Origin of the sequence: Pseudarthrobacter sp. S9, from assembly GCF_050156545.1 — a bacterium.
Lineage (GTDB): Bacteria > Actinomycetota > Actinomycetes > Actinomycetales > Micrococcaceae > Arthrobacter.
The window spans coordinates 1-57,671 of the sequence record NZ_CP189578.1 but is presented as its reverse complement, the minus strand read 5'-3'; the positions used below and the strand labels follow the sequence as shown (position 1 = coordinate 57,671).

General features: G+C 61.0%; 47 protein-coding genes and 5 pseudogenes (1 of these 52 running past the window's edge). 26 read left to right on the top strand and 26 right to left on the bottom strand.

All coding sequences use genetic code 11. The annotated features are described in order from the left end of the window. From ACQCSY_RS24415 to ACQCSY_RS24400, 4 genes are all read right to left on the bottom strand, one after another. Positions 1–1,180: the 5' portion of a YDG/SRA domain-containing protein gene (locus ACQCSY_RS24415; RefSeq protein WP_427136632.1), read on the bottom strand. Its footprint begins 35 nt before the window's first position; only the first 1,180 of its 1,215 coding nucleotides appear in the window; its start codon is at positions 1,178–1,180; its stop codon lies beyond the left edge, outside the window. Between the two features lie 315 nt (positions 1,181–1,495). Further along, a complete protein-coding gene (locus tag ACQCSY_RS24410) occupies positions 1,496–4,138 on the bottom strand; it encodes a DUF4268 domain-containing protein (protein ID WP_427136631.1) in 2,643 nt (880 codons plus the stop codon). Then, positions 4,050–4,574 carry a DUF262 domain-containing protein gene (locus tag ACQCSY_RS24405; RefSeq protein WP_427136630.1) on the bottom strand — a complete coding sequence of 175 codons (525 nt, stop codon included), beginning with the start codon at positions 4,572–4,574 and terminating at the stop codon, positions 4,050–4,052. Before ACQCSY_RS24405 ends, ACQCSY_RS24410 begins: the two co-directional genes overlap by 89 nt. Before the next feature lie 330 nt (positions 4,575–4,904). Beyond that, positions 4,905–6,614, bottom strand: a complete 1,710-nt coding sequence (locus ACQCSY_RS24400; protein WP_427136629.1) for an AAA family ATPase — start codon at positions 6,612–6,614, stop codon at positions 4,905–4,907. A gap of 1,008 nt (positions 6,615–7,622) precedes the next feature. Here ACQCSY_RS24400 and ACQCSY_RS24395 point away from each other — a divergent pair. From ACQCSY_RS24395 to ACQCSY_RS24365, 7 genes are all read left to right on the top strand, one after another. Then, entirely contained in the window at positions 7,623–8,465 is an 843-nt protein-coding gene (locus ACQCSY_RS24395) for an uL30 family ribosomal protein (RefSeq protein ID WP_427136628.1), read from the top strand. 444 nt (positions 8,466–8,909) lie between these two features. Next, a complete protein-coding gene (locus ACQCSY_RS24390; RefSeq protein WP_427136627.1) occupies positions 8,910–9,368 on the top strand; it encodes a hypothetical protein in 459 nt (152 codons plus the stop codon). Positions 9,369–9,837: 469 nt separating this feature from the next. Then, on the top strand, positions 9,838–10,446 hold the full coding sequence (locus tag ACQCSY_RS24385; protein WP_427136626.1) for a recombinase family protein: 609 nt from the start codon (positions 9,838–9,840) through the stop codon (positions 10,444–10,446). 334 nt (positions 10,447–10,780) lie between these two features. Then, the gene (locus tag ACQCSY_RS24380) at positions 10,781–13,219 is read left to right on the top strand and encodes a hypothetical protein (protein WP_427136625.1); all 2,439 of its coding nucleotides are present in this window, start codon (positions 10,781–10,783) and stop codon (positions 13,217–13,219) included. A gap of 309 nt (positions 13,220–13,528) precedes the next feature. Further along, the gene (locus ACQCSY_RS24375; protein WP_427136624.1) at positions 13,529–14,068 is read left to right on the top strand and encodes a helix-turn-helix domain-containing protein; all 540 of its coding nucleotides are present in this window, start codon (positions 13,529–13,531) and stop codon (positions 14,066–14,068) included. Positions 14,069–14,080: 12 nt separating this feature from the next. Continuing rightward, positions 14,081–14,677 (top strand): PIN domain-containing protein, encoded by a 597-nt coding sequence (locus ACQCSY_RS24370; RefSeq protein WP_427136623.1) that lies wholly within the window; start codon positions 14,081–14,083, stop codon positions 14,675–14,677. Positions 14,678–14,851: 174 nt separating this feature from the next. After that, complete coding sequence (locus ACQCSY_RS24365) at positions 14,852–15,190, top strand: histone-like nucleoid-structuring protein Lsr2 (RefSeq protein WP_427136622.1); 339 nt, start codon at positions 14,852–14,854, stop codon at positions 15,188–15,190. A 146-nt stretch (positions 15,191–15,336) separates the two neighbouring features. On the opposite strand, the pseudogene ACQCSY_RS24360 reads toward ACQCSY_RS24365, so the two are convergent. Then, positions 15,337–15,918, bottom strand: a pseudogene (locus ACQCSY_RS24360) (recombinase family protein). A 430-nt stretch (positions 15,919–16,348) separates the two neighbouring features. Between ACQCSY_RS24360 and ACQCSY_RS24355 the strand changes: the two are divergent. Then, positions 16,349–17,089, top strand: a complete 741-nt coding sequence (locus ACQCSY_RS24355) for an adenylate/guanylate cyclase domain-containing protein (RefSeq protein ID WP_427136691.1) — start codon at positions 16,349–16,351, stop codon at positions 17,087–17,089. After that, positions 17,086–17,607, top strand: coding sequence for a Pycsar system effector family protein (locus tag ACQCSY_RS24350; protein ID WP_427136690.1), 522 nt, complete (start codon positions 17,086–17,088; stop codon positions 17,605–17,607). The genes ACQCSY_RS24355 and ACQCSY_RS24350 overlap by 4 nt, the downstream gene beginning before the upstream one ends. Positions 17,608–17,657: 50 nt before the next feature. On the opposite strand, the gene ACQCSY_RS24345 is transcribed toward ACQCSY_RS24350, so the two are convergent. Beyond that, positions 17,658–18,629 (bottom strand): hypothetical protein, encoded by a 972-nt coding sequence (locus ACQCSY_RS24345; RefSeq protein WP_427136689.1) that lies wholly within the window; start codon positions 18,627–18,629, stop codon positions 17,658–17,660. A gap of 594 nt (positions 18,630–19,223) precedes the next feature. Continuing rightward, positions 19,224–24,137: a DEAD/DEAH box helicase gene (locus ACQCSY_RS24340; protein ID WP_427136688.1), complete on the bottom strand. Its 4,914-nt coding sequence runs from the start codon at positions 24,135–24,137 to the stop codon at positions 19,224–19,226. 137 nt (positions 24,138–24,274) lie between these two features. Between ACQCSY_RS24340 and ACQCSY_RS24335 the strand changes: the two genes are divergently transcribed. The 3 genes and pseudogenes from ACQCSY_RS24335 to ACQCSY_RS24325 form a co-directional block, all read left to right on the top strand. Next, positions 24,275–24,994 (top strand): hypothetical protein, encoded by a 720-nt coding sequence (locus ACQCSY_RS24335; RefSeq protein WP_427136687.1) that lies wholly within the window; start codon positions 24,275–24,277, stop codon positions 24,992–24,994. After that, positions 24,972–26,123 (top strand): helix-turn-helix domain-containing protein, encoded by a 1,152-nt coding sequence (locus ACQCSY_RS24330; RefSeq protein ID WP_427136686.1) that lies wholly within the window; start codon positions 24,972–24,974, stop codon positions 26,121–26,123. The genes ACQCSY_RS24335 and ACQCSY_RS24330 overlap by 23 nt, the downstream gene beginning before the upstream one ends. Positions 26,124–26,559: 436 nt before the next feature. Then, positions 26,560–26,766, top strand: a pseudogene (locus ACQCSY_RS24325) (IS630 family transposase); the annotation flags it as partial. Positions 26,767–27,025: 259 nt separating this feature from the next. Here the strand turns inward: ACQCSY_RS24325 and ACQCSY_RS24320 are convergent. Both ACQCSY_RS24320 and ACQCSY_RS24315 read right to left on the bottom strand, forming a co-directional pair. After that, a complete protein-coding gene (locus ACQCSY_RS24320; protein WP_427136685.1) occupies positions 27,026–27,667 on the bottom strand; it encodes a nucleoside/nucleotide kinase family protein in 642 nt (213 codons plus the stop codon). Continuing rightward, positions 27,667–28,311, bottom strand: a complete 645-nt coding sequence (locus ACQCSY_RS24315) for an AGE family epimerase/isomerase (protein ID WP_427136684.1) — start codon at positions 28,309–28,311, stop codon at positions 27,667–27,669. The genes ACQCSY_RS24320 and ACQCSY_RS24315 overlap by 1 nt, the downstream gene beginning before the upstream one ends. On the opposite strand from ACQCSY_RS24315, the pseudogene ACQCSY_RS24310 reads away from it, so the two are divergent. Next, a pseudogene (locus tag ACQCSY_RS24310) lies at positions 28,286–28,447 on the top strand (helix-turn-helix domain-containing protein); the annotation flags it as partial. The gene ACQCSY_RS24315 and the pseudogene ACQCSY_RS24310 sit on opposite strands and share 26 nt — an antisense overlap. A 187-nt stretch (positions 28,448–28,634) precedes the next feature. On the opposite strand, the gene tal reads toward ACQCSY_RS24310, so the two are convergent. The 7 genes and pseudogenes from tal to ACQCSY_RS24275 all read right to left on the bottom strand — a co-directional run bounded on the left by tal (position 28,635) and on the right by ACQCSY_RS24275 (position 34,884). Continuing rightward, positions 28,635–29,762 carry a transaldolase gene (gene tal / locus ACQCSY_RS24305; protein WP_427136683.1) on the bottom strand — a complete coding sequence of 376 codons (1,128 nt, stop codon included), beginning with the start codon at positions 29,760–29,762 and terminating at the stop codon, positions 28,635–28,637. A gap of 27 nt (positions 29,763–29,789) precedes the next feature. Next, positions 29,790–30,020, bottom strand: a pseudogene (locus ACQCSY_RS24300) (transketolase-like TK C-terminal-containing protein); the annotation flags it as partial. Between the two features lie 48 nt (positions 30,021–30,068). Next, positions 30,069–31,334, bottom strand: coding sequence for an FAD-binding protein (locus tag ACQCSY_RS24295; RefSeq protein WP_427136322.1), 1,266 nt, complete (start codon positions 31,332–31,334; stop codon positions 30,069–30,071). 102 nt (positions 31,335–31,436) lie between these two features. Continuing rightward, entirely contained in the window at positions 31,437–31,568 is a 132-nt protein-coding gene (locus ACQCSY_RS24290) for a hypothetical protein (RefSeq protein ID WP_427019287.1), read from the bottom strand. Between the two features lie 36 nt (positions 31,569–31,604). Next, positions 31,605–32,495 carry a carbohydrate ABC transporter permease gene (locus ACQCSY_RS24285; protein ID WP_427019286.1) on the bottom strand — a complete coding sequence of 297 codons (891 nt, stop codon included), beginning with the start codon at positions 32,493–32,495 and terminating at the stop codon, positions 31,605–31,607. After that, positions 32,492–33,454, bottom strand: coding sequence for a carbohydrate ABC transporter permease (locus ACQCSY_RS24280; RefSeq protein WP_427019285.1), 963 nt, complete (start codon positions 33,452–33,454; stop codon positions 32,492–32,494). The genes ACQCSY_RS24285 and ACQCSY_RS24280 overlap by 4 nt, the downstream gene beginning before the upstream one ends. A gap of 104 nt (positions 33,455–33,558) precedes the next feature. Then, a complete protein-coding gene (locus ACQCSY_RS24275) occupies positions 33,559–34,884 on the bottom strand; it encodes an ABC transporter substrate-binding protein (protein WP_427136693.1) in 1,326 nt (441 codons plus the stop codon). A gap of 217 nt (positions 34,885–35,101) precedes the next feature. On the opposite strand from ACQCSY_RS24275, the gene ACQCSY_RS24270 reads away from it, so the two are divergent. Together ACQCSY_RS24270 and xylB are read left to right on the top strand one after the other, a co-directional pair. Further along, entirely contained in the window at positions 35,102–36,052 is a 951-nt protein-coding gene (locus tag ACQCSY_RS24270; RefSeq protein WP_427019284.1) for a sugar-binding transcriptional regulator, read from the top strand. Then, positions 36,049–37,446 (top strand): xylulokinase, encoded by a 1,398-nt coding sequence (gene xylB, locus ACQCSY_RS24265; protein ID WP_427136682.1) that lies wholly within the window; start codon positions 36,049–36,051, stop codon positions 37,444–37,446. Before ACQCSY_RS24270 ends, xylB begins: the two co-directional genes overlap by 4 nt. Before the next feature lie 130 nt (positions 37,447–37,576). Here the strand turns inward: xylB and ACQCSY_RS24260 are convergent, their stop codons facing one another. Both ACQCSY_RS24260 and ACQCSY_RS24255 read right to left on the bottom strand, forming a co-directional pair. Next, entirely contained in the window at positions 37,577–39,046 is a 1,470-nt protein-coding gene (locus tag ACQCSY_RS24260; protein WP_427136681.1) for a mannitol dehydrogenase family protein, read from the bottom strand. A 142-nt stretch (positions 39,047–39,188) separates the two neighbouring features. Continuing rightward, on the bottom strand, positions 39,189–39,326 hold the full coding sequence (locus ACQCSY_RS24255; protein WP_427136680.1) for a hypothetical protein: 138 nt from the start codon (positions 39,324–39,326) through the stop codon (positions 39,189–39,191). Between the two features lie 400 nt (positions 39,327–39,726). Between ACQCSY_RS24255 and ACQCSY_RS24250 the strand changes: the two genes are divergently transcribed. From ACQCSY_RS24250 to ACQCSY_RS24240, 3 genes are read left to right on the top strand one after another with little or no spacing between them, the layout of a single operon-like run. Further along, positions 39,727–40,191 (top strand): SRPBCC domain-containing protein, encoded by a 465-nt coding sequence (locus ACQCSY_RS24250; RefSeq protein WP_427136679.1) that lies wholly within the window; start codon positions 39,727–39,729, stop codon positions 40,189–40,191. After that, the gene (locus ACQCSY_RS24245; RefSeq protein WP_427136678.1) at positions 40,188–40,526 is read left to right on the top strand and encodes an ArsR/SmtB family transcription factor; all 339 of its coding nucleotides are present in this window, start codon (positions 40,188–40,190) and stop codon (positions 40,524–40,526) included. The genes ACQCSY_RS24250 and ACQCSY_RS24245 overlap by 4 nt, the downstream gene beginning before the upstream one ends. Before the next feature lie 41 nt (positions 40,527–40,567). Beyond that, complete coding sequence (locus tag ACQCSY_RS24240; RefSeq protein WP_427136677.1) at positions 40,568–41,011, top strand: SRPBCC family protein; 444 nt, start codon at positions 40,568–40,570, stop codon at positions 41,009–41,011. 737 nt (positions 41,012–41,748) lie between these two features. Here the strand turns inward: ACQCSY_RS24240 and ACQCSY_RS24235 are convergent. From ACQCSY_RS24235 to ACQCSY_RS24200, 8 genes are all read right to left on the bottom strand, one after another. Then, complete coding sequence (locus ACQCSY_RS24235) at positions 41,749–42,312, bottom strand: hypothetical protein (protein WP_427136676.1); 564 nt, start codon at positions 42,310–42,312, stop codon at positions 41,749–41,751. Next, positions 42,309–43,250, bottom strand: a complete 942-nt coding sequence (locus tag ACQCSY_RS24230; protein ID WP_427136675.1) for a ParA family protein — start codon at positions 43,248–43,250, stop codon at positions 42,309–42,311. The genes ACQCSY_RS24235 and ACQCSY_RS24230 overlap by 4 nt, the downstream gene beginning before the upstream one ends. 529 nt (positions 43,251–43,779) lie before the next feature. Next, positions 43,780–45,543: a hypothetical protein gene (locus ACQCSY_RS24225; protein ID WP_427136674.1), complete on the bottom strand. Its 1,764-nt coding sequence runs from the start codon at positions 45,541–45,543 to the stop codon at positions 43,780–43,782. A gap of 238 nt (positions 45,544–45,781) precedes the next feature. Then, entirely contained in the window at positions 45,782–46,024 is a 243-nt protein-coding gene (locus ACQCSY_RS24220; protein ID WP_427136673.1) for a hypothetical protein, read from the bottom strand. 55 nt (positions 46,025–46,079) lie between these two features. Then, on the bottom strand, positions 46,080–47,516 hold the full coding sequence (locus ACQCSY_RS24215; RefSeq protein WP_427136672.1) for a chromosome partitioning protein ParA: 1,437 nt from the start codon (positions 47,514–47,516) through the stop codon (positions 46,080–46,082). A gap of 7 nt (positions 47,517–47,523) precedes the next feature. Then, positions 47,524–48,054 carry a hypothetical protein gene (locus ACQCSY_RS24210; protein WP_427136671.1) on the bottom strand — a complete coding sequence of 177 codons (531 nt, stop codon included), beginning with the start codon at positions 48,052–48,054 and terminating at the stop codon, positions 47,524–47,526. Between the two features lie 10 nt (positions 48,055–48,064). Further along, a complete protein-coding gene (locus tag ACQCSY_RS24205) occupies positions 48,065–49,129 on the bottom strand; it encodes a CHAP domain-containing protein (RefSeq protein WP_427136670.1) in 1,065 nt (354 codons plus the stop codon). Positions 49,130–49,157: 28 nt separating this feature from the next. Continuing rightward, complete coding sequence (locus ACQCSY_RS24200) at positions 49,158–49,427, bottom strand: helix-turn-helix domain-containing protein (protein WP_427136669.1); 270 nt, start codon at positions 49,425–49,427, stop codon at positions 49,158–49,160. 114 nt (positions 49,428–49,541) lie between these two features. On the opposite strand from ACQCSY_RS24200, the gene ACQCSY_RS24195 reads away from it, so the two are divergent. The 8 genes and pseudogenes from ACQCSY_RS24195 to ACQCSY_RS24160 all read left to right on the top strand — a co-directional run. After that, on the top strand, positions 49,542–50,162 hold the full coding sequence (locus tag ACQCSY_RS24195; protein WP_427136668.1) for a DUF6668 family protein: 621 nt from the start codon (positions 49,542–49,544) through the stop codon (positions 50,160–50,162). 13 nt (positions 50,163–50,175) lie between these two features. Further along, the gene (locus ACQCSY_RS24190) at positions 50,176–50,463 is read left to right on the top strand and encodes a hypothetical protein (RefSeq protein ID WP_427136667.1); all 288 of its coding nucleotides are present in this window, start codon (positions 50,176–50,178) and stop codon (positions 50,461–50,463) included. Between the two features lie 11 nt (positions 50,464–50,474). Then, positions 50,475–51,203, top strand: coding sequence for a hypothetical protein (locus ACQCSY_RS24185; protein ID WP_427136666.1), 729 nt, complete (start codon positions 50,475–50,477; stop codon positions 51,201–51,203). After that, positions 51,203–52,519, top strand: coding sequence for a hypothetical protein (locus ACQCSY_RS24180; protein ID WP_427136665.1), 1,317 nt, complete (start codon positions 51,203–51,205; stop codon positions 52,517–52,519). Before ACQCSY_RS24185 ends, ACQCSY_RS24180 begins: the two co-directional genes overlap by 1 nt. A gap of 1 nt (position 52,520) precedes the next feature. Further along, positions 52,521–54,032, top strand: coding sequence for an SCO6880 family protein (locus ACQCSY_RS24175; RefSeq protein WP_427136664.1), 1,512 nt, complete (start codon positions 52,521–52,523; stop codon positions 54,030–54,032). Further along, entirely contained in the window at positions 54,032–55,624 is a 1,593-nt protein-coding gene (locus tag ACQCSY_RS24170; protein WP_427136692.1) for an ATP/GTP-binding protein, read from the top strand. The genes ACQCSY_RS24175 and ACQCSY_RS24170 overlap by 1 nt, the downstream gene beginning before the upstream one ends. Next, positions 55,625–57,394, top strand: coding sequence for a type IV secretory system conjugative DNA transfer family protein (locus ACQCSY_RS24165; protein ID WP_427136663.1), 1,770 nt, complete (start codon positions 55,625–55,627; stop codon positions 57,392–57,394). Then, positions 57,324–57,659, top strand: a pseudogene (locus ACQCSY_RS24160) (DUF4913 domain-containing protein); the annotation flags it as partial. The gene ACQCSY_RS24165 and the pseudogene ACQCSY_RS24160, both read left to right, overlap by 71 nt. Positions 57,660–57,671 lie beyond the last annotated feature (12 nt).

The following is a 57,671-nucleotide window of genomic DNA, read 5'->3' as shown; positions in this document are numbered from 1 at the left end:
CGTGATTCGACTTCGCTCGGGATATTTCAAGCTGATAAGCCAGGTGCTCGAAGTTCAGGCGATGTTCTGCCGCGATCGTCAGTTTGCCGATAGGTTCGCCCAGCTTCAGGACGGTGCGGTCGGGCTGCACTGTCAATGCGTGGCCGTCAAAGAGTGCGTGGCAGTTCGGACACAGGCACAGGATGTTCTCCAGGGTGTCAGGCCCTTTATGCGGGACACCCAGGGGACGGATGTGGGCGCCTTCGGAGTATGGTCCTGCAGCCGTCAGCAGGCGAATCCCGCAGATCTGGCAGGTGTTGTCGTAGAGCCGTTTGACGGAAGCTGCCACATCAAAGTTCCGCACAATTCGGTTGACGTTTGAGCTTCGGCGTTGCGTCGGAAGATCTTCCCCCCGGACCAGGGCATCTGTGACGTCTCCCGGGACAAGACTGTCGCCGGCCACGGCCCGCAGCTGGTAGATCAGGACTCTGTAGTCGTCCCGTTCGCCCCAGCTCCAGCCGGCAACGGTGAAAAGCCCCAGATAAAGGTAGGCCGTGTCGGATCTATTGCCGGTGAGTACGGACTCCTTGACGAGGACCCGGACCGGCCGGCCGAGCTTGTAGTTCTCGACGAGCCCGAGGTTTCCCTTCTCAAGTTTCTGATCGGCGATGTGCCGGCCCGTGTTCGCGTCCCTGCCGCCAAAACCGGTGTAGGTGATCAGGTCGCCTTGGACCTTATCGTCGGAGTAACCATCGGACAGGCAGATGGACTGGGTCCCTTCCGCCTGCCCGGCGATGCCTGCCTGGGTGGTCCGGTGGACGCCTGCGTCGTAGGCTTCCCTGCGGTCCTTGAAGAGGGTCCCGGCCGGACACTCCTGAACCTCCCCGTACTGGATGCCCGAGGCGGCTGCCGGGGCCGGCACTTCGACGAGCTCGTAGCCGAAACGGCGCAACGCCCGTCTGGTCTCTTCGCCACCGGAAAAGTCACGCACCGCCAGCGGCCCCCGATCCGGATACTGATATCTGTATGCGACCGACAGCAGGGGCTTCGAATCGATGTGCAGGCCGTCGATGTCAGCGAAGTACCTGGAAGACCGATGCTGCCCGTGCCGTTCAAGGAATGCGTCGCGCCCCAGCGCCCGGAACTCCTCGACAGCCTTGGCAACAGCCGATGACTGGGTAATTTCCGACAATGCCCCCACGAATAACTCCCGGACCTTGAAATGACTGGCTCATCCCAGCCTAGACGCCCTGCCAGTTTGGTTTTGAACAGTTAGCAGTGTTCGGAGTGGCAGGTTGTAGTGAAGTAGCGCGGTGTCGAATCAAAGCCTCAGCTGTCCCTAGCGATATCCACTAGGCAGAAGCGTTACGGCACCGCGGGGCACAGTCGCATCCGTCGAGCCCCAGCCAGTACCCTCGCGAAGAGGGCCACCATGAGTCCCCTCGTCGGGGCACCGTCGTCGGACCCGGTGACCCGGGGAGCTTCCTCGCAACCGGGTTCAGGGCGTCGGGGCCCGTTATTGTGTGCCGGCAAGGGTGGCCAGGGCGTCGACGGCCTTCCCGATGGAATCCATCGAGAGAACCGACAGCGGTACATTCGGCTTTCGGCTGGCAAACCGGCTGGAACGGAGGTTCGCCGCGACATCCTGGAGTCCCGGGGTACCGGCCAGCTGACGGAGAAACGAATCCAGCACCGCGGCGTCAGGCAATTGTTCCTCAGACATCTTCGACATTCGCCCTAAGTTGAACTCCACCGATGTTCCCTGGCCGCTGAAGTAGAAGAGGGACACGATTCCCAGGCGCGTGTTTCCGTGGTCAAAGATCGGCAGGCTCCCCGCGGGGTCGATCGTCCTGGATCCGGCGAACGTCAATCCTGCCGAACGTGCTGCCGCCAAGAAAAGGTCGAGTCGGTCGACATTATCCGGGTCGTGCTCTTGCATCCAGGAGTGGATAGTTTCTTCATCCCACACAGTTAGGTCCGGTCTAACCGGCGCAGACTTGGCTTCGGCCAGTTCCTGCCCGTAGACCTGCGGCATCAGTATCTCGAGTGAACCTTCAGCAGTCCCCAGGTACTTCGACAAGACGCGCACGAACGTATCCCCCATAGCCACGAGCCACTCGACCAGTTCTTGCGACTGAGTCTCGTCCTGGAAGTCGCCGGGACGGCTGATGGTGAGCTTGGATGCCTTGCGGTCGGGCCTGTCGTCCCACTCGAGGACGAAACCGAGGTCGGCTTCGATGGCATCGCGCCGGGCCAGCAACTTCGCGTAGAGGTCCTTGTCGTCGCCGATCCAGAATTGCGTGGCAACGAGTTTTGTCTGCGAGTTGACCTGCAGCAGAATCTGCCCACGGGGGTCTCCGATGCGGACTTCGTACCAATTCTGCGGGTAGGGATTGCGCCACGTATCGATGTTGGTCGCGTTTGCAAGGCCGTGGTCCCGTACCCGCTCGAAGAATGCAAACTGGGCGTCCCTCACCGATATCCCGATCACGGCCCGGGCTTGAGGCTTGATCTTCTTGCGGCGTGCGGCGATCGCGTCCTCGTCGACGTCGAGGCCGGCCGCTTCCGCGAGTTCTTCAGCGCCGATGAACTGCTCGGGATCCGCGTGGCCTTGTGCATCGAACCGGAGCCCCTCTTCCTCAAGCGCCGCGCGTGGGTCATCGTTGCGGCCGGGTTCGGTCCAGCGGAAACCAGGCGAGATCGTCCCGCCGCTCTGCAGGACTCTCCAAGCGTTGGCCATTGAGTAGTTCGCGATCATCCCAGCCAGAGGCTGGGCCCAGGTGCCGGCCACGATCGCGACGTCGCCGTACGATGTCCAGCGCCCTGCAGGGATCTCGGCGACGATCGCGGCAATTTGGCTGCGCAGCGCTGACGGTTCGTCGCCGACTGCGATAATGCTCTCGTCCGGGCCCGGCCACAGCTCAATGATCTTCTCAGCCAATTCAGCGCTACGGGTATTGATCTCGTCGACGCCCCATGTGGCGTGCGCGGCGATTGCCTGGTTCATCGATACCCCGCTCTTGGCCAGCATTTCGCGCTTCTCTTCGAACGGCTTGTTGCTGAGCTCGCTGTTGTACCCGCTCAGAGTGAGGTTGCCGAGCGTATGCACGACCCGCTCGTGTTCGTAGTCAACGTCCGCATCGGCGCCGAAACCCACCGCGAACGTCTTGCGCACGGAATCAGTCATCGTCTGCGGCAACACATGCTCAATCGTCAGATGCCTGGGGTCCAGGTCGACGATCTCCTTCGGGCGGTACGCCTCTTCGAGCCACTGCAGGATGAGCTTTTTTTGCGGTCCGCGGCCCTGCCAGTAGAACGCGATCGTCTTGGCAGCCTCGCGAACCTGGAGGTCGGTCGCAAAATGCTTGCGGCCGCGGGACAGGTACTCACGCAGCGCCACGTCGATGCGGTCCGCATCGCTGATCGCACCTACAGCCTGAAGCAGCGTCCGGTTCAGATTTGCGGTGGCGCGCCCGATCACGATGCGCCGCACGAAGTACGACTCCAGGTACGTCAGCGCGCGCACAACTTCATCGTCGGCCGCGGTGCCGGCAGCACGTCGGGCGAGGATCTGCATCACCACCGGATATGCGGTCGTCGATCCCCAAGCTCTGATCCTAGTGAGGCGACGGCTAATCTCGGCGTGCTTCTCCCCCGCAGGCTTGAGAATCGTCGCGAGCACGTCACCCAGCTTGGCGATACGGATCACCTCAGCCTCGACCTCGTCGATGGTCTTTAGTCTCTCGAGCCGATGTTGCTGCCCAACGTAGGTGTCCGACTGCTTCGCCCGTTCGTCGCGCTGAGCGAGGTCGAGCCAGAACAACAGCTCGAGATTCTCGGAGTCGAGCTTCCTCTCCAGCGGAAGCCAAATGTTCTCATGGACCATCTCTGCGCGATCACCGAGCCGCATGAACAAATAGTTCTTGAGCAGGTCACTTTGCGTCAGCCGGAGGCCAGTGTTGTTCAGCGACTCAAAAATGCGGTGTGCGTTGTCGGATGGCTCCGCCGTGACGACGACGAGGGCGAGACCGCGGACGACGGCGGCTTCGAGCAGCTCCAGGTCATGCGGATCATCCGGGTCGCCGGCCGCGGCGATCTTCGAGCGGAAGAACCGGTACGCGTCGCCGATGGCGTCCTCCCCCCCCAGCCTGCGGCGCACGATTGAGCACCGCCATGTAAGCGGGCCGATCCGTCTGGGTCGGCATAACTTTAAGCGGCTTGCCGCTGTCAAAGACGTTAATTAGGTACTGCGCGTCGATGCCGTTCGCTCGCGCGGTCTCCCCGGTCTCATGCAGGTGGTCGCGGAGCGCAGCCAGGAGGAGAGTCAGCGTGGTCAGGCGCTGCTGGCCGTCGACGACAAGAAACTTGTTGACGCCGATGGCGCCGAAGTCAGGACTGCTCGCCAGCACCAAAGAGCCGATGAAGTGCGAGGCTTTCGGGTCGTCACCAAGAGTGCGCTCCAACTCGACGACGTCCAACCACAGTTGGCCGAGCTGCTTCTTGCCCCACGAATACACGCGTTGGTAGAGCGGGACCTGGTACTGCTTTTTGCCCTCCAGAACACCCGCCAGCGTTCCGTTTTCTGCCCGAACCACTGACGCCTCCTGATGTCTTGGTAGTAATGGAACGAGATTACAGGGAGAGGTCGTCGGGTGCCTCAGCCGCGGCCATGGCCCGGGGAGCCGGGCTGGCCATACTACCCACGCTCGTGCCTGCCATTGAGCCACAGCCGCCGCGGCATTTGCTGCCTTCTCCTTGTCGTTACCTACCCTTGCTCTCGGTATTCGTTGATCGCTCGGTGTCGCATTCCCGGTGTTTGAGTCGTCTTGTATGGCATGCGTTTCGAGACGCAGACGTTTCGAGACACAGAATCGGACTGGGAGAAGGAGTCGGCCCGTCCGAGGGCGGGCTTCTCCGGACACGATTTAGGTATGGCTATTGGCAGCCTCGACAAGCGAAATGACCTCCTGCACTTTCTTTTTCAGGTCGAAGGGCCACTCGTTGCCCCAGTTCTGCGCTGCAACTTTCGAGATCGCGACTTTGCTCGGCTGCTTGATACCGAGGCGGTCGGTCGTCAGGGGACTCGACCAACGTTTTTGGCTGGGAAGGGTGCGTGCTTTGGTGGAGGGGTGGGCAACGTGTATCGCATCGGTAAGCACATGTTCCGGTACATAGTTCTCGACCGTGTAGCCTGCGGTTACCCACGCCATGCCCGTCGATGGGTCGTTGTTGAGATCGTCTATGACCCGTTGCTTACTGCTATTGAGACCCGTGCGGCTGCTCTTCTTGTCGGAGTCAATCAAGACCATCATGTACCGGTTAAGGTTGCGAAGGGAGATGAACTCCTCAACTTCTTCGGCGTCAAGCGGCGATAGTGCACTGAGCAAGGCTCCGCCATAGAACATGATGGAGTAGTGCGTTCCTTCAACGAATTTGCCTGGAGCGAGCTTCTCGATCCAGTGCTTGAGATAGATGCGGTCAGAGGGTCCTTCAACCCACAGGACAGCATTTGTCTGCACGAGGTCCGATGGACGGTATCCGAGGTCTGCGCACACCGCAGCCCTCTCTCGCGCGGCACCGGCGTACCTGAGGCTTGAAACGCCATCCTCGCGGGTAACGTGAAAAATGCTACCGATCTCTGAGTCGAGCATGTGGGCAGAGTGAGTGGCGATGAAGTACTGGTTCGTTGTGCTCAAAGCAAGATATCGAAGCAGCTTGCGCTGGAGGATCGGGTGCAGGTGGACCTCGGGTTCCTCAACGCACAAAATTGAGTTCTGAGTGACCGTCGCTGCCGCCGCAATGATCACTACTTCATGAACGCCGGTTCCAACGTTTTCAATGGGAAGGGTGCGTCCTCCTTGGGTGACGTGGATAGTCGACAGATCATGAGGTAGGTCTATTGTGATGGTCACGTCGTCTAGAACAGCGCGGACGAAGTCCTGCACTTTCAGAAAGACTTCCTTGTCTTTCAAACGATCGGTCGATGGATTCTGCAATTCCAAGAGGCGGCGCTTGATGCTCCGCCCGTTCAAATCGGGATCCTCTCCACTGTCGTCAGAGATTGACCTCACGCCGCCCACGGTATATGCGGACGGAGGAAGCGCGCGTTGCCTGGCAATCCAATCAAGAACCCGGTAAGCATCTTCTCCTGCGCCTCCGCCTGTGGTACTTGTCAGTTCGCTGGACAGTACGCGTGCCAGCTCGCCACCGCCTGCTTCGCGAGCCATTTGTTTCAAGGCTTCACCCTCGATGAAACCTTTATCTGAAACTCCGAAAGCCACGAGGTCGGCACCCAGGGTTGAAGCTATCCCCGGAAGACGGAGGAAACTCCGAAGACTCTCCAACCGCTCAGCGGACTGTCTTCCCATCTCTCCCCAGGTGAGGACCTGGGCAATGTCATGAAGTTCCAGCCGAGCGAAGGTATGCTCGGCATCTCCAAGCGGGCGATCCCACTTTGAAACGGGCCTTTTCCCCTTCTCCTCGGTGAACGTGTCAGCAATCACCCGCAGGATGTTGGATTTTCCGGTGTTGTTCTGGCCGGCGATGAGATTGACCCTGCGTAGAGGGAAGAGCACTGCTGGCTGGGCTGATGAGAAGCTTCTATAGCCGCGAAAGATGAATCCGTTGATTAGCACGATCCCAATCATTGCTTATCGCTCACGATTGATATCGATAATCGAAACTCAGACCGCCGGCAGGGTCACTGTCCCGCTGCAATATACCGTCGTGTTGGCCGGGCCTTCACCGCGCCGCAGTGTGGCTATCCCGCTCCTGAGCGCGAAGCGCTCACGCCTAGACAGAGGCTTGCCCACGTGTGACTGAACGGTTCAAGCACACGGGCGTATGGCGGTCGTCGTCCAACGCGCACCCAAATGCTCTTGATCGCCCGCGCCGTTGCTGCTGGGCTCGATGCGCCCATTGCCCCGCCCGACTGAATGCACGGTGACGGCCCCGTAACTGCAGCACTGGGCCAACGACTGTACTGCAGAGCCACCTTAACCCATAGGCTCTGGGGAACTATCTGGTGCTCGGGGTGGTGGCCGTTTCCCGATGGGGTGGTCCCTTCGGTGGTTTGTCGGGAGGCGGGACTGCTGAGTTTGATTGACATTTTGGACTGGCTAGGATCTGATCCTTGCGGGGCACTAGCGCCGCATGAATGACAATCGGCGCAACCCGGGCAAAAGGTGTCCGGCCTGAGGTTCGCTCGTACGGACGCTGACGACCGAGTAGAACACATGACGTGGAAATCGTACGTCGCTCGACACGCGTTCCTTATGTGCTTGGTTGTAGACGACGCGCCAGCGCCGGAGCATAATCCTCGTAAGGATGGCATCTTCCTACTTGACCGAATTGAGTGCCATGAGCCGTCTCCGTGCGAGTTCCAATCGAACCTCCGTGTGTCCAAATCCAGAAGGATGCACCCGAGTCACTAGACCAAAGCCTGATCCATTGACAGCCCCACCATGCCCCGACTGGTGTTCAAACCCACTAGTACGGGAAAGTTCGAAATTGTTTACAGGGCTGCAATATCCCTGTCTTCATGTAGGGCGAATCTCAGGGAAGGATAGCCCTGAGGACGCCTACTCTTCGGAGGAGGATACTTGTCCACTACAACTTGGGAGCCCACTACCATCCGGGAAACCATGGCGGAACGCCGCAAGGAACTTCGTGTCAAACTCCAGATCCCCATTGCCGCGCTTTGTGATATCGATCAAACAAAGGTCAGTGGGTCTCGACTCACCAGCTTCGGGGGCGATGTGTGTCTTGTCCAGAAACGCTCCACCATCGGATCGACACGATGTCAGAAGGCAAATATTCGACACCTTGGATTGCGCGGTATCAACTCGTCGGCTGTCATTAGTCGCGATGACGCAGCAGCGTTTGGGCGAATTAGGAAGGTGCAGCATCTTCTCAAAATCGTCGAACTCCCAGGGTTCGTCCCGAAGGGGAAATACAGGCTCACCATTCGCCAAGGGGGCATGACAATGTTAAATGAAAACAGCGGCGATGCGAACGGCAAATCTGAAATATCGTTCATTAACCGAAACGAATACTTAAGTGTCGAAACAGTTGACGGCGGCGTATCGGCATTGTGGACATCAGGCTTGTCAGCCGATATTGCGGTCGATCTCATGGCCTCGCGGGCTGGTGCTCCTTTGCTGAACGAGGTCGGATTGATTGGGGTTCACGAAGACGGGGAAACCCGAACCGGGAGAGGTACACCCGCTGACATCCTGGAGTATGTACACTCCGAGACATCTAATGTTGAATTTTTCAGGATTCCATTTCAAAACTTTGATATATTCTGGTCCTCTCATGCGAATGGAATCTTGGAAGACTCCGAGTCCATGACGGAGGTTGCAGTTATTGGACCCTCCGTAGATAGACGAACAATTACCGCCTTGCTGTCTGAAACGGGGAGTAAGTCGATTAGTGCAAATCCTGGCGCCATCGCGACAAAAATTAAACTCATGAATTCACTCTAATAGCACGTGATTGGTAGATTATGAGATTTCCTTTTCTTCCGGATGATGAGGATGGCTTCATAACGCTTAAGGTTGATGGCATAGCCGGCCTCTACGTGAAATCAGGCGTCGTCATCGACGCGACCAGCGCTGAACGTCATGTCAATAGACTGATTAATGACTATCCACTAACCGTTGAGGTGACGGTTAAAAGCGAAATTCGCGGTCCAAGGGAGAGGATATACTTTCACTTGTCAGATTCTGACGACAAGAGGTGGATAATTCAGGACCGCCGAGTGCGAACTCGCCCTCGAGACTGTGAGGGTGTCGTTGAAGCAGTTGATTTTGTACCCTTTATACCGTCATGTCCACCGAACGGGGATGTGGAGGTAAGGGTCGCAGCTAGACTTGCGAACAGTCGTAGAAATCGCTTTAAGGCAGGGCCGAGCTTTTTAGTGTGGTGAAATGAAAACATCGATCAGCGCGGCGTGGCTGCCATTTCTTCTAGCAATTTTTGCATTGATTTTTTGTCAATTTGTTCAATGGGCATTTTCTAGGTTACTATTTGAATATGTGAAAAAGGAGTGGATGAGCTCGAATAAAGATGGCGAGTACGACCCCCTACCCAATTTGGGTGCCGAGGCTTTGCAAGCCCGATTCAACCGTGACTCGGATGGGGTGGCCGTCGCCAGCGTTTCCCTTGTAACCGCGCCAGGCATACTTGTCTTATTTGATAATTCCAGTGCTATGTTTGCGATAATTGTCGTCATCCTGACTGGTCTACCACTCAGCGTTATCTTGGTTCTTTTTTTCACTCCTCCCACAACATATGCCCGCTTTAATCAAGGCGGAATATCTCTCGTTCTGCTGATAGGCATCATTATTAATTTAGCCTTGGTGTTTTTAGCTCTCTACATGAAGTAAATGGTGGTTAAGTAGGGCCCGCCGTTGGCCCCTACGTGTCAGCGTTGGGTGAGGCCAAAAGTACCTCATAGCAACACCGTCCCGTAGACGTGGCTCCACGGGGGAGCAGCATCTGTCAACCCTGTGAGTTAGCGCCGAGCCAGATTCGGAGAACGGTCGACCGCCCCGGATACCTGGTGCCAAGGCGCGTGTGCCCGCGTTCGTAAGCGGGGTCAATCATGGTGAGCCCCAGCACCCTGAAGACTCCCCCGGCGATGCTAGAGCTGACGGGCCCGCATACTCCCGAATGGAGGCGGCCCGGTTGCAACGTTCCTGGAAGTCTCGAAACTCTTGGGTTGCAAGACTGTTAATCGAGACATGTCAATGCCCTTGACGCTTCAACGACTGTGTTGTCTTGCTACTATGTCCTGTAAGTAGAAAGCCAAATTGCGATGGTCAACCACTGTTGCGGGACACTTTGGAGCTGAAAATGGGCAGGCTGATCGGATACGCCCGGGTGTCGACCCGGGCACAGGACACCGACCGGCAGATCGCGGACCTGCTGGCTGCCGGAGTACGCAGGGATGACCTCTATATGGACCATGGGGTCAGCGGCGCCAGAGCAGCGCGCCCGGCGTTCGGCCTGGCATTTGATGCCCTGCATGAGGGCGACACCCTGGTGATCACCACACTGGACCGGTTGGGACGATCCACCGCCAACATGCTGGAGCTGGCCACAGGACTGCGAAAGCGAGGCAGCGGTCTTCGCGTGCTGAACCTCGGCGGCGGGGACGTGGACACCGGCACGCCCATGGGCGGTATGGTCTTCACCGTCATGGCAGCCCTGGCGCAGATGGAACTGGAGATCAAGCGGGAACGGATTACCGATTCGGTATCCAAGCGCCGGGCCGCAGGCAGGGACCTGGGCGGGCGCCGGGAACGGTTCACCGACAGCCAGATTAACAATGCCCGCCGCCTGATTGACGCCGGCCAGCCGGCCACCCAGGTCGCCCGTGACCTCGGCATGTCCCGGGCAACCCTGTACCGGCGCATCGGCGAGCTCGACGCCCGGCAATGGATCACCTCCCAGACTCACTGAGGCGTACAAACAACCCGAACTCACCAACCACTTGTGGTGACGCCGACAGGGCCAATATCAGATCCAGGCACCATTTTCGCTGGGCGCTCTGGCTATCCCTGGGCGTCGTAGGCCTGTTTGATGACCCGACTGATGCGTCCACGGGGGCTGGGGTTGTACCCGTTCTTCGTGACCCGGATCGTCTGCGTCTCTCCACCACTCATCGAAACGGCACGGCCAGCCATGGCATGCAGCCGCCCGGCTCTTGCAACCTGGGCGGGCATTTGCGTTGCACTGGCTAATCTAACTATGTGAACAAGACCTGCGCCACCCGACCGCAGCCATCCTTCACTTAATGGCGACGGACAGCTTTGGGCCCATAAGAGGCGTAGTCGTCCCCGGGCCAGGCGGTGAGGAATCGTTCCTGGCCCGGCTCGACGACCTTGCCGGACATTTTCCCGCAGGGGGCTGCCTGGAGGACATGCTTGCTCAGGCCCCAACGTTGGTTGAAGAGTCGGTCGACGCGATGCTGCGGCTGATGACTGGACATGACCCGTTCCAAATTGTGGAGCTTATCCGCCGTCACGAATTCCCAATGGTGCTGGATGGATATCGCGAGAGCGCCTCGGAGCAGGTGCCAGCAGCCATCGATGTAGTGGCGATTTTGGCTTTGAGCCAGGGAGACTTGAGGACCCCTGGGGCGTGTCCGATTGAATCCCCACCGTACCCGGAACTGATTCCTCAGATAGCCCGCCACGCTCGTACCGTCGTTCGGGCAGGAATGTTTTTGACCATGGCGGTACGCGAGAATGTAGAGCTCGGGCCCTTGCGGGAACTGGCCGGACAACTTGTTTCCCACGATCTAGTTGTTCGGGGCCAGAATTACGAGAGGACATACAGCCTAGTCAATCGTGAAATTTTGGGGGCAACCGGCATCCGGTCTATCCTCCTTCGTGAATTTGGCTTCACTATGGACGACATCGAAGAGGTCGCAGAAGCGATTAGTTTGCGCTATCAGGATTCACTGGACCCCATCTGGAAGGTGTTGGGGGCCGTTGGGGACGACAGCGGGTCTCCAAAGGCCGAGGGTGACGAAGTTCCCGCCAATCGCTCCAGAGCTTTCGAGGAGGCCACACGGGAATCAGTAGCTCAAGCGCCGTTCACATCCGGTGGGCTCGTCCAATACTGCGGCGTCGACCCTGACCAGATAGAGAAGATTCTTGCTCTTTTCAGCAAACCACTTCGCTCTGCCGATGCTCGGAAGGACATCACGAAATTTGTACATGGTGTGGACAGTCTGCGTGCCGTTGCGGCCCTTCGGGATTCTGAAGGGAACTACACGATTCTTCAATCGGGAATCAAGGCCGAGATGGTGCGACCCCGGCTCGAAGCCTCTCTCCGAGCTTCCCCGAAGGCGTGGCAGAGCTACAGCCGACAGCGAGACAGGCTGGTGGAAAAGATGGCTGCACGGCAGTTGTCACAGTTGCTCGGGGTATCGGGTCCCACGCATGAGGCCCTGAAATATCTTGCCCCTCGTGTTGGATCCGAAATCAGAAAATTATCCAAGGATGCTGAAGAACCGAAACTTCTAGGGCAGCTGGTGGAGAGCGACGGGCTGATAGTCGTTGATGACGTCGCCGTTTGCCTGGAAGTCAAGGCGGGAGCATTGTCTGCGAAAGCGCGCAGTGGAAACGTTCAACGCGTAACTCAGGACCTGGAGAAAACGATTGGGGCCGCCACGAAGCAGGCTCAACGGCTCGAGGAACTGATCCTCGCTAACGGCGGTCTGTGGCGCGACAACGGCAAGTGGTTGGACCTCGCATCCATAAGAGAAGTTCACACCGTCGTTGTCTCGCTAGAGGACTTCGGGCCTTTGGCCATAGCCGCCGACACGCTCGTGCGTGGCGGAATACTGACAGGAACGACCATGCCGTGGATCGTCTCTGTGCACGACTTGCTCCTCGTCGGAGAACTCCTGCGTTCGCCTGCCGAATTCCTGCTTTACCTGCGACGCCGGACAGACCCGGCGGCAGCGCGTTTGTTCGTCGCCTCCGATGAGCTGGACCTAGTCATGTGGTTCTTGGACGGCGGCTTCTATTTTGAGTCGGATCCGGATGAGCTTCATGCCCGTTTTCCCTTGTCGAGACGACCGTCGGGCAAGGACCGTGCCCGATACCGCAGCCAAGCACCTGTGCGAGTCGGAACGTTCACGGATCCTCTTGACGCTTGGGTCTATTACATGGACGGGACATCGAGTGCCCCCGCCGACAAACCTCAACGCCGGGACGATCCTGAAATCCACCGCTTCGTTGAGTTTCTGGAAGAGGATCACAAACCGGGCTGGCTGCGCTTCGGAGCCGATCTGCTAAATCTCTCCCGAGCCGGGCAGTCTAAGTTGGCAGCGGACATTCGAACCGTAGTGAGTCGGGCACGGTCGAGCGGAAAGTTCCATTCCGCGCTTCAAGAATTCACTGGGCCTTGGGGTTATGCCCTACTCTTCGTGACTGCATCGCCGAGAGACCTCGATGATTCCGTGGATATGTTGGAGATCTATATGCGGGCAAAGAAGCATCAGATGCAGGCGGACAGGGCGCTTGGTATCCATCTCGATGAGGCCGGCAATACTGTCGCTGTTCTCTACCAGAATTCCCAACCGATGCCTGATGACGACCAGCTCCTGGACGATGCTGTTAGCCTTCTAGGCTTGCGGCGAGCCGATGGGCGGAGCCGGGCCATCCCGCCGTCAGCACGGAGGCCGACAGTCCGGCTTCGTGGTAGAAAAATAAAGAAGTAATCGCGATGATTCTGAATCGAAGGATGTGGCGAACCCGCCCGCATTTCCGGCTTCCAAGAGGCGCACTTAGCCTCTGGCGCGAGCCGGTGAGATGCATACAACGGGGGACCACGCACGGCGGGCAGACGTACGGCGGCGGTCCGGTCCCGGACTGGACGTTCCTCAGTGGCGACTTGCGCATCCGCCATCCGGAAGCGTTCATCGAGGAAGCCGAGCCGTCTAAGGCGAGACGGAGCATTCAGTAAGGTGCAGCTAGACGAAAGAAACGAAACAAGTTACTTTTGTATCAGCTAGCAACAGGAGAATCATATGAGCACCCAGCACGCACTTCAATCCGAGACCTTCGTCCCCGCTGAAAACTCGCGCAGCATGGCGGAAATCTATGATTTTCTTTCGGCCCACGCTGCCTCTGGCCGTTCACCCATTGAGCCGCGGTACTTTCTGGCAGGATCTGAGCCTGGCGATCAGGTAGAGATCCCCTCTGAGGTCCATGCAGTGCTGCGACAGGTCATCAATGCAATGAGCCAAGGTCTGGCGGTAACCGTCTCGCCGCAGAGCCGCACACTGACAACACAGCAGGCAGCGGACCTGCTCGGAATCAGCCGGCCAACACTCGTGAAGTTGTTAGACGCCGGCGATATCCCTTTTGAAAAAGTAAGCACCCACCGCCGCGTCTTGCTTCGCGATGTCCTTGACTACCGAGAAAAGCGTCGAGCGGCTCAATATGAAGCGCTCGAAGCAACATCGGTGGCGATTGACTCAGAAGACGACATGGATAAAACTCTCGCTGATCTTCGGGAAGCCCGGCGGGTAGTCGCGGCGCGCCGCCGGGCGGCTAAATCTGTTTGACATGATTGGGCTGTGTTTACCTCACTTCTCGATACATGTGTGCTGTGGCCTAGCAAGCAGCGCGACTTTTTGCTCTCATTAGCAGTCGAAGGGCTGTATCGACCCGTGTGGAGCAGCGCGGTACTCGAGGAGCTCGAGTTTCACGAGGCCCGAAAACTAATCGAGCGCGGCACGGCTCCAGACGACGCAGCAACGCTAGCTAGTTCGCTGATTCAAAATATGCGTCGCGCCTTCATCGATTCAGAAGTCGTGGGCTGGGAAGCCTTGGAGGGTGCCTACGGCCTCCCGGACGCTGATGACGAGCATGTTGTTGCCGCAGCCGTAATTGCAGGGGCCGGATCGATCGTCACTTTGAACATGAAGGACTTTCCTCAGGATCTACTGCCCCAACGCATTACCGTCATAAGTCCCGCTGATTTTGCCTGGGAAACTGTGAACCTGAGCCCCACAACGGCCCTACATGCGGTGGAGGAGATGGCATCTCGATCCGGCCGCAACGGGCCGAAGGAAACAGTAGACGAGATACTGGACGTGCTGGTCAGCCGCTACGGGATGGCAGCAGCGGTGCATTCGATGCGGTCTGTGCTCCCACAGCGCGAAGCAGAATAAGCCCCGCTGCATCAGGTGATGCCGAACCCAATGTTTGAGGAGAGGACGTGGAGGAAAACACCAACTGCGAACTTTGACATGGCCTCTCCGCGTGGCACGGCGAAGTCTTCATTGGACACTCTGAACGCCGGGGATTGCCGCCTGAGCTCGGTAAGAAAATAATGGCCAAGCGACGTGATTACGAAGGCCTATGCTTTTCTTATGACACAAAGAGTAGTAACCCTTTTAGAAGATGACTTCGACGGCTCCAAGGCAAGTGAGACAATTTTGTTTGCCCTTGACGGCGTCGAATATGCAATCGATCTCAACGATGCGCATGCAGGCGAACTGCGTGAAGTATTCAGCCGCTTTACCAAAGCAGCCCGGAAGACCGGCGGGCGGACCCGGGCGACCCGTCCCGGTTCCTCCAATGCCCGCGAAGTCCGCTTGTGGGCGGCCGGCCAAGGCCTGCAGGTCAATACCCGCGGCCGTATCCAGGCTGACATCGTGGAAAAGTACGAAGCCGCACACTAAGGGCCGTTCAACCCGGATCTGGAGTTCAGCCGGCTGATACTGGCTGGGTCAGGCGCGCCAATCCATTTGTGCACCGCTCACGATACACCAATGAGGTCAGAACTTGTTCGAGTTCTGGCCTCACTTTGTTTAACGGCGGAATGCGGTTACTTCGGCTGCGCAGTGCTGTCTGTCTTGAGGTACTGGTAGAGGGTCTCGCGACTGATGCCGAATTCGCGGGCCAGGCCGGTCTTCTACTCGCCCGCGGCGGCCCGCTTCCCCAACTCCCCTGCCTGCTCCGGCAAGAGCGCTTTCCTGCGCCCCCGGTATGCGCCGCGGGCCTTGGTCAGGGTGGTCCCTTCCCGCTGGCGTTCACCGATCAGGGCACGCTCGAACTCGGCAAAGGCGCGCATGACCGAAAGCATAAGCATCAGGTTCGCCACCGGGGAATCCTCCCCGGTGAAGACCAGATGCTCCTTGAAGAACTCAATCCTTACACCTTTCCTGGTGAGCTTCTGCACCAGGAACCGGAGGTCATCGAGGTTCCGGGCGAGCCGGTCCATGCTGTGCACGACGAGGGCGTCACCGTTCCGGAGGAAGCGCAGCAGCTCATCGAGCTCTGGATGCTTAATGTCCTTCCCCGAGGCCTTGTCCGTGAAGATCCGGTCCAGCTCGATGCCCTCGAGCTGGCGCTGGGTGTTCTGGTCCAGGCTGCTGACCCTGATGTATCCGATGGGCTGCCCGGCCATGATGCCTTCCTGACGAAGAGGGTCAGGTTGAACCCCAAGACCCCTACCCTCGGGTGTCAAGGAACCAGGAAAGCGACCCTAGCCTGACATGACTTCCTGTCGCGGTCCTGACATCCGATTGGGGCATACCCCAGCCAGACGGTCAGAAACGCTCCCTACCCCTATTGACCACCTTTGATATCGAAATCGAGTTCTGACCGTCTTCGCCGGTTTCCTCCCCCGCCAGCGTTCGGCATGCTGGGCGCCTGACTGCCAGCCACTGCGGTGCATTTGCCGTCGGCCCTGGCTAGCGAGCCGCTACCGTCCAGGATGGCGTAGCGGAGCACGTCAGTAACGGTCGCGACCCATCGCGTCTTACCTCAGAGCGGGAGGACGCCACCCTGTCGGACTAGGTCAGTATTGTTGATCCAACATTCAATAAAGGGGAAAATTGTCCGCGCTATCCGACAGAATCGCACTCAGGGCCGCCACGCTGCTCGAGGAGGCATGGCAGACGACGGACGGCGCTGGAGTGCCCAAGACGCAACATGTTGCGCTCAAGAACGGAGCGGTCAAGATCGACGCTGCGTATCTTTATGCCGATCTGGCTCAATCGACGCTTCTACAGAAGAGGTACAAGCCCGAGTTCGCCGCACGCGTTGTTGGGATGTACCTAGCCGGCGCCTGCGAGCTCATTCGCGCCAAAGGCGGGAGCATCAAGAGCTTCGACGGTGACAGGGTGATGGGTATCTTCGTTGGCGACTCCATGAGGAACGACGCAGTGGACACGGCGCTCAAAATCAACTGGTACGTGAATCAAATTCTGAATCCCCAGATAAAGAAGCGGTTGGAGTCGTCGAACAGTACCGTCTGGACCGTCACTCACGGCATTGGCATTGACTCCGGCCCTGCCTTCATAACTCGCGCTGGCGTTCATAACAGGTCGGGCGAACACAACCACAATGACCTTGTTTCAATCGGGGCTGCACCCAATATCGCTGCAAAACTCAGTGGACTCCGAGGCGCTGAGGCTGGACCCATCACGATCACGGCCAATGTTTACAGCATGCTCAATGATGCACAAAAGAATGGCGGAAAGCCCACACGGCACATGTGGGGGGACGCAAAAAACGTCGAAGCCGGCCCGCACCTAGTCTCCGTTCGACAGAGCGGCTGGAGGCGCACGCCGTGAACGTGGACGACGCTAACGATAAAGGTGCCGTCGATAGCGCCTGGAAAATACATGCCGCCCAAGCTGACTGGACAGCCAAAGTCGACGTTAAAGCATCGTTCGCCCTCACCCTTGAGACAGCAGCGATAGCCACCGTCGTGGCCCTCAGTGCACCGGGCCGGCTGTACTCTGCACTTCAAGGCCCGACCGTGGCTGGACTCTATTGGATTGGGCTGGCTCTGCTCGGTATAGCGGCATTCTTCGCCATCATCGTCGTAACGCCGCGGCTAAAATCCGAAGCCACGAGAAAGTCGTACCCGGACAACTACATCTACTTCGGGCATGTCCGCCACTGGGAGGCTGAAGAGCTCGCGAAGGCCCTCCGCGAAGGCGACATTCTTCCTGTCCTGACTCGTCAAATAACAGTCATGGGAGACATAGCCTGGCAGAAACATGAGTGGGTCCAACGTTCGCTGTTCTGTGGCGGCATCGGGGGCGCATGCCTGATCATATGCGGCGTCGCACAGCGAACGTGGTAACCGGCCTTCGCCTGACTTGTTCTGCGGGCGCCCCTGGGTACGTTTGAATGTCAGCGGGACAGCTCGTCGAGCAAGGCTCGCAGCTGTCGGAAGCGTTCCTGCGTGAACTCCGTCCTGAATTCTTCCCGTGCTCGCCTGCGTCGCTTGCTGGCCTCGTTCTTTTCAACCGAGCCAGAAGCCAGCAGGTTTCGGCTATGGAGTGCTTTCTCCATAACGCCCGCTCTCTTCGTTTCGCCGGCAAGAATTGCGGTGCAGAACTCTTCACCATGAATCGTGCACCACCCACTTTTCAACGCCTGCCCAAACCGGTCGTCGTCAGGAATTTTGTCTAGAGTTCGTTCCTCCCACAGAAGACTGGGCGATACTGCATCTGGCTTGCCATCCGAACAGCCGCACGAGAACGCGAGAAAGTCATTGTCCTCTATCTCGTCCCACACGCTTCCAGTAACCAGGAGGTGCTCTGGATCAGTTTGCTGCGCCGCTTTTGCCGCATAGTTGACCGGTCTGCCTGCCCAAACGGGCTCTTGCAGGTCTAAGTGCCGCGGCAAACCCACCTTTTTCACCAAGATGGAGCCACTTGCGATTCCAACTTTGAATCCAGTAGACGGCGCCTCCGGCCACTTGTGCTCCAGCTTTTGCGTGAAGTCTGTGCTGAAGGTCCGTATGGAAATACCTGCACACATAGCCCGCTCATAGCGCGTTTCCCCCCAGAAAAGCCCGAACCCGCCATCTCCTTGGATATCGACAAAGTCCGCGTCGAACGCTTCCAGGATCTTGACCACACCTCCCACTCCAGCGTCGTAAATGCTGGCTGTGCTGGCTGGACGGCGGCCCTTTTCCAGATTGGTTGAGGACTTCAGATCAAAGAAAACGGCCACCAAATCATCCAAACGGTGCCAAGTCTTCGCATCTACAGGCAGATTCTCCAAGTCGAGGGAGGTTTTGTACTCCACTTTGGGCATCCGCTCAAATCTGTCAGCTGTCCGCTGATACACCGAATCTAATAGCTGATCAAGTTCCAAAGGCTGCCCATTCCCGTCCGTAGTTGCTCACAGCCTAGTTCCGGGGTCCGACAATAATGATGACCAGTGAGACTGGGGATGCCTTGGCCCTGATCGTCCAGGCGCCGTTCGCTTCGGATGGATCCTGCCAAGCACCACGTCGATCCAAGGTCCCCTTTGTCCCGAAGCAGCTGCAATTTGTGCGAAACCACCGGCCCGATTTGTCCACCAGTTCCGCCGCTTCATCTGCGCTCAGTTGTTCCTCCACGGGACCATCTTTACACCCGGATTCCCGGCCACTCCTGCTTTCCTCCAGAGGATCGGCTTACAAACCCTGGTTCTTGAATCAGGCCGGTTCTATCCTCTTGAGACCTGCGAACAGTACGCCATCAATCTGCGACTGCCACCGGTGTCGTGCACGCTGCGCCATTCAGGCGAGCGAAAGGGGAGCCCTTCCCCATCCACGTTTCAACGGACTGGTGCCCTCACAGCCCTCGGGTTAGCTCGTCAACATCCTCGCAGCGCGATCTCGGGAAGGGCTCCTATGATCAGGTTGGTTTCAAGGCTCAATGTCACGATCTTGGCAATTAGATCGATAGTGGGTATCCGGTCTGCTCAGGTTGGCTGGGTGCACGCTCGGACTTGAGCTAATCGCGGACTATTTTGGAGTACCAGGAAGGGTTCGGCGACGAACAGGTCTGTTTGGGGCTCTCTTTTGAGTGTCGCTGACACAACCTGAGCTAACCGGATACGCACTAGATCGATAATGTAGCGCGGCTGCTGGTGCTCGCGGGACCAGTCGTTGGGGTCGTTGACGATGCCGGAGGCCTTGTCGGTCTTGACCTGGTACCTATCTAGGATCCAGTCCAGGGCGGAGCGCGAACCGAGCATGTACTCGTGGGCCTCGGCAGGGATGCCTTCGAGGGTGATGTGTCCGTTGTAGATGATGCGAGTCTTATCCCAGGATCCTGCCTTACCGCCGTACTTCATCTTGGCCACGGCGTATTTGGTGCACTCGTCGCGGTCCGGGCCCAAGCCGGCCTGGTGTTCGGTCAGAGGGAAGGGCTCGATGTCGTCGTAGCCGACATGCAGGGCGGCGAGCTGCCGGCCGGCATCCGCGAAGGCGCGGAAGCGGTCCGCGCCCGGCACCTTGGGGATGCGTGGGAGCATCTTCTTGAGGTCAGCGGCGAAGCGCTCACGGTATTCGGGCGAGTGTAAGAGGCCATAGACGTAGTAGAAGATATCGTCCGTGCTCACCTCGGTCCCGTACACCGCCCGGTACTCGGCCAGAGCGTCGTCCGTCACATTGTCGATACGCTGGGCTCCAGCGTCCGGCGACGAAGCTGCCATTTCGGCAAACAAATCTTCGCCATGCGCTGGTGTGGCGTAAGTGTAACGGGGGAAGAACTGGCCTCCGCTTCCGGCCCCAGTGACGTGCAGGTCCGGCACGAGATCAGTCATCAGCACGCTGAACGGCACCGCTGAACCGTTCCCCACAATATAGAAGCCAAAGTTTTGCTCACCCGTAGTTGGAAAGATCGTTTCCAACTGGGACCATTCATGGTTCATCTTGCGGTCGTAGTAGACGGACTGCTTGATGAATGGGCGGTAAGCCGCCGTTCGAATCGCGGACTCGGTATATAGGACTTCCTCGTCCCTAGCGAGCGACTGCCGCAGGCTCCTAGTCCAACTGATCTCCGCCTGGTTCGAGTTCAATTGGGGTATCAATTGGTCAACTCGTGCCGTTATGGTGCCCTTCGCCAAACCGGGTTGGGTCTTTTGCCTGTCTACCTCATAGGCGACAACATGTCGCTCAACGTTCTGGGCCAGGGCCGTCCGGCTGCTGTTATAAACCCAGGCGTCCCGCCCAGTTTCGAGCCCACGCGAGAAGACGCTGAAGATTCGATTGCCACCCTTGGCCCGGTCGCCGATCGGGGTGAAGGTTTCGAAGAGGTCGTTGCGTTGGTTGATCCAGTCGCCCTCTGCGTTGGGGGTCAGCTGTTCCCAGGGAATGGTGTTGAGGGCGGCTTCGTCTACGATGGCGAGTTTTTGTTTGCGGTCGAGGTAGTCCCCGATGTCCCGGTAATTCAGCCGGCATTCGGTTACGGGGCCGGGGCGCTTAACGAGGAGCAGGACGGCAACAGTGGCACGGCTTCCCGCATCGAAAATCTTGCCGCCCTCCTTACGGCTCTGCTCGCCGGCCGTGCGCTGGTTCCCGCGGAGGTTGTAGATGTAGATCTCGTGGAACTCGCTGGTGAGGGTCTTGCGGAGTCCGTCCGCGGTGTTGCCGTCGATGTACCCGCCGTTGGAGACGTAGCAGACCACTCCGCCGTGTTCGGAGTTCAGTACGCGGTTGGAGGCCCAGCGGATGGCGCGGATGTAGGAATCGTAGAGCGAGTTCTTGTTCGTCGCCGTGGACCGCTCCACATAGGTGGATCGGATGGACTCGTCCAGGGTCGGGTACTTGAGGTTCGCGTTGTTATCGTTGCCGCTGGACTGGCCGACGGAGTAGGGCGGGTTGCCGATGATGACCCGAATATCGAGCGCGTTCTGCTTGACCACGCGGTCGCTGTTGTTGGTGAAAACGTGCTCGTCGAGGGTGTCGCCATCTTCAGTCATCTGGAACGTATCGGTGAGCACGATCCCGTCAAATGATTCATAGCCGACCGTATTAGGGTCATGTCCCTGTTCGATGGCATGTTCGGTGAGGATGCCGTGGAAGGTGGCTTCAATGTTGATGGCCGCAATGTAGTAGGCCATGAGCAGCAGCTCGTTGGCGTGCAGCTCCTGGGTGTATTTCCGTAGCAGGTCTTCGGGTGCGATCAGCCCTGACTGCAACAAGCGCACGATGAAGGTACCAGTACCGGTGAACGGGTCGAGCACATGGACGCCTTCATCCGAGACGGACACCCCGAACTCTTTTTTCAGGACGTCATCGACGGCGCGGAGGATGAAGTCGACGACCTCGACCGGGGTGTAGACGATGCCCAGGGATTCGGCAGTGCGGGGGAAGGCGAGCTTGAAGAACTTCTCGTAGAGCTCAGTGATGATTTTCTGCTTGCCTTCGGCGGTGTCGATGCCTTCGGCCCGCACCCGCACGGACCGGTAAAAGTCCTCGAGGTTTTGGACCTCGGAGTCCAGGTTGTACTGCTCGAGCACCAGAACCATGGAGTCCATGACCTGGGAGACCGGGTTGTGGGCGGCGAACGAATAGTCCTCGAAGAGAGCCTCGAACACGGGCTTGGTGATCAGGTGTTGGGAGAGCATGTCGATCGCGTCAGCCTCGCTGATGGAGGCGTTCAGGTTCCCGCGCAGGCCATCGAGGAACACGGCGAACTCGTCGCGGACCCTGGCATCGGGGCCGTCGAGGATGGTGCGGATCCTGATGATGTGCCGGTCGGCAATGCCCTTGACGTCTTCGGCCCACTGTTCCCAGTAGCGCCGGTCCCCGACCTTGCGGACCATGCGGGCGAAGATCGCGTTGCGCCATTCATCCGCGTTAGCCATATGGAATAGCGCTTCAGTGCTCGGACCGTCTGAGGAGGCGGTCCCTTCGCCCTGGTTGTCTCCTTGGCCAAAGGGGTCGGCGACGGTAATGACGTCGATCTTCCCGTTCGTGTTGCCGTTCAGGTCCAGCTTGTTGATCATTGCTTCGAACCGGTCATCGTGCGCCCGCAATGCCTGGAGCACGTCCCAGACGACCTTGTACTTCTTGTTGTCGTTCAACGCGGTTTCCGGGTCTTCGGAGGCCGGAACCGCGATCGGCAGGATGATGTAGCCGTACTCTTTGCCTTCGGAGCGACGCATGACACGACCAACAGCCTGCACCACGTCCACCTGGGAATTCCGGGGGTTCAGGAACAACACCGCATCCAGGGACGGGACGTCCACGCCTTCGGTGAGGCATTTGGCGTTGGACAGGATCCGACACACGTTGCCCTTGGTCTCATCCTGCAGCCAGTCCAGTTTCGCGGAGCGTTCGAGCACGTTGAACGTGCCATCGACATGCCCGGCTTCGAGCTTCAACGCATCCTCATCCTCGACCAGCAGTTGCCGGCCAATGAGTTCAAACTGTTCGGCCAGTTTCTTGGATTCCTTGATGTTCCGGGCGAACGCGACCGCCCGGTTCATCGGCGTCGTATCCCCGATGGAGAGACGCTCGCCGTTGACGCCGCGCTTGGATAGGCCGTTCCAGCAACCCACGATCCGGGCAGCATCATCCAGGGACAGGTCCCCGTTTTCTTGGAACAATCCTTGGAAGGAGCGGGATACCGCTTCCTCATTTACCGCCAGGACCAGGACCTTGTAGTCGGCGAGGTGGCCCATCTCCACGGCCTTGCCGAAGCCGAGGTGGTGGAATTCCGGTCCGTAGACTGCCACATCATCCATGGAGTAGACGGCCACGTCGTTCTCCGCGGCCTTGACCTTGGAATCCTGCACATAAATGCGCGGGGTCGCGGTCATATACAGGCGCTTGTTGGCGCGCAGGTATGCCTGGTCGTGGACGCGTACGAACGCCGAGTCATCATGTTCGGCCTCGGTGATCCCGGTGGTCCGATGGGCTTCATCGCAGAGGATCACATCAAAGTCCGGCAGGCCGAGGGCCTGAGCCTGGGCGATGACGTCGATGGACTGGTAGGTGGAGAACACCACCGTGACCGCTTCCTGCCCGGTGCTGATGCTCGCCCGGTAGAAGAGCTTCTGTGGATCCGTGGTGGCAGGGAACGCCAGATCGTGCACGGACACGTCCTCGTGTTCGCGTCGGCCGACCTTCGTATCCGAACATACCGCCAGCGGACGCAAAGCCACCGTGGCCTGGGCCGTCCACTCGTTCAGCGTCTGCTGCAGCAAAGCGATGGAGGGCACCAGGAACAGGGCGGTCCCACCGGCCGGGACCATTTCCTCGACGATCTTCAACGAGGTGTAGGTCTTGCCGGTGCCGCAGGCCATGATCAGCTTCCCGCGGTCAGAACCCTGGAAGCCGGTGATCACATCATTGATCGCCTCGCGCTGGTACTTGCGCGGTTCCTTCCGATCGATCTGCCGCATGTCTTCGGGGCGGTCCAGATCAAACTCGGCCCAGTCAATCGTCGAATCCGCAAGATCCTGCAACCGCAGCCGGGTCATCGGCTTCGACTGGCCCTCCAACGCGGACTCGGCGTGCTTGGACCACTTGTCCGTGGTGGAAACAACAAGGCCATAAGAGAAGTCGACCTTGCCGGCGGCCGTGAAAAACGAATCGATCTGCTTCTTATCCAGTGTCCGTTGCGGGTCATAGAACTTGCACTGGATCGCGGTCAGTTCCCCGGTGTAGCGGTCCTTCGCCACCAGATCGATGCCCGTATCAACCTGACCATTACGGTCGGGCCACTCATCCCACAACCACACCTGGGAGAACTGATCGGCGTACTTGGGCTCCAACTGCAGATACCGCCTGAACAACCGCTCGAATTTCGTGCCCTTGTCCCGCTCATTCTTGGCCGAGAAGTAAAGACGGTCGAGCAGCTGCTCGAAAGTGTTAGAACCCATGAGAACATCTTGCCGCACCGCCGTTCGCCTTCCGTCCAGCGCGGCCTATCGAGGCCCTCCCGCGAACATCTAAGGAAATGGGAGATCCCCCCCCGGCATAGATGCCGAGCGCGTTCAAGCAGAGGAACTCACTGTAAATGAGCCGGAACGCGCTGTTAATTTTCTATGTCATAATATTGCATGGAACTGAAAGGGGTTCGTATATGACATCCGGAGACCATGCACTCGCAACCTATCTCCACGGGGAGCTGCTTCCCCTGACAGAACCGCTCCACGAAGCCTTTTTTAGGGCCGAGGAAGACGCCACCCGTCACCTCCCGCCTTACAAGAATGTTGGCCATATGTCCTGGCTCAAGTCCGGATATATGCGCCTCGGCGTCAGAGAGCATCTGAGCTCGGAAGGGCTGACTGAGTGGAAAGTCACGGGTAATCCCAACATGACCGGGCAGCTCAGTCTCACCAACCAGGCAGAGGACGTTGTGCTCCGCGTCCTCAAGGACGGCCGACCACCTAAGCGCTCGGTCCCCAATGCGGGACATAACCGCCAACGCCGGGCGTATTGGCGAAATGCTCCCATGCTGGACTTCCCCCAGGATCCCCTTTTTGGGCCGCCGGTCCATACGCTGTTGCTCTTGTGGTCCCCCGGAGAAGACGGCGTCTTCGACCTCCGCGTGGTACGTCCGATTGCGGAGGGGAAGTACGGTGGCCAGGTTGCCACCGACTTCTGCTTGGAGCTGGCCCCCACGCGTACAGCGTTCGAAGAACTGCGATTCGTCGGCGAGGACCACGAAGAAGACTTGTTCATGACGATCCACAAAGATGAGAGGACAAACGATGGAGAAGGAGCAACGGGGTAACCGCCTCATCGCCCTCCGGCATCTACTCGGCCTGAATCAGACCGCCCTTTCAACTCTGACCGGCATCAGCCAGTCGCACATATCCCTAATGGAACGCGGCGAGCGTGCTGTTACCGACGCCGCAGTCGAAACTGTAGCTCAAGCTACAAAGACACCTACAGCCTTTTTCGAGGTGCCGGCAACGACGCCTTTCGAGGAAATCACCTTCCGAAAACTGGCAACCACATCGGCTGCCAGCCGGGACGGCGCCATTGCGCGATTCAACGAAGTCGAACGGCTAGCCCTCCGGCTCGGCGAGCTCGTTCAATTCCCCGTCCCGAAGCTCCCGGTCGCAGAGGGAGATATCTCCGGTGATGACATCGAGCGGCTGGCAGGAGAAACGCGTTCTGCCCTTGGTCTGGAGCCACACGACCCAATCCTGAATTTGACCAGATCCATGGAGCGTCACGGCATCGCCGTTGCACCAATCACCGACGCCGAAGAGGACCTCCTCGGCGGGCATGATGGCGCATCTCGGCCGACACAGGTGCCCCGGCGGCCCGTAATAGCCTACGTGGCCGGTAAAACCGGAGACCGGGAGCGTTTCACCAAAGCCCATGAGCTGGGCCATCTGGTCCTGCACGCGCATCGGCCCTTTGTGCTCGACAAGATCAAGGAACGCGAAGCCCATCGCTTCGCGGGAGCACTACTGATTCCAGCTGAGGAGATGCGACAGTCTGTGTCGGAACATCTCGCGTTGAACGGCTATTTGGTCCTAAAAGCTCAGTGGGGATTGTCGATCGCAGCTCTCATAACTCGTGCACACAACTTGGGACTGATATCTGACAGCCGTCGCAAGTCGCTCATGGTGCAAGTCTCATATAAGGGCTGGCGCAAGGTTGAGCCAGTCGAGGTGGCCCCCGAAGCTCCTCTTCTCCTCCGTCAGATGATCACCAAAAGCTTCGGGCGCAGTCCCTATATGAAGGCTTCCCATGCCCTCGGGGTTCCACCACAATTCCTCAGACAATGGGCCCCAGGGGCCAGGGAGGAAGACGAACCAGCTGAGCAGCCGGCAAACCAAAAAACCTCCAACGTCATCTCACTATTCAATTCAGCTCAACGCAACGACCGAAACGCGGAAGGGCACTGAGGCCAGTCAGGCCCAGTACTCCTATAGCTGACCCTAGGTGACAAGTAGCTTGGCTGGTTTGACCTATACCAGGCTGACACTGCGGAGGGTGTCACGAAGAATCTCATCGACCGGGCACGCCAAGTGAACATGTGTCAGGTAACACCGACTGGGCGCCCTTTGCGTGACCTACTATAAGTTACGGGTTAAGTGACAGGTTGTGAATCGCTACTGGTCCGAATCTAGTTGTCACGTAATCGGCCGTATAAATGATGGAGGATCAAGCCCATGCTGGTTGTGACTGTTAACTTCGTTTGGCGGTTAATTCACAGTTGAGCATGGCGGTTTTTGCTGACGTCGAGGCAGGTATTCCCGTATGGCACGGCAGATGGCTTTGCGGGTGGCGGTCCGGACCCGCCATTTGAGACTGAAAGAAAACCGCCATTTCCAACTAAAAGTTACACGGTGGTTCCGCGAGCTGACCGACAAGGCCCTGCGGCGCGGCGCCTTCCACTCCGTACCGGATCTGATCGCAGCGATCGAGGACTACCTCGCCTCCCACAACAACGAGCCCAAGCCCCTGGTCTGGACCGCGACCGCGGACTCAATCCTCGAAAAAGTAGCCCGCGGCCGTGTCGCACTCGAAGCCGTTAAGCAAAACTGAGACACACCACTAGCGAAAGGAAAACGGAGCACAAAGTACGCCAACGGACCCAGAAAATCAGCCCTACCGTACTCTGAGCTCCGTTTTCTCAAGCGCCCCCAAGTGAATGTCTTGGCGTCCGCGGGTACCCCGGTCAGTGGATGGCATTCTTTAGCCCGACAGGTCGGGTCACTTACGCCTACATGCGTTCCGTGTTTGGATCGGCCGACGGCTTGGCAGTTTCCTGCCTTGGGTATCCTTGGATCGCTTGTTGAGCCGATTACGGACGATCAACTTGAGCGCTGCCCCAGTCGGAGATGACCAGGTCGGCTTTGTACTTGGTCGCCTCCACAATTGCCGCGTTACCTGAATCGACTGCGCTGACCCATGCCGTAGCCCCTTCCAATGTTTTTCCAAATTCGCGGTGGCGTGAGACCAACCGGGACGACCTCAGCAAGGAGGGAGGATCTACATACCAGCATTCGTGAAGCAGCGGGCGGATGCCCTCCCAGCCTGAGGTATCCAGGAGGAGATAATTTCCCTCAACTATCACGATTCGGTCTTCGGGCCCGATCCGGATCTCGGCTGCTATAGACTCCTCAATCGTTCGATCGAACCGCGGAGCGAAGATTTCTTCGTCTGGACGGGCCCTAATGCGTTCGAGCAGGTGTGTGAATCCCTTGGCATCAAAGGTATCGGGAGCTCCCTTTCGTTCGCGGCGACCCAAGGCATGCAGCTGTTCGTTGGAGAGGTGGTACCCGTCCATCGGGAGCCATACGGCACCTGTCCGGATAGCGAGAGCTTCAGCCAGTGTTGACTTCCCTGCTCCGGGCGGACCAACGATGCCGACCACGGTTCGGCCCTGGGATCCGGAGGAGAGCTGCTGGATCCTTTGTGCGAGGGAGTTAATGTCGTGACTCATCAGCGGCTTTCATTCCGTTCTGTCTGGAGGTTGATGACGGCGCGCACTGTGCTCTCAGCAATCGGTAGATCGGGGAGGAGGACGGCTTGCAGGGCGTGGTATATATCTGGCTTTCCGGACCACATTGTGTAGCTCGGGCGGTTGTCATGGTCGAGAAGGTGATGCCAACTGCCGTGCTCCTTGTCGACGAAATGGGATTGTGCGTACGTCGTCCAGGATTGTAGTTGATTCGCATACCGAGCCTCACCGGTAAGGTTGGCCCATGTTGCGGCAGCGGAAATCGCTTCTGCCGTGACCCAATGCGGGCGATCACGAATGACCGGCCGGCCGTCCCACGCAACTGTGTACAGGAAGCCGTCGGCACCGTCTATGGCCCATCCATACTTCACGGCCGTTTCGTAAAGGCCCGAAGCGGCTTCCCTTAGCCTTAACGGGGGCTGTTCAAACGTCGACTCAAGTTCGAGAAGGAGTCGGCTCCACTCAAACAGGTGCCCAATTGTCATTCCGTACGGGTGGAACTCATCCCGAGGATTATCAACATTGAATTCGGGCAGGGGCGTCCAATCCTGGCCATAGTGTTCATTCAGCCACCATTTCGCTGAGCGCGCGCGTACATTCAAAGTCCGCCTGGCCAAGGCATCCATGGGACAACCCGGCACCAAGGTCGGCGATCTCTGCAAAGAATTGGGAATTACCAGGCAGACCCTGTACCGCCACGTATCACCCACGGGTGAACTACGTCCGGACGGGTCCAAAGTACTCTCACACGCCGCCAGGTAAGCCGAACCTCCACCTGGTGTCGATGTCAATCTCATTCAGGACCACCGTGACGGCTTGATCCAGGACGACCTTTGAGTAAAGGAGTGCACCGAATCGGCGACGGAGCGCCGGGAGGAAACGAATCTGAAGCGGCTGATGCCCCCATCATGCGCAGCTGACCCTAGCCTGATCACCTTCTACTTTCACGTTAGGCCTTAATCCCGGCTGCCGCTGCATTCAGGGCTTCCTGAACGTGGTCCAGGAGTTCGTTCCAGCTGGCGACGAACTTGTCCAGGCCCTCGGTTTCCAGCTGGGCGACGACGTCCTTGTAGGACACGCCGAGCTGTTTGAGGTCGTTCAGGACCGTGTTCGCCTCGTCGTAGCTGTCGGTGATTGTGTCGCCGGAGACCACGCCGTGATCGAAGGTGGCGTCCAGGGTCTTCTTCGGCATGGTGTTCACGACGCCGGGGGCGACGAGTTCGGTCACGTACATGGTGTCCGGGTAGGCCGGGTCTTTGACGCCGGTGGATGCCCAGAGCGGACGCTGCGGATGGGCGCCGGCGTGAGCCAGCTCGTACCAGCGCTCGGAGGAGAACTGCTCTTCGTACATCTGGTAGGCGAGGCGGGCATTCGCGAGGCCTGCCTTACCCTTGAGGGCCTTTGCCTCATCCGTTCCCAGAGCATCCAGGCGCTTGTCGATTTCGGTGTCCACGCGGGATACGAAGAAGGACGCGACCGAATGGATCCTGGACAGATTGTGGCCGTTGTCCTTGGCTTTCTCCAGGCCGTTCATGAACGCATTGATGACGGCGCGGTAGCGTTCCAGCGAGAAGATCAGGGTCACGTTGACGCTGATGCCTTCAGCCAGCGTCGCGGAGATGGCCTCGAGTCCCTCCACCGTGGCGGGGATTTTGACGTGGACGTTGTCCCGGTTGACCTTTGCGGCGAGCTTCTTGGCGTTTTCGATGGTGCCCGCGGTGTCTCTGGCAAGGTGCGGGTCAACCTCGATGGAGACCCGGCCATCAACGCCCTGGGTTGCTGCGGCGATGGGCGCGAACAGATCGCAGCCGTTGGTCACATCCTCGGTGGTTATTTCGAATACGGCCGTTGCGGCGTCGGCGCCGCGGCCGGCAAGTGCGGCCAGCTGCTCCTTGTAGGCCTCACCCTTAGTGATGGCCGCTTCGAAGATGCTCGGGTTGGTGGTGACGCCGACGACGTTCTTTTCATCGATGAGCTTTTGCAGGCTGCCGGAGGTCAGCCGTTCCCGGGAGAGGTCGTCCAGCCAGATGGAGACCCCGGCCTGGGAAAGTCGGGAGGTGGGCGTTGAATTTGTCATGATGCTCTGTCCTTACTGTCGTTCCCGCTATGCGGTTGCTGCTGCGAGTGAGTCTTTGGCGGCGCCGACCACAGCGTCCGCGGTGATGCCGAATTCCTGGAACAGGCGTTTGTAGTCCGCGGAGGCGCCGAAGTGCTGCAAGGACACCGAGCGTCCGGCATCCCCGACACATTCCCGCCAGCCCTGGGCGATTCCGGCCTCGACCGAGACCCTGGCCTTGACCGCGGCGGGCAGGACCTGCTCGCGGTAGGCGGCGTTGTTCGTTGAGCGTGTATGGTGTCGCTTCCCGTGCAATGGGCCTCTTATTCAGGCGCCGAAGATGTTGCGGGCCAGGAAGTCATTGCGGAACTTGTGCTTCGGGTCCAGCCGCTCGGCCAGAGACTGGAAGTCCCCGAGCCTGGCGTATAGGGGTTCAAGGGCCGCGGCTTCGGCGTGGAACAGCTTTCCCCAGTGCGGGCGGGCAGCGAAGGGGGCCAGCTTGCCCTGAATCAGCGGTAGCAGCTTCTCCACAGCCTTTTGTTCCTGCTTCCAGGTCAAGTGCAGCCCGATCCCGGCCTGCTGGTAGTTGGGGCTGAGCCACAGGTCATCGGCGGCCATGGTTCGGATTTCAGCCACCTGCAGCAGCGGGGAGATCTGATCGGAGAGGGCGCGCATGCCCTCGATGGCCTCCACAGCATGTTGCCGGGGGACAATGTATTCGCTCTGCAGCTCCTCGCCGCTGCTAGGCGTGAACGCCATCCGGAAGTGCGCCAACCGGTCGGACCAGGGACCCGGAACCCCGAGTTGCTGGGTGCAGCTATCAGCAGAGACGCCGGGCAAGATGTGTCGGGCCTCGGTGGCTGGCGTTCCGCCGAAGAACTCCGACCGGCCTCTCAGAGGAACCTCGCCGTCGGCTATCCGGCTCTTCAACCAGGCCTGCCCGACGGTGTCGCCGCGCCAGTCCGTGAACAGGCTGACGCTGTAGGCGCTGGAGGTCACATCGTCGAAGTTTTCCAAAACCTGGGACCACGGCAGGTTTTCGAACACGTCCTGCCGCACGTCGAATGTTGGTTCAATGTCCAGTGTGACCCTGGTGACGATGCCCAGTGCACCGAGCCCGACCACCATCCCGGCAAAGTCCGGTGTGCTGCTGCGGGAGACTGTGAGAATTTCTCCGCTGGCAGTCACGATCTCCAGGGCGGATACCGCGGTGGCCAGGTTGCCGTTGCGGTCCCCGGAACCATGCGTGGCTGTGGCGATGGCGCCGGCGACGGAGATATGCGGAAGGGACGCCAAGTTGTGCAGGGCAAACCCCTGGCCCTGCAGTTCCGCCGCCAGGGTTCCGTACTTCATCCCGCCGTTCACGGTGACGGAGCTCGCTGCAGCGTCGACGGAGATGGCAGGGTTGAGGTTTTCCAGCGAGATTAGCGCCCCGGCGGAGTCGGCAATGTCGTTGAATGAGTGGCGTGAGCCGAGGGCGCGGATTTTCGCGGCCCCGGCCACCAGTTCCTGAACCTGTTCAACGGTGCCCGGGCGGTGGATAGTCTGAGCCCTGTAACTGTAATTGCCTGCCCAGTTACGTTCTTCACTCACGGTCCGCGTCCTTGCCTAGCTTGAAATGAAGGTATTTGGTGCAGAAATCTGCGCTTGCTTATTCACCGCCGCGAGCCGCTGGCTGCTGACGGCCTCAGGGCTTCAGGGCAGAGCGGGGTCGTCTTCCGCGCGCGGCACGTCAACGGTTTTGAGGCTGGTCTTGCCTTGCCGTTGGAGAAGCGAAGCGCGCACCGTTGTCGGCGGCGGCGCCGGTTGTTGCGTGAGAGTGCTCATGCGGGCAATCCTGTCCCGGGGAGGGTGGTGGCGATGTTATTTGACGGCGCCGAGGGAGAGTCCCTGGACGAGTTTGTCCTGGGCCGCGAATCCCGCGATCAGCACGGGCAGGGAGATGGCGACGGATGCGGCGCAGACTTTGGCGAGGAAGAGTCCCTGGCTGGTGATGAAGCTGGTCAGAAATACCGGTGCCGTGGTGGCGGCGGTGCTGGTCAGGACGTTGGCGAAGAGCAGTTCGTTCCAGCTGAAGATGAAGCAGATCAGCGCGGTGGCGGCGATGCCCGGTCCCGAGATGGGGATGATGACCGTGCGGAAGATGGTTGGCAGGCCGGCCCCGTCGATCGCAGCGGCCTCCAGGATCTCTTTGGGGACTTCGCTGAGGAACGAGCGCATCATCCACACCGCGATGGGCAGGTTCATGGACGTGTAAAGGATGACGAGCAGAAGAATGCTGTCCAGCAGTCCTGTGGCCTGTGCGATGAGGTAGATCGGGAGCAGGCCGGCCACGACGGGAAGCATTTTGGTCGACAGGAAGAAGAACATCACGTCGGACCATTTTTTGACGGGCCGGATCGACAGGGCGTACGCAGCCGGCATTGCCAGGGCCAGCACCAGAACCGTGGATATCACGCTCGCCATGACCGAGTTGAGCATGGGCGCCAACGGTGAGGCGCCGCTGCCGGCACCCAGGAAGTTTTCGTAGCCGGCCAGGGTCAGGGGCGCGAAGAGCGATGGGGGGTTGGTCGCCGCATCTGTTTCGCCGTGGAAGGAGGTCAGAACCATCCAGGCGGCCGGGGCGACGAATAACAGCCCGGTGACCCAGGCCAGCAGGCCCAGCAGGCCGGTCGCGGCGGACCGCCGGCGTTTGCCGGCTCCCGAAGACGCCGGCGTTACCCCGCGGGGTTTGCTCGTGGAAACGGTACTCATTTGTTTTCCTCCTTCAGCAGGCTGGAAACGGTCCTGAGGGCATAAGTTGCCAGCAACAGGGACCCGATGACGATGATGACACCGGCGGCGGAAGCCTCCCCGTAGTCGTGCGCCTGGAAAAACAGCTGGTAAATGGTGTAAGGCAGGTTGGCGGTCCCAAGCCCTCCGGAAGTGATGGTGAAGACCGCATCGAAGTTCTGCACGATATAGATGGACCCCAGCAGCGCGGCCAGTTCCAGGTACCGGCGCATGTGCGGAAGCGTCATGAATTTGAAAATCTGCCAGGTACTGGCACCGTCGATGCGTGCGGCTTCGATGATATCCAGGGGCCGGCTCTGCAGACCCGCCAGAAGAATGAGCATCATGAACGGTGTCCACTGCCAGATCAGGTCTATCTCGACGGCGACCAGCGGTTGCATGGTAATCCAGTCCGGCTGCGGCGCCTGACCCCCGAAGACCCCCCAGATCCCGTTGAGGATCCCGTTGAGCAACCCGAATTCCGGGTTGAACAGGGCATGTTTCCATACCAGCGCGGCCGCGACGGGGACAATCAGGAACGGTGTGATCATGATGGTCCGCACGAACCCCCGCCCCCAGAAACTGCGGTCCAGAAGCAGCGCAATGCACAGCCCGAGAACGAGACTGACCAGAACCACGGCGACCGTGAGGATAATCGTGGTCAGCACGGCATTGCGAAGTGATTCGTTCGTGAACACGTTGACGTAATTGTCCAGCCCGCCGAATCGGACGTCGTCGGGGAAGAGGGCATTCCAGTTAATGAAGGAAATGATGATCGTGATCACGAAGGGAAGTTGTGTTACCACGATCAGGAAGAGCAGGGCAGGAAGCAGGGGGATCCGGTGGGCCCAGGCGCTTGCCTTCTCCCGGGCGGACGGTTTTTGTTTCGGCGCCTGGCTTTGAAGCGGGCGGCGGCGGGCAAAGCCCGTGGCTGCGGTCATGACTGGTCTCCTTAGTTCCGGTTCGGGTGCCATGATGCACCTGTGCCGAAGGGTTTGCGGTAGATGGCCGGGGCCGCGGAGCGTGCTCCGCGGCCCCGGTCCGGTTACTTCTTGTACTTGTCCGCTACCTTTTGGGCCAGTTGCTGCCCTTTGTCCAGGGCCTGCTGGACCGTCTGCTTACCGGCAATGGCGCTGGTAACCTCCTGGGAGACCTGGGTTGCCATGTCCGCGAATTCGGCGATGGCCACGAACTGGATGCCCGGAGCGGGTCGGGGCTGGACCCCGGGGTTGGTCGGATCCACGCTCTTGATCGCGTCTTCGGTCTGCTTGTAGAACGGCTCCGCGCTCTTTTGGTAATCGGCGTTCTGGTAGGTGGAGGCCCGCTTGCCCGCCGGTACCCGGGACCAGCCCAGCTGCTGGCCAACGAGCTCCTCGTATTGTTTGCCCGAGGCCCACTCGATGAATTTGCCGGCCTCGTCCTGGTGTTTGCCGGCCCTTTCGATGGCCCACGCCCAGGTATACAGCCAACCGGAGCTCTTGGTCTGGTCCACCGGTGCTGCCACGTAGCCGATCTTGCCTGCCACCGGCGAGTCCTTGGCCTCCAGGGACCCGGCCGCCGACGTGGCGTCGTACCACATGGCCGCCTTGCCCTGGGAAAGGTTGTTCAGGCATTCCGTGAACCCTGCCTGCGGGGCCCCGGCCTCGCCGTGGGCGTTCACCAGGTCAACGTAGAACTGGGTGGCCTTGACGAATTCGGGAGCATTGACCTTCGCGTTCCAGTCCTTATCGAACCAGGTGCCGCCGAAGGTGTTGACCACCGTGGTCAACGGGGCGAACACCTGCCCCCACCCGGGCTGGCCGCGCAGGCAGATCCCCTTCATGCCCGGCTGGGCGCCATCCGCCTGGGCCGCGAGATCGGCAACCTGCTGCCAGGTCGGCTGCGCGGGCATCGTCAGGCCCTTCTGGGCAAACACGTCCTTGCGGTACATCAGGAAGGAAGACTCCCCATAGAACGGTTCGGCATACAGTTTGCCGTCAGCCGCTGTCAGGGCCTTGGTCATCGCGGGAAGAATGTCGGACTGGTTGAAATCAGCGGACTTCGCCACCGTGTTATCCAGGGCAGACAGCCAGCCGTTCTTCGCGAACGTGGGGACCTCGTAGTTACTGATCGTGGCCACATCGTACTGGCCGGCCTGGCTGGAAAATTCCTGGCTGATCTTGGCCCGGACGTCGTTCTCGGGCAGGACCGTGTAATTGACCTTGATCCCGGTCTGTTTGGTGAAATTATCCGCCGTCAGCTTCTGCAGATCGACCATCTGCGGATTATTCACCATCAGCACGTTGACTTCCTTCGCGGACGCGCCCGATCCTCCGGCCCCGCCGCACGCACTCAATACCAGCACACCTGCGAGTCCCGCCGCAGCGGCCATCGTCAGACGATTCACGCCTCTTCGCGTCAACACCATTTCCTCCATGGATGATACATATCTGGTTTCCCGTGAGGGTGACCCCGGAGAGATCCGGTTCCCTGCACCAAGGTGCACATATGAGCGACATCTTCATGCTCATGTGTTAAGTGACTCTAGTCATATATACTCAATTGAGCAAGTAGTAATTCTCATTCGTTATACACCGAGAGGTTCAGACATGGCAGTTCCCCACCGAGATGAGCTGCTGGCGGCCATCGGGCGGGCCCATTACCTCGAGGGAAAGTCCAAGGTTGAAATAGCGGAAGAACACGGGCTCTCCCGTTTCCAGGTAGCACGTATGCTCGATGAGGCCCGGGAATCCGGGATCGTCAGAATAGAAATCATGGCTCCGGAGTCCCGGAACGGCGTCAGCGCTGAAGCACTGCAGGACCTGCTGGGCCTACGCCGCGTTGTCATCACCCGCAGCGATCACGACCCGCTCATCGGGCGGGAGGTGCAGGCCCAGGCCGCCGCTGATGTGCTCAGCAGCATCGTGCGCGAGGGTGCGACGGTCGGCATTTCCTGGTCCCGGACCCTTGACGCGATGGCCACACTTGTCGACCGGCTGCCCCGATGCGACATCGTCCAGCTCGCCGGCGCCCTGCCCGTCGCCGGAAGCGGCAACTCGTTTGAACTGATCCATAAACTGGGCAGGCTGTCCGGCGGGCGGACCTGGCCCGTGTGGGCGCCGCTCGTCGTCGAAGACGCCGCCACGGCCGCGGGATTAAGACGCACCCCGGAGATCGCGGGTGCCCTGGCGAAGGCCGACACCCTGGATATCGCCCTGGTGGCCCTCGGCAGATGGAATTCGAACTCCTCGACGGTCTGGAACCGCGTCGGCAACCTGGACCGGGCTGCCGCCGCCGAAGCAGGAGCCATCGCCGAATGCTCCGGCCGCCTCTTTGACGGCGACGGCAACGCAGTGAAAACGGATCTGGACAGCCGGGTCATTGCGGTGACGCTGGAGCAGCTCAAAAGAACTCCGGAGGTCATCGCGGTGGCCCGAACCGCCCAGCTCGCCCCTGCTGTCCGCGCCGCGGCCAGGGCCGGGTTCGTCACCACGATGATCATCGATGATGCCCTGGCAGCCGAACTTGTCAAAGAACCGACCGGAAAGTACAGGAAATGACGAAAACCATCGGCATTGATTCCTCGACCCAGTCCTGCAAGGTCCTGGTCGTCGAGGCCGAGACCGGGGACATCGTCTCCGCCTCGGCCGCCGGGCACCCGGATGGCACCGCCGTCGACCCGCACCTCTGGGTCGATGCGCTGCGGACTGCCTGGGCCGGTGCCCGTGCAGCGGAGTTTCAGGATGTGCGCGCCGTCGGCGTGGGGGGCCAGCAACACGGGATGGTCGCGCTGAACAGTGCCGACGAGCCCGTTTACGATGCCCTCTTATGGAACGATGTGCGCAGCGCCCCGGAAGCCCGGGAGATGCGGGAGGATCTGGGCGGGGCCGCCTGGGTCGACGCAGTCAATGTCGTGCCCGTCGCGTCCTTCACGCTGACCAAACTGGCCTGGCTCGCCCGGCACGAACGGGCCGCCGCAGAACAGGTCCACCGTGTCGTGCTGCCGCACGACTGGCTGAACCATGCACTGAGCGGACAATTCAGCACCGACCGCAGCGACGCGTCCGGGACCGCTTACTTCTCCGCCGTCACGAACGAGTACCGGACCGACCTTGTGGAACGATACTTCGGCCGCGTCCCCGAACTGCCTCCGGTGCTCGGGCCCCACGAACAGGCCGGTCGCATCCTGCCGGGCTGGGGCCTGCCGGACGCTCTGCTGGCACCCGGCGCCGGCGACAACGCCGCCGCGGCCCTGGGACTGGGAATCAGGCCGGGGGAAGTCGTTGTGTCCATCGGCACATCCGGCACCGTTTTTGCCTCCAGCGCGCAGCCGACGCGCGATCCCAGCGGCGCCGTCGCGGGTTTCGCCGACGCCGCGGGCGGACACCTGCCGCTCCTGGCCACATTGAACGCCGCCAGGGTCCTGGCGGCCACGGCCGGCATGCTGCAGGTGGATTTACCGGGCCTGGACAATCTGGCCTCGGCCGGAGACGCCGGCGCAGCCGGGCTGACCCTGCTGCCCTACCTCGACGGCGAACGCACGCCCAACCTGCCGGAGGCACGCGGCACACTCACCGGCCTGACCCGGGGCAACATGAATCCGGAGAATATTGCCCGGGCCTCGGTCCTGGGGGTCCTGAATTCACTGGCGGACGGCCTCGAAGCCCTCCGTGCACTCGGCGTTGATATCCGGACTGTGGTGCTGGTCGGCGGAGGCGCCAAGTCCCGTTCCCTCCGGAAGGCCGCAGCGTCCGTCTTCGGGGTGCCGGTCGAAGTCCCCGCAACCGGTGAGTACGTCGCGCTCGGCGCGGCCCGCCAGGCGGCCTGGACGCTCCTGGGCGAAAACCCGGACTGGAAACGCAGCATCGACGCCTGCTACGAACCCGAGGAAGGATGGGGCGCAGAGGTCCGCGGTCGCCACATCGACGCCCGGAAATCCATCTACGGCGTCTAGCCTCCAGCCTGGCCGGGGAGCCCGACGGGACAATCCCACGACCGGATGAAGGCCAACACAGGCAGGGACACCGTTCATGGTGAACGGTGTCCCTGCCTGTGTTGAGCCTCCCGGGCTCCGGCGCATAAGCTCAGATAAGGGCTTCAACCGTGGCCGTGGCGCCCCGCTCGTGGAGCGAGTCAAGGGCGCTGACGTACGCCTCGACGAACCTTGGCTCGTCAATGAGGTCTCCGAACAATTCCCGGTCCGCGATGAACGCGAGTTTGTCCTCGGGATGCCGGGCCGCCGCGGCACGGAGCGGTTCGCTGAGCCGGTCCACAATGGTGATCGGCTCTCCCGCTTCGTCCCGGCCCTCCGCGTAGCGCGCCCAGCTGGCCACAATGGCAGCCGACCGCGCAATTTCCCCGCCGCTAAGCAGGTTTTCCCTGACAACGGGCAGCAACCACTTCGGGATCCGGTCCGAGCTCTCCGCGCAGAGCCGGGCCAGGGTGTCGCGCACATATTCGTTGGCGAAGCGCTCAATCAACTGATGCTTGTAACTGTCCAGGTCGATACCGGGCACCGGGGACAGCGTCGGCGTCGCCTCCTTGTCCATATAGGCGAGCAAGAAGCGTGTGTAGCGTTCGTCCTGACACACCTCATGGGCGTACCGGTACCCGGCCAGGTACCCGAAATAGCACTGGCCCTGGTGGCTGGCATTCAGCAGGCGCAGCTTCATCAGCTCGTAGGGTTCCACGTCCTCGACAAGCTGAACACCGGCACTCTCGTAGGGCGGGCGCCCCAGCACAAAGTGATCCTCAAGCACCCACTGTTCGAACGGCTCGCAGACCACCGGCCACGCGTCGACGACACCGAACTGTTCCGCGATGGATTCACGGTCCTCATCGGTGGTGACGGGCGTGATCCGGTCCACCATGCAATTCGGGAAGGCAACGCGGGACGCCACCCACTGTCCCAGCTCCGGGTCACGAAGAGCAGCAAACGAAGTGAACATCTTCCGTGCAACATCGCCGTTGCCCTGGATGTTGTCACACGACATGATCGTAAAGGGCTGCAGTCCGCGTTCCCGGCGCCGGGCCAGCGCCTCGGTAATAAGGCCGAAAGTTGTCACGGGTTCCCGGGGATGGGCCAGATCGTGCACAACGTCCGGATTTTCCGCATCAAACTCCCCCGTGACGTGGTGGAAGTTGTAACCGCCCTCCGTGACAGTCAACGAAACGATCCGGATCTGTTCCGAGGCCATCCGTTCGATGACGGCATCGGGGTCATCGGGCGCAAACAGATAATCGACGATGGAACCGATGACGCGGCCCTGGCGGCTGCCGTCGGGATTTTTGATCACCAGCGTGTAAAGGCAGTCCTGGTCTTTCATGACCTGCTTCATCCGTGCGTCGGAGGGCAGCACACCGACGCCGCAAATCGCCCAGTCCTGCGCCAGGCCTTCATTCATCAGACGGTCCAGATACATCGCCTGATGGGCGCGGTGGAACCCGCCGACACCGAAATGGACGATTCCGGCGCTCAGGGCCGAGCGGTCATAGCCTGGAACCTGCAGCGGGGCCTCGAAGGAATGCAATGTTTCGTCATTGAGCGGTTGCATGAATTCATCCTCAGGTCTAAGGGATTTTTACCGAGAATATCATGTGAGCGGGATATTTGGGCTCAACTGAGCGACCCGATTCTGATTCCGGCCTACCGCCCGCTCCCCGGCCCACCGCGTTTTGAAGGCTGGACCGTCCGCTTCAGAGGACAGCCCAGCGGCCCCGGTTCACCGGGTGGGTCGGACCCGCGGCCACTTCGAAGATCGTCTCCAGCCCTTCCTCGCGCCGCTCGCCCACCTCGACGAATCCGTCCTGCAGCACCGGCAGACGGGAAACCATGTTGTCAGGACTTATAGTCGCTCGAACCGCGCACTGATGGTTCACGCACTGGACGCTCATCGTCGGGTCTCCTAAGTCTTTTTCTGCTAGCGGTTCCGTCCTGACCACTGCTGAAGAAAACGGTCTGTGCACACGACTTCTGACATTCGTGCAGCCGCCTTCGGAAAATGACAGATTTTTAGTCCGGAGAATTTTGGTTGCGCTTGCGCCTGTGGGGGACCGGCATACGGGCACGCTTCTTGGGGCAGGCCGCCGGCGGTTCGTTACCCGGCCGGCTCTCGGATGGGTCGGTGTGACACTGGCTTCAGGCTTCAAACGATATAAGCAACCAATGGTTGCGTAGGGAGGAATCCTGAGATATGTTGATCTGCAACCAAACGTTGCAGAAAGCGGGAAGCTCATGGAATTCGGAAGCATCGAGCGAGAGATCTACGTCGACGCGTCGCCTGAGATCGTCTTCGAGGTAATCAGCAGTCCAGAGCACATCAGGGAGTGGTGGAACGGTGCGGAGACCGATTTATCGGCGACCCCGGGCGCAGTCGCCGAGATCGCGTGGGGGAGGGATACAGCGGAGCCGCATATCCAGCCGCTCACGGTTGTCGACGCAGAACCGCCTCGCTTGTTCTCGTTCCAGTGGGTCTACGAGGGCGCAGCCGTGGCGACCCCTACGAACTCGTTGCTGGTGACCTTCGAGCTCGTGCCGTCCGGCACGGGCACGGTGGTCCGACTGAAAGAGACCGGCTTCCGAGAGAAGGGATGGGAGATCGCGGTTCTCGAAGCGGCATACGCCGACCACGTGAGGGGCTGGGACATCTTCGTGCCCAGCCTCGGCAACTACATCAACAGGTTGGTGTCGACGCCATGAGCGTCGCCGTCGACGACGACCTGTGGTCCGCGATCGGGGACCCCACCCGACGCCGGATGCTCGACCTCTTGCTCGCCGAGGGCGCCGGCACGGCCACTACTCTCAGTGAGCGATTGCCGGTGACGCGTCAGGCCGTCTCGAAGCACTTGGTGGTCCTGGATCGCGTCGGCCTGGTTCATGTCACGCCTTCCGGGCGCGAGAAGCGCTACCAGGTTGACGAGGCCCAGCTCGCCCGCGCGGCCGCCCAACTAGCGGACGTCGGGGCGACCTGGGACGCCCGCCTGCGGCGCATCAAGCGGATCGCCGAAGCGATTCAGCGCGGCCAGGAAAAGTAAACCATTCCAAAAACAAGCAATATAGGAGACGAGGAATCGACATGGTGGACATACTCCATAGAGTCGGGATGAAGTCGGCGTCAGTGGATGACGTGTACGCGGCCCTGACCACGCTCGAAGGCCTGTCGGGCTGGTGGGCGACCGACACAAAGGGCCGGGCCGAGGTCGGAGGGGCCCTGGAGTTCCGGTTCGAGCCTGGCGGCTTCGACATGAAGGTGCTCGAGTTGAATCCCGCCGAGAGCGTGCTCTGGGAAGTCACCGACGGGCCCGCCGAATGGATCGGTACGACGGTGCGGTGGGACCTCAAACAGGAAGGCGACTACGCGATCGTCCTGTTCGCCCACAGGGGTTGGAGGGAGCCCGTCGAGTTCATGTACCACTGCAGCACAAAGTGGGCGACGTTCCTGGTGAGCCTAAAGCAACTCGTCGAGACGGGCACCGGCGCACCCGAGCCGTACGACCTCAAGATCTCCGACTGGCACTGAGGGCGCCGTCCAGGCGAACCCGGCATCGGAGGGAGGAACCGGTGCGACCGATAGGAGCCGGTGGGTGCTGGCGCGCCGCCGCGGTGAATATGACAGTTTGCCCCGTTCCGGCAAGGCCGGCCTGACTGGATGATGGCTCCCGGCAGCCCCGGGGTACAACGAAAGCCCGCCTATGGGGGACAGGCGGGCCTTCGCAACTAAACGCTACAACGCTCTTGTATAGCTATCGAGTGGATGAGAGTGGTAGGCCTCCCGGGCTGCGCCGAGTCCCCAAACCATGTGTAGCGCCCCTCGGGAGGGGCTGAAAAACGGGTTGAGTGTTCGCGGAGGAACGAGGGGCTTTACGAGTTGTGCACCGCCGCCGACCTGTAGTGAGACGGGTTGTGGACGGTTTGGTGCCGGCGCGTCGTGTGACTGTCAGCGAGGAATGGCGGTTAAATCGCGTCTTGGGTTGGCGGTTCTGTAGTCCCGCTTCTTGAGAAACGCTAACGATATGACGAGGTTGCGGTTCAGATGGACCGCGGGTGTTCGACCCTGCCGTTGGTCAGCGTTCTGGCCCAGCCGACGGCAGGGCGGAGAGGAATGGAGTCACTCCCCATTGGCTGTGCACGATGGCAGCGCACGGGGTGTGGAAAGCTTTGAGCTCAGCCTCCGGGCCCCACCTGCCCACAACCTTGTGTCCATCCGACTGACCTGGCTTCCTGTCATCTGCCGGCCGGTCTCCCGGACGATTGACCTCAGCCAGCTGAACCCTGCAGGTACAGATCGAAAACCGCTGAAACCAACCCGCTGCGCGACGGCGCCCTAAGAGAGACGACCTTCTCATCCAGCCATTCGACCTGACGATCGTCCAGCCGCAACTGAATCTGGATACCGGCGGATCCGCGGATCCGCCTCATGCGCCGCGGCATACCCGAACCCGCGCTGACCGCCACAGGCGAAAATCTCGCTGAGATGGTTGAGTCCGCGATCGTATCAAAAGCCTCAACCAGGAGGTCGGTATATGTCGTATCCCGCTCCCGGACGCTGGCCTTCACCCTTTTCAGCAGTTCCGGTGGCAAATACACTCCGATATTCCGGGCCGCACCCGGCACCGTGTCGGAGGCTTTGGTCTTGTCACCGGCAGGCTTGTCACTCGACGCCGTCTCCACAGCCGGCTGCCGGGGGTCGCTGACCTTCCTGACCTCAGGCTGAAGGTCCTGGACCTTGCTGCGTTTGGGGGGAAGGAGACCCTGCAGCCCTGAACCCCGGCCTGAAGCAGGAGCGAAGGCCGCCTCAAGACTCGGACGGTCGGCGTTCATCGGCGATCACCGCCTTCAATCTCGTTGAGCCGCGTGAGGATTTCTCCGGTCAGCTGCTCGAATTCCTCAGCCAGCCCGGCAGCGTTGCGTGAAAAGAAACCGTCGGAAGGCTTCTGACCTGATCGCAGGGCCCGAAGCCGGTCCTTTTGAGCCTCCGTGACCGCGCCCTCGAGTTCGTGGAAAAGGAGTCCCTTCTTGCGCGCGTCAGCGCTGGCGCTCTCCAAATTACGGATCCTGGTGTCGAAAACGGGAGCGACTGATCCCAGCATTTCCTTCAAGCTCTCCCTCACACTCCGTTCAAGCCGCATGGACCGAGGTCCGACACCGAACAAGACCACCCCGGCAAGCTGCAGGGCTGGGTTCCTGTCCCTAACAGCCAGAAACCGGCGGGCAACTCTCTCTACCCCGTCAATGCTTGCCTCATCAGATCTAGTCGGGATTACGACTGCACTGGATATGGCGAACGCACCTTCGACGAGAGTCCTCTCCCCCGGCGGCGTATCCACCAAGATGAGGTCGTAGTCGTCTGCAAGCGGTTCAAGGACCGCGTAGAGAAGGTCACCGAAGTCGCCAGCATCGCTTCTATTGGCCCTGGACACCATTAGCCCCTGGATGTCTTCTAGCGCCTGGCCTCCCGGTATGACATCCAAATTCTCGCGGATGTTCTTGAGAATTGCAGGGGCCGTTCCGGCAATCAATGCGTTGAAAAGCTCCTGCCCACTTTGGCGTTCATAGCCAAGATCACGCGCGAGGTCGCCCTGGGGGTCAAGATCGACCAAGAGCACTCTCGCTCCCGCCAGCGCCGCGTAGCCGCCGACGTTAGCAGCCGTAGTCGTCTTACCGACACCACCTTTGCCGTTCGCAAAGCTAACGAGCCTCTCTATTGCCTTCGTTTGGTGAATTTTTTGCTTAGCCGGTGCCTCTAAGGAGCGAGCCATTGTGGTCCCTATCTGACTTCCTAGTTGTTTCAACGCTTACTATCCCGCCTCTAAACCTATTGGCATTCCTAGAGTTAAACCCGCATTACGTAAGGCGTGTCTTCTGGCCTGCTTTCCTACGGGAACACCAACCATCCTTATGGCTTGCGTTATAACATGAGTTATGGCACTAGCTCAAGCCATAAGGTACATTGCTTCACCTATGGGTGCTCCCCGCATTACGTGAGTACTGCTCTATGGCCTACTTTCCTACGGGAACACCAACCATCCTTATGGCTTGCGTTACAACATGAGTTATGGCACTAGCTCAAGCCATAAGGAACATTGCTTCGCCTATGGGTGCCCAGTGCCCGGAATACCGGTGGGTGGATGCCCGTGGATTTTCCCTTTCCGCAAGGTCAGTTCCCGAGCCAGCCTCTGGTGCTGTTCCGGGGGAGCCGGACCAGGTATGTGTCGGCGCTGCCGGCCCCGGCACTGGGCAACCTTCGTCGGGATCCCGTCAGAGGCTGCTGCCAGTTCGTCGGGGCGTTCAGGCTGCGTGCCAGAGCATGCCCTGGGTCTCGGTTTCCTCGTCGGTAGGGGGAATCCAATGGTGTTCGGTGTCGTGGTCGTAGATCTCGTGCGTGGCGAGAGCGTGCGTCGTGTGGCGGTCCAGCCAGGCGTGCCAGGCTGCACGTTCTTTTCTGTTGCGGGTGATGTGCGCGGCGACATCGTCCATGACGCCCAGGCGTGTGGCGATCGCGGTGAGGTTTGCGGTCGCGGTGATTTTCCAGTGGCGGCCGTCGCGGTGGATCATGCCAAGACCTGTCATGTCGGTCAGGGCTGTTTCGACGCCGGACCGGCTGATGCCGGTGTTCCGGATGATTTCTGCACCGGTGAGGGAGTGCCGGGCCCGTTCGATGGCTTCGTAGACGAGGGCTGCGGGGTCTCCGAGGGCACGGAAGACGGGCCGGATGCCGTGGATTTTTCCCTTGCGCCAGGTAAGGTCCCGCGCCAACTGGCGGTAGTGCTCAGGGAGTTGGATCAGATAGGCATCGGCGGACTTGCCCCGGGCGTCTGCGACTTTGGTCAGGATACCGTCGGAAGCCTGTGCCAGCACGGGCAACAGCCGGGCAATCGTTACGTGGTGCTTGCCCAGTGCCACTGCCAGAGTGCGACAGCCAACGTCCAGCAGATCGGTTTCCTTTGCACGCATGTAACCCAAAAGGGATCGGAGCATCAGCCGAAGGCTGATGCCTTCACGGCCATGTTCTTTGAGCCGGTGATCGAGGACAGCGTAGAGAACGTTTTCCAGATCGTTTACGAGCTGGTGGATTCCAGCTTTGCTGCGGAGGATTACTGCCCCCCCTGTGGGTTGAGTGGGGCTTGTGTTGTTAATAAACGCAGTCTTCGTCCCCCGTGACGGGGGCCCTGGTTTCTGGACCCATGCGGAGGCCTTTGCCCATTCCGTGTGGAGCAGCCGGTCCTGCTTTGCCTGGGGGCCGTAGAGGGCAGCGAGGCCGGGGAACTGCCCGGTGAGTTCGCGCTGTACCTGTTCGAGGGTCCAGCCGCAGGCGGCGAAGTGGTTCAGCACGGCCATGCGGGCCTCGGACGGGCTCTTGTACCTGGCGGTGTCGTACAGGCCGGTACTGGCCAGCACCCGCAGCGGGGACTGGCTCCCGGTGAGCGTGGCGGCAGAGACTGAGGGAAGCGTTGTTGCGCGGACGGCCATGTTTGCTGTGCGCGTCTTGAGCTCGCGGGCGCGGCGCAGTTCCGGTGCCAAGGTCCGCCGGAGCTTGGCGACAGCCTGGGCGGGGTTCCGCCGGCGCAGGACCTCGTAGGCGCTGGTCAGGGGTGTGGTCAGGATCTGATGGCCACCGGACTTATGCACGGACCCTGGAACACGGATACAGCCATCCGTGATGTTCTGGTGCGGACTCGGGTCAAGACTCGGAGCCAGGAGCGCCATGGCTTCTACCAGTTCCCGTGCGACTGATCCGTCCAGCCGCTCCACCAGGGGTATGTAGAGGTGCCGGCCGCCGCTGGGAGAGTGGTCCTCGACGTAGCGGAGACCGCACGAATCCAGCAAAAGGCCAAGGCGCGCAGCGTCGGCGTCCACCACGCCCTGGAGTGCTTTGGAGGTGTCCAGGTCCAGGCAGAGGGTGGCCACGGAGCCATCGACGCCGTGAACCATGACAGCCGCGGGCAGGGAAGGAAGCGCCCCGGTAATGCTGGGCGGGTTCTGCGGCCGCGGGTATTGGAACCGTCCGCCGATCCACCGGCCCGTCCGGTAGGACGGCGCTCCCGCAATCAAAGGCGCAAGAATCCATGCCTCAGCAGGCGTGACTTGACAGCCGACACTCGGCGGGGAATGTGTTGACGACGGCGCATGTGCCGGTACCATAGACATCAGTTACTTTCTGAAAAGGATGTACGAAAGGGAGCCACCTCGTTTGAGGGAGCTTTTGGAACTGTTCAGATCTTGGTCCGCCAAGATTTCGGATCTGAACGAGAAACTTTTTGAAGGCCCGCCTAGTGCGGGCCTTCTTCCTTTAACTGGCCTTAGCGATAGGCAGGGCCTCAATTAGCTGGTCTCGGGCGAACCATGACGGCAGGCCGTCTGCCTGCATCTCGGCGCGTAGCTGCCCGAGAATGAGTTCCATAGCTTCGCTCGCTGAGACGCCCGCGTGCTTAGCCATGAGAAAGACGAGATCCTTGTGTTCCCGTGGCACCGAAGTAACTAGCTGGACATTGTCCAGCGCCGTGCCACGCTTGCGTCGCAGTGCAGTAGTCATGGATCGAAACTAACCTTAGGGCTAAGAATTATGTGGGAGCGTTGACGCGTGTCGTCTAGAAACCTCTGGCGACGGCGGCGGACGCCGCCAGCCATGCCCGCTGCGTGGCTGGCTGTAGGGCGTCATAGCGGATGGGGCCGTTGACCAGGGCCGGGTCGTAGGGGATGCGGACGACGGCCCGGACATGGGGCGCGAAGCCGTCGGCAATGCGCTGGGCCTCTGCCTTGGCGCGTTTGAGGGCGTCTCCACCCATGCTGCGCTTGGCGTCGGTGGACTCCGAGACGATCACGACGGCATTCCGGGCCAGCTCCGCGTCGTGGCCGCCACGGGATTCAAGCGTCTGCAACGTCAGGCGCGCCGCTTCCGCCCGGTCTTCAATGGCCGTCACGGGCACCACGAGCTGGTTGGTGTGGTGAATCATCTGCCGCCAATTCGCGGATCTTGCGGTGTTGCCCGAGTCCATGACAATCAGCCGGTAATAACGGGTCAGTACCTGGTGGGCAATGTCCACTTCTTCGGCGGTCACTTCGTGGTCGCCCTCTTCGTTTTCGTCCGAGCGCAGGACGTCGAACTTATCCGACGTCTGGTGGTGGACGAATCGGGCGATCTCGGCCGCGTTCGTGCTGGGGGAGAGCAGCGTTTGGGAGGAGTCAATGAGGTCCAAAACGCTGTTGTCGTGAACTCCCTTTTCCGTGCGCCAGCCCAGCGTCCCCTGGGATTCGTTGTTGTCCCAGGCGACCGTGGCGGCTCCGCTGTAACGGGCCAGGACCGCCGAGAGCATGACGACGGTAGGTGTCTTATTGGCTCCGCCCTTGCGGTTGACGACGGCCACTATGCGGGGGCCGGGCCAGTGTTGGCTTACGGTCCGAATATCTTCGCGTTCGGCCATCTCTTCGGGGGATGGTTCCATGCGGAATCCAAGCCGCGTGAGAGTGCCGCGCCAGCCTCGTGTGGCCGGTTCCAGAACTGGGGCGCTGACGAGGAATGACGTCTCTTTGAGGCTCCGCCTGGTGACTGTCTCCGGTGCGGCGGCCGGTGCCTGGTCGACAACGGAAGCGAACGTGACGGGCTGAGCCGTCTCCGCCGGTTCAGGTGCCGTGGCTGGCTGCACGTGCGCGGCGGCCGCCGGGGCCGGCGTTGGTTCGACGGGGGCCGGGGTCAGTTCCTGTACAGAGGGGATGGGAGATGCCGGCGCGGACACGGGCTCCTTTTGCCGCCGCGGGGCAGGCTTTACGGGAGCCGCTTCGCTCACGGTGCCCGCGGGGGACACTACGATATGGCCCTGGCCGTCAGGGTCGATGGTGGTGACTTTCACAGGGCGGCCGAGCTGGGCAGCCGTATCGGAAATGAGGCGCAGCGCTTCGCGCAGCACGGCTGCCTCGTCTGCGGCCTGGATGGGGTGGGAGGTGCCGTTGATCGTGACTTCGCCGGTTCCGTTGGCCCGTAGAACGGCGTCAATCCGGGGGAAGTCCAGTGCTTGGGTTTTCATCATCATTCCTTTACTTGGAGCCGTTCGGGGGCGTGAATCGGTTGACCTGCCATGCTTTGTCAGCAGTGCCGCGCAACAGTTGAACGTCGTAGTTTCCGGCGTCTGTGGTGAATACGACATGGCAGCCGAAGCCATTACTTGGATCGATCGTCAACTGGCCGGGGCCCGTGATTTTCGTGACGGGGATGTTGGCTGGGTCGACGTACTGGTAGTCAGCAACGGCCTGGGAGGTCAGGAGCTGTCCGAGTTCTTGAATCCATACCTTGTCCGGGACGCTGGGGCGGGCATAGAGGGCCATGGCCTGAGTGGCCGTGTCCAGCGCCGCTTTCTTACTCGCGTCGTCCCACACGATGCCCAGTGTGGCCGGGGCCGTTCCGCCCGGGGCCTGGGACTTACCGCCGGCGCTCAGCGAGGGAGACACTGTTACCACTGCGGGGGAGGTGGAGATGGGTTGCTTTTCCGGACCTCCACCAGTGTTCGCTGTGGGAGCGCAGGCCGTGCACAGGAGTATTGCTGCCAGGAGTGTCAGTGTTCGTTTCATGGTTCCTCCGTTACTTGCTGCCGGGCAGGTACAGGAAAGCGCTGGGCACGCTGTTCTTGTTTGTTCGGGTGTAGTAGACGTGATCGTTAGGGGCCAGGTTGCCGTTGTAGCCCTCTTCCAGATAAGTCCCGTCGCCGTTGACGGCCTTGACCACGGCCACGTGGCCGTATGTGGCGTCGGCTCCGCCGGCACCGGGGGCGTACCAGGCGATTGCGCCGACGCGGGGCGTATTGCCGGTTGGCCAGCCTTTAGCATCCCAGCCGTCTTTCCAGGTCAGTGCTGAGCCGAGCACGGCACCGTCGGGCCGGAAGGAGCCGTTGAGCACCTTGTACGGCGCGGTGGTGCTGCCCAGCTGTTGGTTGATCCGCCAGAGCGCGAAGTCAACGCACTCCCGGTTGTACATGCCCAGCGGGCTTGACTGGTAGATCGAAGCGTCGGGCCACGGCAGGTCGTCTCCCTTGCCGGAATCGCCCGGCATCCCGCAAGAACTTTCGCCCCCGTTGTCGCTGGCCTTGACGTCTGCAAGAGCCGCCACGACGCCCACCGCAGCCGGCCAATAGCTTTGGTAGTGGTACGGGTCCGCGTTCCGCTGGACCCGGTGGGCTGCCATGGTGGGATCGAGCTTTTCCCACCCCTCGACCTTCTGCAACCCCTTGAAAAAGTTCGTAGCTGAAATGGTCGGGTCCATGCGGTCCGTGAAACTGCCCCACACGCCGTTGTCGCGCTGCTGGAACAGCCCCCGGGAGTCGGGCCCGGGACCGTCGCCATGGTCCAGCACCTTCAAGCCTGATTCCCCCATGGCGGTCATGACAGCGATGGTCTGGCCGCGGGCCGAAAGCTTCAGGGTTTTTCCGGCGTTGATGATCAAGGCCGCGTTTTTCAATTGCTCGCCCTGGTATCCGGAAACGGGCACCTTGGGCAACTGCTTCACGTCAACGCTGACGCTGCCCGATGTCGGGGAGCAGATGTCGGCGGCTGCTTGGCCTCCGCCGAACAGAACGATCGACAGCACAAGGAGGACCGGCGCAGCGCCGGCGCCTACCGCCAGGGCCAGTCCCGGCTTACGTTGCTGCAAAATGTGTCCCCCTCACATTTGGTGGGCTTTAGCCCGGTTCCTCGTTCGGCGCCGGGGTTCGGCCCTCACGCAGCGAGTTCCGGTTTTCCCACACCCAATCAGCGACCTCATCACGTGAGATCAGCCACGTCTTATCCAGCTGGTAGGCAGGAATGATGCCGGCCTGCAGCCACTTGTAGGTCGTCTGCTTCGACTGGTTGAGCGCCTCCGACAGCTGTGTGACTGTCAATCGCTCCGGAAAGCCGCTAAACAGGGCGTCGATGTACTTACGGTCCATCAACGACACTCCCCACCACATAGCAACACGATACAGCATGATCGCGTATAATTGCGTATGATTGAGTACATTCGATGTCCTTCACTGACGGCGGCTATGGATACGATCATTGCGGACATAACAGGGGGATGTTAAATGCCAATCTCAATAAACCGCTGGGTCAGCGCCGTATCGGAAAATATCGAAGACACGACTCCGGCGATTCCGGAACCACCAATGCTCGTTCCTACAGGACCGACGAGGCCCCAGCTCAGTGTCCCTCAGCCGGATCATGCGGACCGCCTTCCACGCCAGGACGTCTCCGGCAGCGCAGCCCGGTACTGGTGGCTCGGCGTCCACGGCGGGGCCGGCGAGACATCGCTCGCAGGCCTGGACAAGAGCACTAGGGCGGCCGGGCATCACTGGCCGCGGTCAGAAGCGGGAACCACCGTCGTGCTCGTGGCCCGGTCCAACATATCCGGCCTCCGCGCCGCCCAACGGGCAGCAACGGAATGGGCATCAGGCTCATTGCCTGGCATACGAGTGGCCGGCCTCGTGATCATGTCCGATGCCCCCGGCCGGATCCCCAAAGAACTCCGGGACTTCGCCCGCATCGTTGGCGGGGGAGTGCCGCACATATGGAACTTCCCCTGGATTGACGGCTGGCGCTTCGGCCGCGACCTGGCACTTGAGCTGCTGCCGAAGGACGCGCGCACGGTGCTCGAGCAAGTCCATATCGCCGCAACATCAACTACCTCCGGTCTCCCGGTCAAATAGAAAGAGGAAACCAATGCTGCTCTCAAAAGCCATGTACTGGTCAAGCTACGTTATTGCCGAGGTTCCGAACCCCGGAACGGGTGAGGCCCCTCCCGGGGCCGCCGGCCTGCTGACCATCCTCAAGTGGATCGCCTGGATTGTCTTCGCCCTTGCCGTCGTCGGCATTCTTGCCTGCGCCGGAACCATGATGGTCAACAACCGCCGCGGTGAAGGCGGGGAACACGTGGGCCGCCTGGCCTGGGTCCTGGGCGGCTGCATCCTCGCCAGCGTCGCATCCGGCGTTGTAGGCGCCCTGGTCTAAGGAGTAAAGCCATGACAGCACCGGCAGAAACGAACGAAGACCAGAATCCACTGACGAAGCCTAAGTTCATCATCTCGGCCGTTGTCGTGGCCATCATCGTGGCCCTCGGCATTGTCCTGGCTCTGCTGCCGAAAGGCAGCGGAAACGCTGAGCCGGCACCAGCTCCCAGCAGCACCACAACCGCCAGCGGCCAGCCCGGCCCGTCAGCGGGCGCAAGCTTCTGCGGACTTCCTGACGGTGACCAGAGCAAGCCCGCAACGGAACCAGCCAACACCAAGTGGGAGCTAATCGGCAAGGTTGCTGCGCCGACATCGCCGACGAAATACGGACCTGGCAAGACTGACCCGAATGGCCTTCGGTCATGCTTCGCGCACTCTCCCACGGGGGCTCTCTACGCAGCCGTGAACGTGACGGCCCTCTCTAGCGCCGGAAAAGCTCGCCTCGTGTTTGAAAACCTGGCTTTCCCGGGTCCCGAAAGAGACACCCTCCTGCAGCAGCCCGAACCCTCCGAAACGTACACTCAGACGGCCCAGCTGGCTGGTTTCGCGTTTCGCTCATACAACGGGGACCGGGCAGTAGCCGACTTGGCTTTCAAGGGCAGCAACGGAACATATTTGTCCATCCCTGTCCCGCTCCAGTGGGACAGCGGAGACTGGAAATTCCTGGTTCCGGCCACCGGTAGCACCGGCGCCCGCCAAATTGCTGACCTAAGCGGCTACATCCCTTGGGCGGGCGTGTAATGGCTTGTGATGGATGGGATGCCATTAATCTCGGCTGTCAGGCGAGCCAGGCATTCCAGGATGTTGCCAACGACTCCATCAAGAACATGGCCAAGGCGATCGCTGATGCGGTCGGACAGACAGTGAAAACCCTCGGAACGTTCTGGGTCAACGTCGGCACCCCCAACCTCACGGCGGCTCCTGGCGGGAGCGCGCCAAGTGATCCTGTTCTTTTTCTGCAGAGCAGTTTGTGGTTTTGGACAGCAGCGCTGGCCGTTTTGTCTGTCCTGGTGGGGGCGGCCAAAATGATCATCGAGCGCAGGGGCGCCCCGCTGCGGGATCTCGGCCGGTCGTTGGCGACACTGGTTGTCGTCTCCGGTGCGGGCGTCGCCGCGGTCGGGCTGCTGACAGTCGCGGCGGACCAGTTCTCAGTGTGGATCATCGAAAAATCCACGGAGGGAACGTCCTTCAACGAGAAGATCAGCGCCATGATCGCTCTCTCTGCCACGAGCCCGATCGGGTCGATCATGATTATCTTGCTCGGCCTGATCGCGATTATCGCCTCCACCATCCAGGTCGTCCTGATGATCATCCGTGGGGGCCTGCTCGTTATTCTCACGGGTATCTTTCCTACAGCGGCGGCTTTTACGAACACCGAGGCGGGCAAGGGCTGGTTCCAGAAGTGCACGGCCTGGCTGATCGCATTCATTCTGTACAAGCCAGCAGCTGCCATCGTTTACGCGACGGCCTTCAGGCTTTCCGGTGCCAGGATCTTCGGCAACGGAGGCGACGGGAAGGACTTCGGGTCTGCGTTCCTGGCCACGGTCACGGGGCTGGCGCTGATGGTTGTTGCCTTGTTCGCCATGCCTGCTCTGATGCGGTTCGTAACCCCGATGGTCGGTGCCGTTGCCGCCGGCGGTGGCACGATGGCAGCCGGAACCGTGGCCGGGTTGGCTTCAGGGGCGATCAACATGGGCAGTGCCGGCCGGGGTGGAGGCGGTTCTGCCGGCAACGTGTCCTCGGCTGGTTCGGATATTTCTTCCGGTTCTCAGGGGCCGTCCGGCACCGGGAGCCAGGGGGATGCCGGTTCTTCCGGCACCGCCGGCAAGACTGCCGGTTCAGGAACCAGCGGCGGTACGCCCGCTGCGTCGGGTGCTGGATCGTCTGGCGGTGGTGCTGCAGGGGGAGGCGGAGCCGCTGCAGCTGGCGGTGGAGCAGCCGCAGCAGCAGGGCCGGCCGGGGTTGGCGTCATGGCCGCGCAAAAGGGCATCGAAGCAGGACAGGCCGCCGCTGGTGCGGCCAAGACCGTGACCGAAGAATCAACAGGGGGTGCCTGATATGGCGGCTATAGAAAACACGTACAGGGAACCGACTTACGGTAACTGGCGGCGGCCGCGCAAGGCTGGGATCGGCACACTGGGCGGATTGGCCACGGCCGGGCTGTTCCTGGGCCTGATCGTTACTGTCGTTTGCTTCTTCATTGGGGGCTGGCTGGCCGGGGTGATCGCCATGGTTGTGCTCGGGCTGGCGCTGGCCGTCGTTTCGGTCACGGATAAACACAACAAATCCCTGGGAGAACGGGCGTTTGGTCGCCTGGCGTTCCGCGCGGGCCGAAGGAAGAAGACGAACCTCTACCGATCCGGCCCGCTCGGCCTAACGCCATGGGGAGAGTTTCAGCTACCGGGCATCGCGGCGGGTTCAAGGCTCTATGAGTTCCACGACTCCTACGGGCGTCCCTTTGCCCTGATTCACCTTCCCTCCATGGGCCATTACACCGTCGTTTTCGGCACCCACCCTGACGGCGCGTCGCTGGTCGATCCGGAACAGGTGGACTCCTGGGTGGCGAACTGGGGCGGCTGGCTCGCCAGCCTGTCCAACGAACCGGCCGTGGTGGCCGCGTCCGTGACTGTTGAAACAGCCCCGGACTCGGGCGCACGGCTCAGACGGGAAGTCGAATCGAACATCCATGATGATGCCCCGGACATTGCCAAGGCCATGCTGCGCGAAGCCTTGGAAACGTACCCGCAGGGTTCGGCAACAATCCGCGCCTGGGTGGCACTGACGTTCAGCGCCGCTGCCCGTTCGGGCGGCAAGCGCCGCACAGCCGAAGAAATCGCACGCGATCTTGCATCCCGGCTCCCGGGGCTCACGGAACGTCTGGAATCCACCGGAGCCGGGGCCTGTGCCCCACTGAACGCGCGGGAGCTGTGCGAGGTCATACGCATTGCCTACGATCCGGCAGCCGCCCGCCTGATTGACGAAGCCCACTACCAGGGAACTCCCGTGGACCTCACCTGGGGAGAAGTCGGCCCGTCGGCGCATCAGGCGAACTGGGACAGCTACCGGCACGACTCCGGACACTCCGTGTCCTGGCACATGACCGGCGCACCGCGCGGCCACATCCTGTCCTCGGTGCTGGGACGTCTGGTTGCCCCGCATGGGGAGATTGACCGCAAGCGCGTGACGCTGCTGTACCGGCCCATTGATTCCGGCCGGGCCGCCGCCATCGTCGAGTCCGACCAGACGAACGCGCTCACCAGGGCATCATCAACGAACCGGCCCACCGCCCGTTCCCTCGTTGATGCCCGCGCAGCACAGGCAACCGCGGCCGAAGAGGCCAAGGGCGCCGGGCTGGTCAACTTCGGCATGGTCGTCACCGCCACGGTGCTGTCGGCTGACAGCTTTGACGACGCCGTGGCCACGGTGGAAGGAAACCTCGGCCCGTCAGCACGGTTGCTCCTGCGCCGCGCCTACGGCTCCCAGGATTCGGCCTTTGCGGCCTCGCTCCCGCTCGGTCTGGTCTTGCCGAAGCATCTGAAGGTTCCCGAAGAGATCCGGGAGGCACTGTGATGTTCGGCAACAAGACCAAGCACAAGAAGACAACTGCGGGCACACCAACATTGCCCCGTGCTGTAGTCCGCCGTCCGGGTTTCCGCGGCTGGCGCGGACGCGGCCAGGGTGAAGCGGCCTACGTGACGGCCGCCGACGAATGGCGCGGCACCTCCGTGCAGGTCTGTGGGCTGTGGCCCTTTGTCGGCGGCAGCGGTACGCCAATTCTCGGTGTGCCCATTGGTGTCCATACGGACACGGGGGCACCGTTCGGCGGAGACCCCATCAGCTGGTTCATGCACGGGATGATCAACAACCCGTCCATGTTCGTCCTGGGCCTGCCGCACTACGGCAAGTCCACGCTGGTGCGGCACATCGTCCTGGGCCTCGCCGGCCGAAGCATAAACCCCCTGATCCTGGGCGACTTGAAGCCGGACTACGTCGACCTGATCAAGGCAATGGGCGGCCAGGTCATTAGCCTGGGGCCTGGCCGTGGCCACCTGAACGTCCTTGATCCCGGCGAAGCCACAGGCGCGGCCGCCCGGCTGCTCACCGCCGCCGAAGAGAACCGGGCCAAGGCCAATCGGGCCACGGATGAGAACGAGAAAAAGAGTCTGCTGGGCACGGCGGCGAAAGCGGAGAAGCTGGCCGAAGAACTCATGGCTGACGCCCACAACCGCCGGCTGAACATGGTGACAGCGCTGATTACGATTGTGCGGAACCAGAAGCCCAGTGCTCACGAAGAATCCATGATCGACCGTGCGCTGCACATCCTGGACGACCGCCTGGACCGGGTGCCGTTGATCGGCGATCTGATCGAGGTCATTAAGGACGCTCCCGACGAGCTGCGCGACATTGCCCTGGACCGTGGCGATATGTCCCGCTACCTGGACGCAACGGACCAGCTGCGCACCTCGCTCTACTCCCTCAACGGCTCGGGCAGGTTCGGTGACATGTTCTCCCGGCCGACGGATCAGCCGATGAACCTGTCAAAACCGGTGGTCTTCGACCTCTCCGGGATCTCCGATACCCAGCGGGACATTCAGGCAGCCTCACTGCTGGCCTGCTGGTCCACCGGCTTCGCCACCGTGCAGGTCGCCCACGCCCTGGCCGACGCCGGGCTGGAACCGCGCCGTAACTACTTTGTCGTGATGGATGAGCTGTGGCGGGCACTGCGCTCCGGTGAAGGCATGGTGGACCGGGTGGACTCCCTGACCCGCCTGAACCGCACCGAAGGCGTGGGCCAGGCCATGATCACCCACACCATGAGCGACCTGGAGGCGCTGCCTACCGAATCCGAACGGATGAAGGCCCGCGGCTTTGTCGAGCGCTCCGGCATGGTGGTCTGCGGGGCGCTGCCCAGCGGCGAAATGGAGAAGCTAAACAAGGCCGTCACACTCTCCCGCGCCGAACAGGCCCGCCTCACTTCATGGGCTGACCCCGGGTCGTGGACGGACGTGGGCGGCTCCCGCAAGAGGGTGCGACCAGGGCTGGGGAAGTTCCTCTTCAAAGTCGGCGGCCGCCCCGGCATTCCCGTGGCCTTGAAGCTAACCAGTGTTGAAAAATCGCTGCACGATACAAATAAGCGCTGGCACGATGAGGGGGAAGAGTAAGTGGGTGCACCGAGTAGCAACAAGCGCTCCCAGCTGACCGGCGAAACGATCATTCTCTGGGTGATCATTACCGCCGTGGTGCTGGGCGTCGGCTCCGTGACCGGGGCCGTGCACCTGGGATCACTGCTGGCCGGCGACGGCCAGCAGCTCCCGGGCAATCCGTTCGCCCTGGTGGTCGGCCTCTTCAAGGGCACCGTGACCTGGCCGGCGGCCGCCACCTGGGTGTTGATCGGGTTTGGCGTCGTTGTCGTTGCCCTGGGCGTGCTGGTGCTGCGGGCGGTGCTGCGCAGGAAGTCCAAGCGGTCCCGCGTGGACGTCGCCGCCCAGCACATGGCCAAGGGCCGGGACTTGCGGGCGCTGAGCCTGCGCGGGGCGACGGCCACCGCCGAGCGCCTGGGCGTGAAGGGCTCACCTGGTGTTCCTGTCGGTAAGACGGTCCTGGGCGGCCAGCTGGTCTTTGGCTCGTGGGAAGACATGCACATCGACATTTGGGGGCCGCGAACGGGTAAGACCACCTCGAGGGCGATCCCGGCAATTCTCGCCGCTCCGGGCGCGGCCCTGGTCACCTCCAACAAACGCGACATTGTGGACGGCACCCGTGACGTCCGGGCCGGCGAGGGGCCGGTGTGGGTCTTCGATCCGCAGTCGGTGGCCTTGGAGGAACCGGCCTGGTGGTGGAATCCGCTGAGCTACGTCACGGACGAAGTGCGGGCCGCACGGCTCGCGGACCACTTTGCCGCCGGCTCTCGCGGTCCCGACGCAAAAACGGATGCCTATTTCGACCCTGCCGGGCAGGATCTTCTCGCCGGTCTGCTGCTGGCTGCCGCCCTCGACGGCCGGCCCATCACGCAGGTGCACACCTGGTTGACGCGGCCGACGGACGATGAGGCCGTGGACATTCTCAAAACCCACGGATTCACCCAAACTTCCAACGCCGTGGCCGGCGTCGTCAACGCTCCCGACAAGCAGCGCGGCGGTGTCTACGGCACGGCGCTGCAAATGGCATCCTGCCTGACCAACCGCCAGGTGGCCCAGTGGGTAACTCCGCAGGGTTCGACGGACACGCGGCCGCAGTTCGATCCGGCCGAGTTCGTGCGGTCCAAGGGCACGCTGTACAGCCTGTCCAAGGAGGGCAAGGGAACCGCCGGCCCCCTGGTGACGGCCCTGACCGTGGCCACGGTGGAAGCGGCCGAAGAACTGGCCGTCCATTCCCCTGGCGGGCGCCTGGCCACGCCCATGATCGGCGTCCTGGATGAGGCGGCCAACGTGTGCCGCTGGCGGGAACTGCCGAACCTCTACAGCCACTACGGTTCCCGTGGCATCGTTCTGATGACCATCCTTCAATCCTGGTCGCAGGGCGTGGAGGTCTGGGGACGCGAAGGGATGCGCAAGCTCTGGTCGGCGGCCAATATCAAGGTGTACGGCGGCGGTGTCGCCGAAGCGGAGTTCCTGAACGAGCTCGCGCAGCTGGTGGGGGAGTACCGCTATTCCAACATGACCAAGAGCCGTTCTAAACAGGGCACGTCCTACAACCACGACGACGACCGCAAGGAACGCACTCTGGACGTCTCGGACCTCGCCGCGTTCCCTCGCGGCCGCGCAATCATGTTCGCTTCCGGTGTCCCTGCGGCGCTGCTGGAAACGGTGCCCTGGATGAGTGGCCCGCACGCCGAAGCGGTCAGGGCCTCCATTGCTGCCCATGATCCGGCGAACCGGCCGCCGGCCGCTGCCGGCAACCGCTGGGTTGCTGCGGGAGCCTCGGATGAGTGACAGCCTGGGGGAGTGGGACGACGAGCTGGACGGCACGGCTCCGGACGCCGCTGAGCCGGCGGAAGCCGACGAGGACGCTCCCGAACTGTTCTATGCCACCGTGGCTGAGTTCGTGGGGGAGAAGCTGGCCCCCACGTACCGCCGGCACATCAACCCTGGCGGCGGGATCACCTGGTGCCCTCAGTGGTGGAAGCACGCCGAAGCGATTAGCCGGCTGGAAGCTCTCTGGCGTGCCTGGGAGTTCCTGCGTCTGGAAGGAGCCACGGGCATGAGCGTG

Excerpts from the sequence above, each read along its gene's own strand:
- ACQCSY_RS24395 (WP_427136628.1), top strand. The coding sequence starts at position 7,623 with ATGGCGGAACGCCGCAAGGAACTTCGTGTCAAACTCCAGATCCCCATT.
- ACQCSY_RS24390 (WP_427136627.1), top strand. The coding sequence starts at position 8,910 with ATGAAAACATCGATCAGCGCGGCGTGGCTGCCATTTCTTCTAGCAATT.
- ACQCSY_RS24385 (WP_427136626.1), top strand. The coding sequence starts at position 9,838 with ATGGGCAGGCTGATCGGATACGCCCGGGTGTCGACCCGGGCACAGGAC.
- ACQCSY_RS24380 (WP_427136625.1), top strand. The coding sequence starts at position 10,781 with ATGGCGACGGACAGCTTTGGGCCCATAAGAGGCGTAGTCGTCCCCGGG.
- ACQCSY_RS24375 (WP_427136624.1), top strand. The coding sequence starts at position 13,529 with ATGAGCACCCAGCACGCACTTCAATCCGAGACCTTCGTCCCCGCTGAA.
- ACQCSY_RS24340 (WP_427136688.1), bottom strand. The coding sequence starts at position 24,137 with ATGGGTTCTAACACTTTCGAGCAGCTGCTCGACCGTCTTTACTTCTCG.
- ACQCSY_RS24335 (WP_427136687.1), top strand. The coding sequence starts at position 24,275 with ATGAGCCGGAACGCGCTGTTAATTTTCTATGTCATAATATTGCATGGA.
- ACQCSY_RS24330 (WP_427136686.1), top strand. The coding sequence starts at position 24,972 with ATGGAGAAGGAGCAACGGGGTAACCGCCTCATCGCCCTCCGGCATCTA.
- ACQCSY_RS24320 (WP_427136685.1), bottom strand. The coding sequence starts at position 27,667 with ATGAGTCACGACATTAACTCCCTCGCACAAAGGATCCAGCAGCTCTCC.
- ACQCSY_RS24315 (WP_427136684.1), bottom strand. The coding sequence starts at position 28,311 with ATGGATGCCTTGGCCAGGCGGACTTTGAATGTACGCGCGCGCTCAGCG.
- tal (WP_427136683.1), bottom strand. The coding sequence starts at position 29,762 with ATGACAAATTCAACGCCCACCTCCCGACTTTCCCAGGCCGGGGTCTCC.
- ACQCSY_RS24290 (WP_427019287.1), bottom strand. The coding sequence starts at position 31,568 with ATGAGCACTCTCACGCAACAACCGGCGCCGCCGCCGACAACGGTGCGC.
- ACQCSY_RS24285 (WP_427019286.1), bottom strand. The coding sequence starts at position 32,495 with ATGAGTACCGTTTCCACGAGCAAACCCCGCGGGGTAACGCCGGCGTCT.
- ACQCSY_RS24280 (WP_427019285.1), bottom strand. The coding sequence starts at position 33,454 with ATGACCGCAGCCACGGGCTTTGCCCGCCGCCGCCCGCTTCAAAGCCAG.
- ACQCSY_RS24275 (WP_427136693.1), bottom strand. The coding sequence starts at position 34,884 with ATGGCCGCTGCGGCGGGACTCGCAGGTGTGCTGGTATTGAGTGCGTGC.
- ACQCSY_RS24270 (WP_427019284.1), top strand. The coding sequence starts at position 35,102 with ATGGCAGTTCCCCACCGAGATGAGCTGCTGGCGGCCATCGGGCGGGCC.
- xylB (WP_427136682.1), top strand. The coding sequence starts at position 36,049 with ATGACGAAAACCATCGGCATTGATTCCTCGACCCAGTCCTGCAAGGTC.
- ACQCSY_RS24260 (WP_427136681.1), bottom strand. The coding sequence starts at position 39,046 with ATGCAACCGCTCAATGACGAAACATTGCATTCCTTCGAGGCCCCGCTG.
- ACQCSY_RS24255 (WP_427136680.1), bottom strand. The coding sequence starts at position 39,326 with ATGGTTTCCCGTCTGCCGGTGCTGCAGGACGGATTCGTCGAGGTGGGC.
- ACQCSY_RS24250 (WP_427136679.1), top strand. The coding sequence starts at position 39,727 with ATGGAATTCGGAAGCATCGAGCGAGAGATCTACGTCGACGCGTCGCCT.
- ACQCSY_RS24245 (WP_427136678.1), top strand. The coding sequence starts at position 40,188 with ATGAGCGTCGCCGTCGACGACGACCTGTGGTCCGCGATCGGGGACCCC.
- ACQCSY_RS24240 (WP_427136677.1), top strand. The coding sequence starts at position 40,568 with ATGGTGGACATACTCCATAGAGTCGGGATGAAGTCGGCGTCAGTGGAT.
- ACQCSY_RS24235 (WP_427136676.1), bottom strand. The coding sequence starts at position 42,312 with ATGAACGCCGACCGTCCGAGTCTTGAGGCGGCCTTCGCTCCTGCTTCA.
- ACQCSY_RS24230 (WP_427136675.1), bottom strand. The coding sequence starts at position 43,250 with ATGGCTCGCTCCTTAGAGGCACCGGCTAAGCAAAAAATTCACCAAACG.
- ACQCSY_RS24220 (WP_427136673.1), bottom strand. The coding sequence starts at position 46,024 with ATGACTACTGCACTGCGACGCAAGCGTGGCACGGCGCTGGACAATGTC.
- ACQCSY_RS24215 (WP_427136672.1), bottom strand. The coding sequence starts at position 47,516 with ATGATGAAAACCCAAGCACTGGACTTCCCCCGGATTGACGCCGTTCTA.
- ACQCSY_RS24210 (WP_427136671.1), bottom strand. The coding sequence starts at position 48,054 with ATGAAACGAACACTGACACTCCTGGCAGCAATACTCCTGTGCACGGCC.
- ACQCSY_RS24200 (WP_427136669.1), bottom strand. The coding sequence starts at position 49,427 with ATGTGGTGGGGAGTGTCGTTGATGGACCGTAAGTACATCGACGCCCTG.
- ACQCSY_RS24195 (WP_427136668.1), top strand. The coding sequence starts at position 49,542 with ATGCCAATCTCAATAAACCGCTGGGTCAGCGCCGTATCGGAAAATATC.
- ACQCSY_RS24190 (WP_427136667.1), top strand. The coding sequence starts at position 50,176 with ATGCTGCTCTCAAAAGCCATGTACTGGTCAAGCTACGTTATTGCCGAG.
- ACQCSY_RS24185 (WP_427136666.1), top strand. The coding sequence starts at position 50,475 with ATGACAGCACCGGCAGAAACGAACGAAGACCAGAATCCACTGACGAAG.
- ACQCSY_RS24180 (WP_427136665.1), top strand. The coding sequence starts at position 51,203 with ATGGCTTGTGATGGATGGGATGCCATTAATCTCGGCTGTCAGGCGAGC.
- ACQCSY_RS24175 (WP_427136664.1), top strand. The coding sequence starts at position 52,521 with ATGGCGGCTATAGAAAACACGTACAGGGAACCGACTTACGGTAACTGG.
- ACQCSY_RS24170 (WP_427136692.1), top strand. The coding sequence starts at position 54,032 with ATGTTCGGCAACAAGACCAAGCACAAGAAGACAACTGCGGGCACACCA.